Here is a 55958-nt window from a genome sequence, read left to right on the forward strand (position 1 = left end):
GGAGAGGCGATGCTCGTCACCGGCGCATCCGTGGCCGACACCACCGCGTCGCTGCTGCGCGTCGGGCGCGCCTACGGGCTGCAGGGCGCGCACGTCGACATCACCTACACGTCCGTCACGATCTCGATGCATCGCGGCGTGCACCGCGACCCGATCACCGTCATGCGCATCATCACGCACTTCGGCACCGACTACTCGCGGCTCGAGGCGTTGCACGCCCTCGTGCGCGACATCGCCAGCGACCCCGACGACCCGGGCGAGATCGACGACAACCTCTACACCCTCGAACGCATCCTCGAGCAACCGCACGTGTACCGCCGCGGCGTCATCACCTTCGCGTGGGCGCTCATGGGAGCAGGCGTCGCGATGCTGCTCGGCGGCAGCACGGCCATGGTCCTCGTCGCCGGGCTGTCCACGGCGGTCGTGGACCGCATCCAGTACGCCGTCGCGCGCGCCGGTGTCTCCGCGTTCTTCGGGCAGATGCTCGGTGCGATGTTCGCGACGGCTGTCGCCGTCGGCCTGCTCGTCGTCCACCAACACGCGGAGACGATCATGTGGCTCGGACAGGTGAGACCCTCCCTGGTCGTCGCCTCCAGCGTCGTCGTGCTCCTCGCAGGCATGAGCGTCGTGACGGCTGCGCAGGACACGCTCGACGGCTTCTACCTGACCGCCGGCGCGCGCACCTATGAGGTCGTCCTGCTCACCGGCGGCGTCGTCGCGGGCGTGCTGCTCGTCCTGAGCATCGCCCAGCGCTTCGGCGTCGACCTCGTCATCATCGAACGCTCCAGCAGCTTCGCCGGCTCTGTTCTCACCCAGATCGTGGCAGCCGCACTCATCGCCGGTGCCTTCGCCGTCTCCGCGTACTGCGCTCCGCGCACCGTGCTCGCCGCCGTTCTCACCGGCGGATTCTCGTGGCTGCTGTTCGGGACGCTCATGTGGGGTGTCGGCACCAGCGAGCCCGTCGCCGCAGGAGGTGCGGCCCTCGTCGTCGGGGCGCTGGCACCATTCGTGGGGACGCGGGTGCACGTGCCGAGCATCGCACTCATCACCGCGGGCATCGTGCCCTTGCTGCCGGGGCAGGCGGTCTACCGGGGCATCATGATGTTCATCACCGAGGGCGAGAACACCCTGTGGCAGACCACTCTGCTCAACGCCGTCCTCATGGGCCTCACGCTGTCAGTCGGGGTGTCGCTCGGCACGCTGCTCGGCCGTCAGGTCAGCGCGGGCGCCGACTCGCTCACCGCGCGCGTCGTGCGACGGACCGTCAGCGAGACGACGAACGACACCGCCGCCTGAGCGGCGCGGAGTGCGTCAGCGGGCCGTGCTCGAGGCGGTTGCGCTGGGCGGGCGGACGGTGCCCGAGCTCTGGGCGGGCTTCGATGCTGCGGATGACGAGGCAGGCGCCGGGGACGCACCCGACGACGACGGCGCTGACGACGCGCCCGACGACGACGGTGCGACGCTCGTCGTCGGCACCGCCGCCGGAGTCGTGCCACTGGCCGTCGAGCCGGCGTCACCCTTCTTGGTCCACGACCAGCTCGCGAGCAGCGCCGTCAGCGCCGACTCGTCGCGGGCGGCGTCAGCCTTCGCGCCGGTCAGGGTGACGGAGTACAGCACCTTGTCGTGCGCGAGCATCACGTAGCTGCGCTTGAGGGCGACGTTCTTCTCCGTCGAGGTCGCCGTGAAGCCGACGGCCTTCTCACCGCCGACGGTGCGGTCGGGCAGGGCGGCCACCGATGCGCCGCTCTGCTTGGCCTGCAGCGACGCCCGGCGCAGCGTGCCCTCCAGCTCGGGCGCAGGCGTGACGCTGGAACGCGCGACGACGATCGTGGGCGCGACGTCGTGCGCGAGAGTCGACGACGACAGATAGGCGACCGATTTCGGCTGGGACGTGAGATTCCACCCAGCTGGCACGACGAAGTTGAACGTGCCGTCCGAGCTGACGACGGACCCGGGGCTGGGGGAGGTGATGGCGCTCGGGTTGGACGACGCCGTCGTCGCCGAGGAGCTCGCGCTGAACGGGGTCTGGGTCGCCGCGACGTCCTTGGGGTCGGCTCCCGAGCTGCACGCACTCAACGCGACGAGGCCGGTGGCCGTGACGAGCGCTGCGACGCCGCGTGCGGCCCGACGGAGCGAGCGGCGGCGCGCTCGCGGGGTCATGTCGAGGGGGCCCTGCTTCACCATGGTCGAAACCCTAGCGACGCGAGCGGTCTCAGCGTGTGCGGCGCGCGGCGCGGGCAGCGCCCTGTGATGACAACCACGGCGTCACCGGGCGACGCCACAGCAGGTAGACGGTCGTGAGGCCGAGCGTCATCGTCACCGCGCCGATGAGGGCGCCGGGGCCGAACGAGCGCACGCCGGACAGCAGGAAGGTGAAGGTGTAGACGATGGCGAGGACGGTCGCGCACGTGCGCCCGGAGGCGCGACCGCGCAGACACAGGCGCGCCACGAGTAACCACAGCACGACGAAGAATGCGCCCGTGACGAGACCGAACCAGCGGGCCTGATCCGTCGCCCGTTCCAACTCCCCGGCGGGCAGGGTGCGCCGCTGGAACTCGTGCGCGAGCCGCGCCGTCTGAGCGCGGGTGCCGTCACGATCGAGCCATGCCACGAGCGTCGAGACGGCCTGCACGAGCGCACCGGCCATCATGCAGGCAACGGCCCGCCGCACCGGACGCGGCGAGTGCTCACCCATGCCTGCTCTCACGGGCAGCAACACTAACCTGTCACCCATGCGTATCGACCTGCACACCCACTCGAACCGCAGCGACGGCACGACGAGCCCCGCCGACGTCGTCGCGCAGGCCTCGGAGGCGGGGCTCGACGTCGTCGCGCTCACCGACCACGACACGACCCGCGGGTGGGACGACGCCGCCGACGCCGCGCGCCGCGTCGGCATCGACGTCGTACGGGGCATCGAGATCTCCTGCCGCCATCGCGGCATCAGCATCCACCTGCTCGCCTACCTTCCGGCCCCCGAGGGAGAGCTGTTCGACGAGATGGAACGTGCCCGCGAGTCGCGGGTGACGCGCGCCGAGCGCATGGTCGAGCGGCTCGGACGCGACGTGCCGATCACGTACGAGCAGGTGCTCGCGCAGGCGGGGCCGGACGCGACGATCGGGCGCCCCCACATCGCCGATGCGCTCGTCGCGAACGGCGTCGTGCCCGATCGCAGCACCGCCTTCGAGCACCTGTTGAGCAATTCGGGCCCCTACCACGTCGGTCACTACGCCATCGACCCGGTGCGCGCCGTCACCCTCGTGCGCGCGGCCGGCGGGGTGCCCGTCATGGCGCACCCCTTCGCGGACGTCCGTGGACGCGTCGTCGACGACGCCGTCATCGAGGAGATGATCGACGCCGGGTTGCTCGGCCTCGAGGCCCACCACCGCGACCACACGCCCGAGCAGGTGCGCCACGCCCGCGACCTCGCGCGGACGCACGATCTGCTCGTCACCGGCTCGAGCGATTACCACGGCGACGGCAAGCCGAATCGACTGGGGGAGAACACGACCGAGCCCGACCAGTACGAACGCCTCGTCGCGCTCGCGACGAGTGACGTGGGAGTCGTGCGCGGGCGCTGACGCGGTGCTGATGGCGGGTGCCGGGCGTCCGGCGGGCATGACGACGGCGCCGGAGCGAGCCCTGCTCACCCCGGCGCCGGACGCGTCGTCGACGGATGCCTGATCGAGGTGGCCCCGGCTCGAACCCGGGCACCCGATCATCTTCCCCTCAGCGTTTGAGGCGCGAACGCAACGCACTCACGACGGCTCCCAGGCCATGCGTGGGCTGCTTCGTGGTCGAGGCGGCGAGAGCGTCGCCGTCGCCGTCCGCGACGGCCTCGCGCGAAGCCTTCTCCTCGTCGGTCTCGCGTGCGCCCCATTCGCCGAGGCGGCGGAGGCGCTCGGTGCGCAGCGCCGCGATGCGCCCTCGATCGGTGCGGTACTCGAGGTCGGCGACGGTGACGGTGCCGGAGCGCAGGTCCACCTGTTCACCGATGTAGCGGAACAGCACCGCCAGCGTCGCGACGACGGGGACGGCGAGGAAACCGCCGATGACGCCATGGTCCTCGGAGCCGGCCGCGATGCCGAGCAGCACGAGGACAGGGTGCAACGACATCGAGCGGCTCTGCAGCAGCGGCTGCAGGATGTGCCCCTCGAGCTGCTGCACGAGGATGATGATGACGAGGACGATGATCGCTGTCGTCACCCCCTTCGTCACCAGCGCGACGAGGACGGCGAGTGCGCCGGCGACCGTCGCACCGACGATCGGGATGAACCCGCCGAAGAACGTGATGACGCACAGCGGCAGGGCCAGCGGCACACCGCATGCGATGAGACCGATGCCGATGCAGACCGAGTCGATGGCCGAGACGATCGCCTGGGTGCGGATGAACCCGGACAGGGTCTGCCACGCGCGGGTGAACACCTCGGTGACGTGAGCGCCGGTGCGCTCACCCGTGACGAGCCGCACCCACGGTAGGAAGCGGTCCCCGTCCTTGATGAAGAAGAACGCGAGGATGAGGCTGAGGACGAGGGTGACGAGGATGCTGCCGACCGTCGTCACGCCGCTGAAGACGCCCGAGGCGATGGCATCGCCCGACGTCTTGAGCTTCTCGTTGATCACGTTGACTGCGTTGTCGATCTGGGTCGCCGGGATCTTCAACGGCGGGCCCTGCAACCAGCGTTGGATCTGGGAGACGCCCTCCATCGACTTGCGTGCCAGCTCGGGCGCCTCGGCTGCGACGGTCGGGACGATCGCGGCGATGATGCCACCGACGACGAGCAATCCGCCGAGCACGCTCGAGAGCGCCGCCAGGGCGGGGCGCACGCCGCGGCGACGCAACCAGGCGGCAGGCGGCCACAGGACGGTCGTGATGAAGAGACCGAGGATCAGCGGCAGGATGATGACCCAGAACGGTGTGAGCGCTCGCCACACGAGATAGAACGTGACGATGATGATGCTGATCCGCAACGACCAGCGCGCGAACGAGGCGAAACCGTCCGAGATGATGCGCGAGCGGTCCTCGGACGCCCGTGACTCGGGCTCGTGCGGGTCCTGCTTCTCGACGCGGGCATCGCGGTTGCGTGCGTCGAGCGTCAGCTCGTCGCGCTCTTCGGGCGGGGTGGACGGAGGCGAGGCGGAATCGGCCGGTAGCGGCGTCGAGTCATCGGCCGCGGGCGGCGTCAGGGCCGGGTCCGGAGGTGAGGCAGGCATGGGTGCCCTTTCGGATCAACGCTCATTTGTCGTGAAGCGTACTGAGAGTGATGACACAGGCGCGAATGCGGCGCGAGGCGCCCGGTGCTCGCCCGCGTCACGTCTGAACGAGTGCGGACGGCGCCGGGCGCCTCGCGCCGGGAGGGTGCGTCAGTCGGCGGCAGACGTCTCACCCGCGCCACCGCGGGTGCGACGGCGACGTCGGCGCGGCTGCGACGAACCGCCGGAGCCCTCGGTGCTCGCGGCGTCACGGCGCGGGCGACGCTCGCTCGAGCCACCCGAGGCCTGACGTTCGCCGCCGCGACCACCGGAGCGCCCGCCTCGTCCCCCCGATCGGCCGCGCTCGTCGTCACGGCGCGGACGACGCTCGCCGCGCTGATGCGAGTCGCCTCGCCCCGTCTCTCCAAGATCTTCGACGCGCTCGGCGTCGAGGCCTTGGCGGGTGCGCGCCGACTTGGGCAGGCTGCCGGTCGCGTTCGCGGGGATCTCGAGATCCTCGAACAGGTGCTCGGAGCTGGAGTACGTCTCCTCGGGTTCGGGGATGCCGAGGTCGAGGGCCTTGTTGATGAGCGCCCAGCGGTGCAGGTCGTCCCAGTCGACGAGGGTGACGGCGATGCCCGTCTTGCCCGCGCGGCCGGTGCGGCCGATGCGGTGGACGTACGTCTTCTCGTCCTCCGGGCACTGGTAGTTGATGACGTGCGTGACGTCCTCGACGTCGATGCCGCGCGCGGCGACGTCGGTCGCGACGAGGACGTCGACCTTGCCCGAACGGAACGCACGCAGCGCCTGCTCTCGGGCGCCCTGGCCGAGGTCGCCGTGCAGCGGAGCGGCCGCGAAGCCGCGCGAGATGAGCTCGTCGGAGACCTTGGCGGCCGTGCGCTTGGTGCGGCTGAAGATGATCGTCAGGCCGCGGTCCTTCGCCTGCAGGATGCGGGCGAGCATCTCGACCTTGTCCATCGCGTGCGCGCGGTAGACGAACTGCTCGATGTTGGAGGCCGTCTCGGCCTCGCTCGCGTCGTCCTGCATGGCGCGGATGTGCGTCGGCTGCGTCATGTAACGACGCGCGAGGGTGACGACGGCGCCCGGCATCGTCGCGGAGAACAGCATCGTCTGACGCCCACCCGGCGTCATTGCGAGGATCTTCTCGACGTCGGGCAGAAAGCCCAGGTCGAGCATCTCGTCGGCCTCGTCGAGCACGAGGCAGCCGACGTACGCCAGGTCGAGGTGACCACGCGTCGCGAGGTCGATGATGCGACCCGGCGTGCCGACGATGACCTCGACACCTTTCTCGAGGCGCTCGACCTGCGGCTCGAACGCGCGACCGCCGTAGATCTGCGCGATGCGGATGCCGCGCTTCTTCGCGGCGGCCTCGAGGTCGGAGGCGACCTGGACGGCGAGCTCGCGCGTCGGGACGACGACCATCGCCTGCGGCTTGCCCTCGGGCGCGGGGACGGCGGCCTTCGACGTCTCACCCGGCGCGGTGACGCGGCTGAGCAGCGGCACTCCGAAGCCCAGGGTCTTGCCGGTGCCGGTGCGCGCCTGGCCGATGATGTCGTGCCCCGAGAGCGCGACGGGCAGCGTCATCGCCTGGATGGGGAAGGGATGGACGATCCCCTTCTCTTCGAGGGCGGCGACGATGTCGGGGTGGATGCCGAAGTCGGCGAATGTCTGCTCGGCGATGGGCTCAGGGGCCGCTTCGGCCTCGATGGAGGTGATGCCGGCGGAGTCGAGCTCGGCAGCCGTGGGCTGGTTGTCGTTGATCACGATCGTGCTTCCTGTGTCGCCCCGGGGCCTCGGAGGCCGCGCCGGGGATGATGAGAGCCGATCGGAGGTCTGCGCGCCGCGCGGCCTCGCGTGCGGAGGTGGGCGGCGGGAGTGGGCGTCTGTCGTATGACGCCCGCACGTGCCGGGAGGGGCCGATCGGTCACCCGTGGTCATCTCGAGTCTACCCACGCGCGCCACACCTGTTCGACGCCACGCTACGATCGCTGCATGAGCGAGCCTGTGACGCCTGATCCGAGCCCTTCACGCACGATCGAGGACGAGACGTACCGGGCGGGGGTGATCGACCTGCTGAGCGTCATCGCCTACGGCGAGCTCTCCGGCGCCTTCGCGACGGTGGCGGACGCCGCTCGCGCCCCGCGCCTCGACCACAAGCTGGCGCTCGCGCGCATGGCGCGCGGCGACTTCGACCACTACGAGCAGCTCGCCGGCCGTCTGCGCGCCCTCGGCGTCGAGCCCGAGGACTCGATGCAGCCGTTCACGGCCGCCATCGATGAATGGCACCGTCGTACGCCGCCCGCCGACTGGTACGAGGGCCTCATGAAGGCCTACGCCGGCGCCGCGATCGCGACGGATTTCTACTCGGAGATCGCGCGCTACGTCGACCCCGAGACGCGTTCGCTCGTCGAGCGTGCCGTCGACAGCGATGAGCAGGACGCGTTCATCATGAGCGTGCTCAGCGACGCCATCGCGGCCGACCCGCGAGTGGGTTCGCGTCTCGCACTGTGGGGGCGCCGCCTCGTCGGTGAGGCCCTCAGTCAGGCTCAGCGCGTCGCCGCGACCCACGACGGGCTGACGGCCCTGCTCGTCGACGACGGCTCCGGCGTCGGCGCGGACCTCGCCGAGCTGACGCGCATGTTCGAGCGACTGACGTCGAATCACACGCGCCGCATGGAGGCCTTGGGGCTCACGGCGTGAGCGCCTGACCTCTGACCTGATCGCGGAAACGAAGAAGCCCGGCCCCACGAGGGGCCGGGCTTCTTCACCTGCGCAGCGGAGCTGCGCGAGCGACGGATCAGACGCGGTTCTTGCGACCCACCAGCGTGAGGTAGATGGTGATGAGAACCATCGCGCAGATGATGCCCACGATGAAGGGGATGATCTCGAAGCCGCCGTTGGAGTTCTTGTAGCCGAACTGGGTGGTCAGCCAGGAGCCGAGGGCGGAGCCGACGATGCCGAGGATGATCGTCATGATGATCCCCATGTTCTGGTCGCCCTTGAGGAACAGGCGGGCGAGGGCGCCGATGATGAGGCCGCCGATGATCGAGCTGATGATGCCCATGGTGAGTCTCCTATGAGTTCGGCTGGGCTCCGGTATGTCCCAACGTTTGTCTCCACCTAAGCCAATCGGCGGTCGCATTTCAACCATCGAGACCGGCGAGGTGCTAGATGCGTTATTCCTTCGTTACGCGACGGCGGGCGTTCACCCCTTTGGGGTGAACGCCCGTGACCGCTTCGGGTGAACGTCAGCCGCCGAAGCCGACGCGGCCCTTCTGCTCCGCCGCGATGTCGACGTAGCCGATGGCGGAAGCCGGCACGGTGACGCTGTGGCCGCGCTCGTCACTCAGCGTGAGCGGGGTGCCGCTGTCGAGAGCCGCGCGCACGTGCTCGCGCACCGCGTCGGCGTTCTCGTGCGAGTCGATGACGACCTCGCGGGCGACGTTCTGGACGCCGATTCGAACCTCCATGGTTCTCCTCCTTCTCGTCGCGTGCGGAACGCGATCAGTGGTGGACGTGTGGGTGAGATCAGCGTGCCCCATCGGCGACGCCGGAATCATCCCAGGGGTGAGAGGCCGCGCGACTCACCCGTCGTATGGGTGCAACGCCTCAGCGCTCGATTTCATCCCCGCCGGTCTTCGGGAACCCGCCGAGGCCGCGCCAGCCCAGCAGACCGACGATGCGCGCGGCCTCCGCGCGGGGGATCGGCGAACCCGTCGTGATCCAGTAGCGCGCGACGACCTGCGACATGCCGACGAGGGCGACGGCGACGAGCGTCGCCTGCTCCGTCGGAAGCTCCGTGTCCTCCTGCACGACCTTGGCGACCTCGGCCGCGGTCTCCGTCAGCATGCGTTCGACCTTCTCGCTGACGGCGGGCTCGTTCGTCAGATCCGATTCGAAGACGAGGCGGAAACCCGCGTCCTCGCGCTCGACGAAGGCGAAGAACGCGCCGATCGCCGCGGCGACGCGCTGGCTGTTGTCGGACGTCGACTCGATGGCCTCGCGCACGAGGAGCGGCACCTCACGCGTGTGCTGCTCGAGCAGCGCCAGGTACAGGTCGAGCTTGCCGGGAAAGTGCTGGTAGAGCACCGGCTTGCTGACGTGGGCGCGCTCCGCGATCTCGTCCATCGCCGCACTGTGGTAGCCGGATTCGACGAAGACGGACTGCGCCGCCTCCATGAGTTGGGCTCGCCGCGCCGATCGGGGGAGGCGTCCGCGTTTGGTCGAATCGTCCACGTGGGTCATGGATGAGGCTCCTTGCTCGTCGGTCATAAGCTGGGTGCGACTTTATCGCCCATGGGCCATCTCGGTGGCCCGGTCACGGAATGAGGTGCCTGTGCGAGACGCCCGGCCCGACGATCCCGGCGCCCGACGATACGCGCGCCACCACTCGCTGGCCGGCTTCGGGGTGACCGGGCAGCGACGGTTGGCAGCGGCGCGGGTGCTCGTCGTGGGCGCCGGCGGGCTCGGCTCACCCGTCATCTCCTCGCTCGCCGGCTGCGGCGTCGGGCACCTCGTCGTCATGGATCCGGACGTCGTGGAGATCTCCAACCTGCCGCGTCAGCTCATCCACACCGAAGCCGCGATCGGCACGGCGAAGGTGACGTCGGTGCAGCGCGCCGTCGCGGCGCAGAACAGTGGTGTCGAGGTGAGTGCGCTGCCCGAGCGCCTCAGCGTGACGCGGGCGCTCGAACTCGTCGCCGAGGTCGACGTCGTCGTCGACTGCACCGACAGCATCGAGGCTCGCTACGTGCTCAACGACGCCTGCGTGCTGCTCGGCGTACCGCTCGTGTGGGCGTCGATCGCGCAGTATGCAGGGCAGTTCGGCGTCGTCGAGCCCGCAGTCGGGCCGTGCTATCGGTGCGTCTTCCCCGATCCGCAGGCCGTCGCCGGGCTCGCGACGTGCGAGGAGGCGGGGGTGCTCGGCGTGCTGCCGGGCGTGCTCGGCGCGATGCAGGCCGTCGAGGTGATCAAGCTGTGCTCCGGCATCGGCGCTCCGGCGCGCGATGCGATCCGGTTGTACGACGCCCTCGGCGCGACGATGGCGACGCTGCCCGTCGCGCGCGACCCCGAGTGTGGCGTCTGTGGGCTCGAAGCGGGGTACTTCGAGGGGGTTGCCGGCCTCGAGGGGGTGGATGCGCCTCCAGGGTTCGCTGATTTCGGTGGATCTGGTGGTTTTGGTGGTCTCGGTGCGGCGGGTGGCCCTGGGGCCGACGGGCGCGCGGCGGCGTCAGGCGCGGTGGCCGAGATCGGGCCGCAGGAGTGGCCGGACGCGGGGTTCGTCCTCGTCGACGTGCGCAACCCCGATGAGGTCGAGGCGGCGCCGTTGCCGCCATGGATGACGGTGGGCGCCGACGAGACGTTCGTCGAACCGTGGGCCGGCGGCTGGAACGAGGCGACGCGAGCGTCCGTGCACGCGCGGGTGGGGGAGCGCGACGTCGTGCTCGTCTGTGCGCGCGGTGCGCGTTCGCGTGCGGCCGCGGGGGTGCTGGGTGCGAGTGCGATGGAGCATGCTGCTGCGTCGGGCCGGGAGGCGGACTCTGGTCAGGATGCGACGCCGGGCGATGATGCGGCGGCTGACGGATCGTCGAGGCGCTCGGGTCGCATCCTGAGTGTGCGTGGGGGCCTGGCGGCGGCGTCATGAGGCCGGCATGACGGGCGGGGCACGCGACGAACTGAGCGAATCGGTCGCCGAGGTCGTCACCGACGTGCCGCCGGGGCGCGTGACGACGTACGGTGCCATCGCCGCGGTCGTCGGCACGGGCGCACGCCAGGTGGGGCGCATCCTCGCGGACGGTCGGCCGGGGTGGCCGTGGTGGCGGGTGACGAACGCGCGGGGGCTGTTGCCGGAGGCGCTGAGGGCGCAGGCGTTCGAGCAGTACGAGGCGGAGGGGACGCCGACGCGAGGTGAGGGAGTCGACCTGCGTCGGGCTGGTTGGGTGCCTCCGTTCTGACGGGTGGGTGACGAAAAATTCCGCGGAATCCCGGCGTTGTCGGCGCGCTGTGCTGGGATGACATCATGACGAATCACGAGGGTTTGACGGCGCAGACGCCGGCCGGCGCGCCCGTCCAGGGCGAGGCCGCCCTGCCGATCGCTGCGCTGCCGCCGAGCGTGGTCGAGGGCGTCGTGGCGAGCGTCGATCCGACGCGTCTCACCCCGGCGCTGCGTGGCGCGACGCAGACCGAAGCGGCGGCGCCGCTCGATCTCGATCCTGCGCAACAGGCCGTGCTCGAGGCCGACGATCGGGTGCTCCACGTCGTCGGCGCGCCCGGCACGGGCAAGACGACGCTCGCCGTCGAACTCGTCGCGCAGGCCGTGGAGGGTGGTGCGCGTCCCGATGAGTGCGTCCTGCTCTCACCGACGCGCGTGGCAGCCGGGGCGTTGCGCGCCCGCGTCACGACCCGCGTGGGCGGCACCTCGAGCGAGCCGATCGCGCGCACCCCGCAGGCGCTCGCGTTCGGCATCCTGCGCATGCGCGCCGCGATGGACGACCTGCCGGCGCCGCGCCTGCTCGCCGGTCCGGAGCAGGACGTCGTGCTCAAGGAACTGCTCGAAGGCCACCGCCTCGGCCTCGGCGCGGCGCCTGCCTGGCCCGAGGATCTGGCGGAGGCGCTGACGACGCGCGGGTTCCGCAACGAACTGCGCGACCTCATCATGCGCGCGGTGGAGTGGGACGTCAGCAGCGACCACCTGCGCCGGCTCGGCGCCGAGCACGGGCGCGACGAGTGGATCGCGGCCGCGGACGTCCTCGACGAGTACGACGACGTCACCGCCCTGTCACGTCCGGGAGCGTTCGACCCGGCCTGGATCCTCGGTGCGGCGGCGCAGGCGTTGCGCGAGAACGAGACGCTGCGCGAGCGGGTGCGCGCCCAGCTGAGACTCGTCGTCATCGACGACGCGCAGGAACTCACGCGCGCGTCCGTCGGTTTCCTCACCGAACTCGTCGGCCCGGGTCAGCGGCTCGTCCTGCTCGGCAACCCCGACGTCACGGTGCAGGCCTTCCGCGGCGCCGACCCGCGCTACCTCGAGCAGGTCGCGGCACAGCACGGCGCGAGTCGACGGTTCGTGCTCGGCTACGGCCACCGTCAGCCCCGAAGGCTCGCGGAGGTGGTCGAACGCGTCACCGCGCGCATCGGCAGCGTCGACGGCATCGCGCACCGCAGCGTCGTCACGCGCCCCGGTGGGGGCGTCGACGTCGCGCTGCTGCGCAGCGGCGCGCAGGAAGCCGCCCACATCGCGGGGGTGCTGCGTCGAGCACACCTCAAGGACGGGGTGGCGTGGAAGGACATGGCCGTCATCGTGCGAGCCGCTGCCGGAACGTCGGCGCTGCGGCGCGCCCTCAACGCGGCCAAGGTGCCCGTGGCCGTCCCTCCGGCGTCCTTGGCCCTGCGCGACGAACCCGCCGTGCGGCCGTTCCTGCACGCCCTCGAGATCGTGACGAGCCGGACGCGTGGCTCGGAACAGGCCCCGGTCGACGGCGACGCCGATGCCTCGCGGGCGGGCGTCAGTGCCGACCTCGCCCTCGACCTGCTCACCTCGCCGCTCGGCGGAGCCGACCCGGTCGTGCTGCGACGACTGCGACGTTCGCTGCGCCGTGAGGAACTGGCCGCCGGCGGCAACCGCGTCTCCGACGAGCTGCTCGGCGCCTGCCTGCTCGAACCGGCGCTGCTCGTCTCCCTCGGCCCCGAAGCGGCGCCTGCGCGCCGGGTGTCACGTGTTCTCGCGGCAGGGGCGGCCGCGCTGAAGGCCGCTCCGCCCCACGACGACGCCGAGCACGTGCTGTGGCAGATGTGGCAGGCCAGCGGCCTCGCCGAGGCGTGGGAGGCGAACGCGTTGGCCGGGGGAATCTCCGGAACCCGCGCCGACCGTGACCTCGATGCGCTGCTCGCGCTCTTCGCAGCGGCTGCACAGTTCGTCGAGCGGCTGCCCGGCGCGGGCGTGGCTGACTTCCTCGACCACGTCCGCAGCCAGGACGTGCCGGGCGACCGCCTCGTCGCCGCAGCCCCCGACGAAGACGCCGTCGCGCTCGTCACCGCAGCCGGCTCGGCGGGCGGCGAGTGGCACACGGTCGTCGTCGCGGGCGTCCAGGAGGGCGTCTGGCCCGACCTGCGATTGCGCGGTTCGGTGCTCGGCTCGGAGGATCTCGTCGACATCCTCAGCGGTCGCGGGCGCTCGCTGCCCGCGCGGCAGGCCGCCGTCCGGCACGACGAGACGCGGCAGTTCGCGATGGCGATGAGCCGGGCGCGCGAGCACGTCGTCGTGACGGCCGTGCGTGACGAGGACGAGCAACCGAGCGTCTACCTCGACATCGTCGACCCGCTCGCGCCGGGCGCTGCGGCCGACGCGATGCGAGAGTTCACCCCCGTCGCCCGGCCGATGACCCTCGCCGGGCTCGTCGCCGAGGCCCGACGCATGCTCGCCGACCAGGACGAGGCCGTCCGTGACGAGGGCGCCCGCCGTCTGGCGCGCCTCGCCGAGCACGACGTGCCGGGCGCCGACCCCGAGCAGTGGTGGGCCCTCGTCAGCCGCAGCGACGACAGGCCGGTCCGCCCGCCGCAGGAGTGGGTGCGGGTCAGCCCGTCGAAGATCGAGGGATTCCACCGCTGCGGTCTCAACTGGCTCCTCACGACCAACGGTGGTTTCGGCCCGTCGGTCGGGGCGAGCACGATCGGCACGCTCGTGCACGAACTCGCCGAGGAGTTCGCCGACGAACCCGCTCTCATGGACGAGGCGCTCGAGAAGCGGTGGCCGCGTCTCGGCCTCGGCGACTCGTGGGTGTCGCGCGGCGAGAAGGCGCGCGCTCAGAGCATGGTGAAGAAGCTGCAGGGCTACCTCGGCGACGCGGCGGCCACGGGATGGGCCGGCGAGGCCGCCGAACGACGGTTCTCCGCGATCGTCGGGCGAGCCAAGATCTCCGGCTCGATCGACCGTCTCGAGCACCACCCCGAGCGCGGGCTGCGCGTCATCGACTACAAGACGGGCAGCTCGAAACCGAAGGACGAGGAAGTCGCAGCGCACCCGCAGCTCGCCGCCTACCAGGCCGCGCTCGAGGCAGACGCGTTCGGCCCGGGGCGTCCCAGCGCCGGGGCTGCTCTCGTGCAGCTCGGCCAGGCCGCCGGCACCGGCGCGAACAGCACCGCTCGCGTCCAGGCCCAGCCGCCCCTCGTCGCCGACGAGGACGCCGCGAGTGACGGCGAGCCCGGGGCGGTCGACGAACCGATCGTCGGCACCCGCGGGTGGGCGTTCGACCTCATGCAACGCACGGCTGACGGCATGGGCGCCGCCACCTTCGTCGCCGCCGCCAACCCGAACTGCACGATGTGCCCCGTCAAGAGCTCCTGCCCCATCCAGCCGGAAGGCCGAACGCTGTGACCGACGACCTCACCCCAGCAACCAGCGACCCGTCGGGGCCACAGGGCTCCGAGGCGAAGGATCGCCCCGCTCGTCTGAGCGCGGACGCCATCGCCGACGCGCTGGAGCGCTATCACCACACACCCGAGCAGGTCGCCGTCATCGAGGCGCCGCTGGAGCCGCTGCTCGTCGTGGCGGGAGCCGGCTCGGGCAAGACGGACACGATGGCCTCGCGCGTCGTGTGGCTCGTGGCGAACGGCTTGGTGCGCCCGCAGGAGATCCTCGGCCTCACCTTCACCCGCAAGGCCGCCGGTGAGCTCGCCGAACGCGTCAACCAGCGCCTGCGCATGCTCGAGGCGAGTGGCCTGTGGAGCCCGCCCGATGATCCGGACGGCACGCCGAGCCTCGGCGAGAGCCCCACGATCTCGACGTACAACGCGTACGCGGGGCGCATCGTCGGTGAGCACGGTCTGCGCCTCGGCATCGAGCCGGATGCGCGGATGCTGTCGGAGGCCGCCGCGTGGCAGTTCGCGCACGAGGTCGCGAGTGGGTGGGACGGCGACATGTCGCAGGTCACCGTCAAGCTGCCGAGCGTGACGGCGGCCGTCCTCGCGACCGCGGGTGAACTGAGCGAGCATCGGCGCAGCGTCGACGAGCTGCGCGCCTACTACGACTCCCTCCTCGGCTCGCTCGACGCGATCCCGTTCGCGCCGCGAAAGCGTTCCCTCGGGGACGCGGGCAAGGCGCTCACGGCGAAGGCGAAGGGCCACCAGCAGATCCTGCCGCTCATCGAGCGGTATCAATCGCTGAAGAAGGACAGGTCGGCGCTCGACTTCTCCGACCAGATCGCGTTCGCCGCCGAACTCGCCGACCACTTCCCGGCCATCGGTTCGATCGAACGGGCGCGCTATCGCATGGTGCTGCTCGACGAGTTCCAGGACACGAGCTCAGCGCAGATCGCCTTCCTCGCAGCCGTCTTCGCCGCCGGGGAGACGCAGCAGCGTCCGGGCGTCGTGGCGGTGGGGGATCCCCACCAGTCGATCTTCGGCTGGCGCGGCGCGAGCGCGACGACCCTGTCGGCATTCCGTCGCTCCTTCGCCCTACCGGGATCCGACCTCACGCCCGTCGCCTCGCTCGCGACGTCGTGGCGCAACGACGCCGCCGTCCTCGACGCGGCCAACGTCACCGCCGCGCCGCTGAACAGGGCCTCGCGCGTGCCCGTGGCGACGTTGCGCCCCCGCCCCGACGCAGGCCCCGGCGCCCTGGCCGCCGCCCGCTACCTGACGGAGGCGGACGAGGCACGCGCCGTCGCGCAGTGGGTGGCCGAACGACGCCGTCCGCTGCGTCCGGGCGAGGCACCCCGAACCGCTGCGGTGCTGTGCCGCAAGCGATCTCAGTTCGTGCCGATGCTGGATGCCCTCCACGACGCGGGCGTCCCCGCGGAGGCCGTCGGGCTCGGTGGCCTGCTGCAGACCCCCGAGATCGTCGATCTCGTCTCGATGCTGTGGGTGGTCGACGACCCGAGCCGCGGCGACCATCTCATGCGCCTGCTCACCTCCCCGGCGATGCGTCTCGGTGCGGCCGACATCGCAGCGCTCGGGTCGTGGGCCAAGGAGTTGCACCAGCGACACGAGGACGACGCCGCGGCAGCCACCGAGGAGCGCGCCGAGGGCGGCAGCGCCGAACCGGCGAGCAGCGAATCCGACGCGGGCGAGGGCGCGCCGTCTGAGCCTGAACCCGGGCCTGATGGGGAGGCGGCCAGGCGCGGTGCGCGGGCCGAGCGCGACCTCGCGCAGGACACGCGGGACGAGGTGAGCCTCGTCGAGGCGATCGGCGAACTGCCCGACGCGTCATGGCGTGGGCGCGACGGCGAGTACCTCTCCGACGTCGCCCGTGAGCGGCTGCGGGGGTTCCACACGTCGGTGCAACGCCTCCGGTTGCTCTCCGGGCTGCCGCTCGCCGACTTCGTCGGGGAGGCCGAACGCGTGCTCGGTCTCGACATCGAGGTGCTTGCCCGCCCGGGGTACGACCCGTCGAGCGCCCGGGCCCACCTCGACGCCTTCGCCGACATCGCGGGGACGTTCTCGGTCCAGGCCCAACGTCCGACGCTCGGGGGGTTCCTCGAGTGGCTCGACGCGGCCCGGCAGGAGGAACGCGGCCTGGAGATGCCCGCCATCGAGGTCAACCCGCATGCGGTTCAGGTGCTCACCGTGCACGCCGCGAAGGGGCTCGAGTGGGACGTCGTCGTCGTGCCCGGCCTCGTCGAAGGGGTCTTTCCGAGCCTCGGCGGTTCGACGCGGGCCGAGGGCGAGCAGTGGCAGTACAAGCCGCACAAGGCGCGCGGCTGGCTCAGTGGTCTTCAGTCGATCCCCTACGATCTGCGCGGTGACAGGGAGGGGCTGCCCGCCCTCGCCGTCACGGGTGCGGAGGATTCCGACGAGCTGGCCGACCGGTTCACCGAGTTCTGCGAGCAGGGCCTTAAGCACGCGGTGACGGAAGAACGCCGCCTTGCGTACGTGGCCTTCACCCGCGCGCGCAGCACCATGTTGCTCACCGCTCCGATCTGGTACGCGAGCGGCACGACCCCGCGCGAGACGTCTCGTTTCCTCACCGAACTGCTCGAGGAACCCGATCTCGGCGCGAGCATCGAGCGTCTGCACTGGGAGCAGATGCCTCCGACGCAGGTCGACGGCGAGCGCCCGAGCAACCCGCTCGACGCCGACGTCCTGACGGCGACGTGGCCGCTCGACGCGATGGCCGACCAACGCGCCCACCTCGTCCCTGCCGCGGACCAGGTGCGCGCGCTGCGCACCCGGCTGCAGAACGGGGAGGCCCTCGCGCCGACCGGGCAACTGGCGCTCGGGTTGGAGGGGACGATCGAGGACAGGGAGCAGGAGATGGAGTTGCTCCTGGCCGAACGACAGCGCGAACGCACCCGGCTGCGCAGCGACGTCGTGCTGCCCTCGCACCTGTCCGCCTCCCAGCTCGTCGCACTCGCGAGCGACAAGGACCTGTTCGCGCGGCGCCTGCGGCGCCCGATGCCGAGTGAACCGGCGGTGGCGGCGCGGCGCGGTACGGCGTTCCACGCCTGGGTGGAGCGGCACTACGGTGCTGCGGCCCTCGTCGACCTCGACGAACTGCCTGGCTTCGGTGACGAGGACGTGGCCGCCGACGAGATGCTGCCCGTGCTGCAGACCAACTTCCTGGCCAGCGAGTGGGCGGATCGGGTGCCGGTCGACGTCGAGGTCGCCCTCGAGACCGTCGTCGCCGGGTACGCGGTGCGCGGCCGCATCGACGCCGTCTTCGCACGTGACGACGGCGGGTTCACGGTCGTCGACTGGAAGACCGGAGCCAAGCCGGCGGGGCCGGCCCTGCGTCATCGCTCGCTGCAGCTCGCCGCCTACGCCCTCGGTTACGCGCGCCTGCGCGGCCTGGACCCCGAGGACGTCGACGCCGCGTTCTTCTACGCCGCCACGGGGGAGACGTATCGCCCCGGCGTTGCGTCGCAGCGCGACCTCGAGGAGCTTCTCGGGTCGGTCGGGGGCTGACGGCGGTGCTTGTCGCGCTCGGGTCGCGGAGGCGGGGCGTCCCGCGGGTGCGGCCCGAGCGGTCAGCGGGATCTCGCGTTCCCGCCGGACGATTCGTCGGCGACGGCGCCTGCCGAGTCGTCGCTCGAGGCCGCGGGCTCCTCGGACGAGCCGTGAGGCAGTCGGGTGCGCGCGGCGTCGCCATCGACGCGCGTGGCGCCCGCGTGCTCGGAGCGGTCCTCTCGCTCCGGGGCCAGGCGCACGGGGATCTCGACGGTGGCGTCCTCCTCGCCGACCTCGGCGTCGACGACCTCGATGTCGGCGGGGTCGAGCGGGGGGACGAGGTCGATCGGCGCCGTGCCCGCGCGGCGCGCCGGCGGCAGGAGACTCGAGTCGCCCTCCACCTCGAAGGCGAGTTCCTCCAGCGCCGCGGCGTGACGCTCGACGCGCGCGTCGTCGCCCATCGTGCGGCTTGCGAGCAGCGCGTACGCGAGTTCCATCTCGCCCATGAGGCGGACGCGGCGCTCCAGGTTCGGGTCGGGCCGCTCGGCGCGTTCGGCGGCGTAGGCCTCGAACACGGTGTCGAACGCCTGCTGCGGCGCAGAGTTCCACAGCAGCGCGAAGTCGCGCGCGGGGTCGGCGACGCCGGCATGCTCCCAGCCGCTGATGGCGCTCACCTCACCCTCGTCGACATGGACGTCGGCGCCGCGCAGCGGCCCGTGCGTCACCGTCGTCGAGAAGCGCCACAACGCCGGCGTGTCAAGGGCCTCGCGCCAGCGGGCGATGAGGGCCGACGGCACCCGGGACGTCGCGGCGGCGCGATCGACGTCGGCGCGCAGACGCTGACGGTAGGTGTCGGCGTCGTAGGTGGCGAGGCCGGCCTCCTCGACGACGCGCGGGTCGACGCCGTGCAGGTGCGCGAGCGCCTGGCCGAGGGCACGCGCCGCGGCGGAGCGTCCGGCGAGGTGGCGCCAGTCGAGCGCCTTGCCGCGGGGGCGCGCGTAGACGGCAACGGCCGATCCCTCCTTCGGGCGGGCGGAGCCCTCGACGCGGGGCACGTCGAAGTCGACGCGTCGCGTGAGCAATTGCACGAGGGCGTCGGATGCGGCGAGTTCGGCGCCTGCGGCTCCAGTCAGCGCGGAGCGGACGAGCCAGACCCGGCCGTCGGCGCCCGTGATGTGGGCACTCTGGTAGAGGTCGCCGGCCGGCACGGGCAGGCCTTCGACCTTGATGGGGCGGATTCCGGGCACGGCGGCGTCGGCGAGGGCGGCGAGGAGCAGGGGCGAGCGCATCACCCCCACACCGTATGTCGGAGGTGGCGTCTAGCCTGGGAGGCATGCCCGACGCCACGCGACCTTTGCCCGATCTCGTCCTCGGCGACGCCGTCGTCGACCGTGATGCGCTGCGGCGCTCCGAACCGGATCTCATCGAGCGGCTGCTCGCCGTCGCGACGACGCGGGTCCTCGACGTGCGCGGCGCCTCGGTGCCGCAACGGCGCAGCCAGCTGCTCTGGCGCGCACCACAGGCCCAGGATCGGCAGTGGTTCGACACCGGCGGTGTCGTCCTCTACCTCGGTCAGACGTCCCACGGCCCCGCGCTCGCCGTGCTTCGCCCGCAGGACGACGCACCGGTCCCTGCGCCGACGGGGGAGCGCCCTGGCAACGCGGCTACCGCCACGACTTCGGAGGATGACGGCGACGACGCGCCGTCGTGGCGCACCCTGCGCGACATCGGGCTCGAACTGTCGGGCGACGACCTCGCCTGCGTCACCGCGGCCGTCGCGTTGGCCCAGTGGCATGCGACGCACACGCACTGCCCGCGCTGCGGGGCGCCCACCATCGTCGTCGAGGCGGGCTGGGTGCGTCGCTGCGAAGCGGACGGTTCGCATCACTTCCCGCGCACCGACCCGGCCGTCATCATGGCGATCGTCGACGAGTCCGACCCCGACGACTCGCGCCTCCTGCTCGCCCGCGGCCCACGCTGGAAGGGCCCGCACCGTTCGGTGCTCGCGGGTTTCGTCGAGCCAGGGGAGTCGTTCGAGCAGGCCGTGGCGCGCGAGACGTTCGAGGAGTCCGGCGTCGAGGTCACCGACGTGCGCTATCTCGGCAGCCAGCCGTGGCCCTTTCCCGCCTCCGTCATGATCGGCTGCATCGCGCGTGCGGTGACGACACCGCTGCGCGCTCAGGAGGGCGAGATCGAGGAGATCGGGTGGTACTCGCGCGCCGACGTCCGTCAGGGCCTCGCCGACGGTTCCCTCGCGCTGCCGGGGCGCCTGTCGATCGCGCGCGCTCTCATCGAGCATTGGTACGGTGAGCCGCTCCCGTGACGGTGGCGCACGATCCGACCGACCAACCCGCCCACCCGCATCGCGACGAACGACCATTTCGAGGAGTACCTGAGCAGTGAACGAGCATGACGCCGATTCGGTGCTCGCGGGTCTGGACCCGCAGCAGCGGGAGGTCGCGGCGAACCCGCTCGGCCCGATGGTCGTCCTCGCCGGCGCGGGCACGGGCAAGACGCGCGCCATCACGCACCGCATCGCGTACGGCGTGCACTCGGGCGCTCTCGTCGGTCAGCGCACGCTGGCGGTGACGTTCACCGCGCGTGCTGCGGGCGAGATGCGCACGCGCCTTCGCGAGTTGGGCGTCCCGCAGGTCGTCGCACGCACCTTCCACGCCGCGGCGCTGAGCCAACTACGCTACTTCTGGCCGCAGGCGATCGGTGGGGGCGCGCCGGAGGTCGTCGGGACGAAGGGCAGCCTCGTCGGCGAGGCGGCGGGGCGGCTGCGTCTGCAGGTCGATCGCACCGGGCTGCGCGACCTCGCCGGTGAGGTCGAGTGGGCCAAGGTCTCGATGCTCACCCCGGAGACCTACCCGGCCGCAGCACGGCGCGCCGGCCGTCAGCCCGCCGATCTCGACGTCACGGCGATGGCGCGACTGCTCGATGCCTACGAGGACGTCAAGTCCGCGCGCGGCGTCATCGACTTCGAGGACGTCCTGCTCCTGGCCGCCGGCATCCTCGCCGAGCGCGAGGACATCGCCCGTCAGGTGCGCGATCAGTACCGCCACTTCGTCGTCGACGAGTACCAGGACGTCAACACCGTCCAGCAGTACCTGCTGTCGCTGTGGGTCGGTGAGCGCAAAGATCTGTGCGTCGTCGGTGACCCGGCGCAGACGATCTACTCGTTCACCGGCGCCTCGCCGCGGCATCTGCGCACCTTCGCCCAGCGCTTCGAGGGTGCCGCGAAGGTCGAGCTCGTGCGCAACTACCGCTCCGACCCGCCCATCGTCCGCCTCGCCAACGACGTGATGAAGCGCGCCGATCAGGCGTTCGGCAGCGTGACGCTCCAGGCGCAGCGCGAGGGGGGCGTCACGCCGAAGCTCGTCACCTACCCCGACGATCCGGCGGAGGCGCGGGGCGTCGCGAAGGAGATCAAGCGGCTCCTCGCCGACGGCGTAAAGGCCAGCGGCATCGCCGTCCTGTATCGCACCAACGCGCAGTCCGAGGCCTTCGAGACGGCGCTCGCCGACGCGGGCGTTCCCTACCAGATACGCGGCGGTGAACGCTTCTTCCACCGCGACGAGGTGCGCAAGGCCGTCCTGCTCATGCGCGGCGCGGCCCGCAGCGACGACGGCTCGAAACCGTTGCCCGACGTCGTCGCCGACGTCCTGAGCGGCGCCGGCTGGTCGCAGCAGGCGCCCGCGGCGGGGGCGAGCCGTGAACGGTGGGAGTCGCTGCAGTCCCTCGCGGAACTGAGCAAGGACGTCGCCCGCACCGTCCCCGGCGCGCGGTTGCGCGACTTGGTCGCCGAGCTCGACCGACGTGCGTCCGAGCAGCACGCGCCGAAGGTCGAGGGCGTGACGCTCGCGTCGCTGCACGCGGCCAAGGGACTCGAGTGGGACGCGGTGTTCTTCGTCGGCGCGAGCGACGGGCTGCTGCCCATCATGATGGCGAGTGCGCCCGAGGCGATCGAAGAGGAGCGGCGTCTCATGTACGTCGGCATCACGCGTGCGCGCCGTTTCCTGCAGCTCAGCTACTCGCGCAGCCGCCACGAAGGTGGCCGGGCGTCGCGCAACCCGTCACGCTTCCTCGACGGGCTGGGCGACTCGCTCGACGGCGCCGTCGTCGCGGCGACGAAGACGAAGCGCGCCGCGCCCGCCCCCAAGCGCTCGACGGCGAAGTGCCGCACCTGCGGCAAGGATCTGTACTCCGCGCCCGAGCGCAAGATCGGCCGCTGCACCGAATGCCCTGCGACCTATGACGAGGCCCAGTTCGAGGCGCTGCGCGAATGGCGCGCCGCGGTCGCGAAGCGAGACAAGGTACCGGCGTTCGTCGTCTTCACCGACGCGACGCTCGTCGCCATCGCCGAGACGCTGCCGACGAACCCCGCCGGCCTGCGCGCCATCGCGGGGGTCGGCAACACCAAGATCTCCAAGTACGGCGCGTCCGTCCTCGCCGTCCTGGGCGGCGCGAAACCGCTCGACGAGGTCGAGAAGCCGTCGCAATTCGGCGACTTCGACCCGGCCTGAGAAGCCGCCGAAGAACTTTCTCGATAATTCGGTTGCTCCCTTCTCGCGGGCGCCGCTAGCCTGAGACCACTTCGCGCCGCGCCTTGGGTGCGCCGCGAACGATCCGCACGAACGAACCAAGTTCGCCCGACGCGAACCGCCGACCCAGGAGGTGCCTCATGGACATCATCACGACGATGACGACGTACGCCGCCTCCCTGCGTGCTTCCCTGCGCCCGAGCGCTCAGGCGTTCCTCCTCGATCTTTCGGGGGAGACGTCTGCCCAGGCCGTCATCGGCTCCGGGCTGCACGCCGCCGGCATCAATGGCTCTGAAGCCCGCCACATCTTCCACGAGGTGGGCGTGCCGTTCAGCGCCGAGCGTCGCCCCCACACCCCTCGGTTCTTCCCGCTCTCCTGCACGGCGCAGGTGGTCTAGCCACCTGCGAACGTCAGCGAAAGCCGCGAGATCCGAACCCGGGTCCGCGGCTTCTTTCGTGTGACGAACCGATCCAGCATCGAGCGTCTTCGCGAACGAGGCTCAGGGCCCCCACCAGAAACTCCCCGACACCGGGGCCCACCTCCTTTCCGAAGCAAGAGCGAGAGACCGACATGACTGCAATGTTCGAAGACCTGATATCCGACGCCCTGATACCCCTGGCGGGCGGTGACGTCGACACGCCGTGCGCCACCGCTGACCCCGAGCTGTGGTTCGCGCAGTCCCCGGCGGACGTCGAGTTCGCCAAGGCGCTCTGCGCCACCTGCCCCGCGGCGCAGCTGTGCCTCGCGGGCGCGAAGGAGCGTCAGGAGCCATGGGGCGTGTGGGGCGGTGAGCTGTTCGAACGCGGCGTCGTCGTGCCGCGCAAGCGCCCGCGTGGGCGTCCGCGCAAGAACGCCGCGTGAGCGCTACCGCCCGCCCCGAAGCGCGCGATGACCCAGGGTACCGATGCACCCGACACGCTGCCCGAGCTGCTGCTCAGGCAGCGTCTCGGCATGTCGGGGTGCACGACCACAGGCGGTGCTCGACGTGCGGCGCGGCCATGTCGAAGGTGAGACTGATCGAGCAGGCCGTGACGTTGCCCGCCGCGAACGCCCGGACGAACAACCCGGCCGCACCCGCGGCGAAGGCGAACAGGGCGGGGCTGAGGGCGGCGTCTGGGCGCCGCGTCCCGCTCGAATAGGCCGGGTTGACGCACCCGGCGCACGCGCCGCCTGCGCCAGCGACGGGGCCGACGGTGACGGTGCGAGCCGTGAACGCGAGCGGCAGGACGGCCGGCGCCGGGCCGGTCAGCGGGCCGGGCAGATCGGGGACGTCACCCAGTTCTTCGTAACGCCACGGCAGCGCCCCGATGAGCAGATCGGGCGCGGATGCACTCGCGCGGCCGTCCCACACCCCGACCCCGTCGCACAGCGGGGCGACGACGTCGAGGACGGCTCGTTCGAGCGCCGCAGGACCGGTGACGAGGGTGCGCGTCGTGCGTCGCGGGCGGTGGGTGACGGCGGCGACGAGGTCGCGCCAGCCTGCGTCGTGGGCGGGGGCACCGGAACCGGGTTCGGGGTCGGTGAGGGCGTGCAGCGAGGTGTCGTCGAGGTCGTTCAGCACGAGGTGACGCAGGGCGCGGCGCTCGGCGACGTGGGGACGCGGAGTGATGACGGTGTCGGACACGAGAGGCTCCTGTGGGTGGGTGACGCGGATGGGACGGATACCGAGGACGGCGAGTGGGTGGCGAGGCACGGTCGGGCGCCCACGCGAACGGTTGGCCGGCGCACCAGAGCAGGTGATCCAGCACGACGGGCGGTGCCCGTCATGTCTTCGAGCCTGCCTCGCGCGCGCAGATCGCCGCAGGGCTCGTCCACAGGCGTCACACCTGGGGATGACGCAGGATCCCGGGGTTGTCAGTCGCTGTCGATAGCCTCGGGGCATGCCGAGAACCACCGCCCCCGCGCCCACGCGAATCACCGTCGACGGTCAGGACGTCGAGATCCGGCGTAGCGCGCGCCGCACGCGATCCGTGCAGGCACGCTTCGAGGACGGCGTCGTCGTCGTGCTCGCCCCGGCGACGCTCTCGGCGCGCGAGGAGACACGCATCGTCGAAGATCTCGTGCGCAAGATGCTGCGCAAGAGTCGCTCGCAGCGCAACGACGACACCCTGATGCGGCGGGCCATGGCGCTCAGCCGACGCTTCGTGCCCGGCGCGCCCGAGCCTGCCTCGGTGCGGTGGGTGTCGAACATGACGACCAGGTGGGCGTCGTGCTCACCGGGGGATGCTTCGATCCGGCTCTCCGACGCGATGGTCGGCATGCCCGACTACGTCGTCGACGCGGTGCTCCTGCACGAGGTCACGCACCTGCTCGAGCGCGGGCACGGGCCGCGCTTCCAGGAGATCGTGCGCCGCTACCCGGAGCACGAACGCGCCCAGGCCTTCCTCGCCGGCGCCTCGTTCGGGGCACGCCGTGCCGCGCCCGCGCCGTCGGCGTCACTCGATGACGACCTCGGCGAAGAGGAAGGAGACGTCGCCGACCCGACGAGGGAGCCGTGACGGCCGCGTCGATCGCGGCCGAGGGGGCTCAGAGCCCGGGGTTGGCGCGGACGCGCTCGCATGCGAGGGCGATGGCCTCGCGCAGCGCCGGTTCGGCATCCTCGGGCAGGGCGTCGACGTCGAACCAACGCACATCGTCGGATTCGTCGCTCACCGTGAGGGATTCGCCGCCTGCCACGGCGACGTACCGCACGTCGAGGTGTTCCGTGCACCATCCGAACGCCCCGTCGAGAGCATGGATGTCGACGGCGAGCAGCCCAGGCAGCAGCCGCAGGTCGGCGAGGCCGGATTCTTCGAGGCCCTCCCGCAGGGCCGCGGCCTCGAGCGTTGCGTCGCCGCACTCGAGGTGCCCGCCGAACTGGAACCACCGCTTCGCCTTCGCGTGCAGCGTCAGCGCCACGCGGCGGGCGTCGGCATCGACGACGACCAGCGACGTCGTGAAGTGGGCTCGGCTGTGATGACGCCACATTGCCGTCGCATCGAGTCGCAGGGTCTCGACCATGCGGGCGCGCATCTGCTCCTGCGGCGGATTCGGGGCCGTCCAGGTGCTCAGGTCGGCGAGCGCCTGCGAGTGCAGCGCCGTGAACTGTTCGGGCATGGCGGGCTCGGGGCGCGACGGCGGGGCCGAACGGGTCTCGACCCGCCCGGCCCCGTGGTCGGATGTCATGGAGTGGTTCACGCGCCCGGCGTTCCACCCTGCGTCGGATCGTCCTGGCCGTCTCCGTCGCCGGCGCCGCCTTCGTCCTCCGACGTGCCACCCTTCGCGCTCCCGGTCGGGTCGACGTCACCGGGGGCCTCGTCCGCGCGGTCGTCCAGAGCGTCATGACGCGGGTCTCGCGGGTTCATGGCGGCCTGCTCACCGGACGCGGCACCGGCCGACGCGACATCCGACGACGACCGGCCCGTCGATGAACCGCCGGAGCCTTCGCCGCCGGCCGAACTCGACTCGCCCATCTCGGCGAGCCCCTGGGCCAGCAGCGCGTCGAGGGCGTCGTCCATCTCATCGCGGCCCGTCTCGGGAGTCTCCTCGCCGCTCGCGCGCGCGATGAACGTCGACGGGTCGTCGAGGTCGGTGGCGCTGGGCACGTGGTCGGGGTGCGACCACACGCCGTCGCGGGTGGCGGCGTCCGTCGCGTCGGTCAGCTGCGTCCACAGCGCTGCCGCTTCACGCAGGCGGCGCGGGCGCAGTTCGAGCCCGACGAGCGAGCTGAAGACCTTCTCGGCCGGGCCGGCGGAGGCGCGACGGCGACGCACGACCTCGGCGAGGGCCGCGGCGTTCGGCAGGTGCTGCGCGACCGCGGCGTCGGTGACGACGTCGACCCACCCCTCGACGAGAGCGAGCAGGTTCTCCAGGTGAGCGAGCGTGCGCTTCTGCGCATCCGACGGTTCGGGGGAGAACAGGTTGCCGGCGAGCGCTCCCTGCAGGGCCTCGGCGTCCTGCGGGTCGATGTCGCGCAGCTTCTCCTCGATGGCGTCGGTGTCGATGCGGATGTCACCGGCGTACGTCTGGACGGCGGCGATGAGGGCCGCGTCGAGCCACGGCACGCGCTCGTACAGGCGCACGCGGGCGGCCTCGCGCACCGCGAGGTAGAGGTGCACCTCGCCGGCGTCGAGCTCGAGGCCGTCGGCGAACGACGCGACGTTGTGCGGCAGGATCGTGACGGCGTTGGGGCGCAGCAGCGGCAGGCCGACCTCGGTGCCGGTGACGCTCTCCTTCGCGAGCGCGCCGATGGCCTGGCCGACCTGCACGCCGAACATCTGCGCACTCATCTGCTTGAGCATCGGCGTCATCTGAGCGCTGAGGCTGGAGATGTCGAAGCCTGGCGGCAACATGCCCTCGGGGATGCCGAGCTGCGACAGGTCGCTCGCGTCGAACGAGCCGAGCTGCTTCATCATCGCGTCTGCGACGGCGTTGCCGACGCCGCCCGCGACGGGTTCGACGACCTTGCGCCAGGTCGGCATCGTCGCCTCGACCCATTCGCTGCGCGACAGGGCACGGGCCGGGGCGCCGGGAGCGGCGAAGTCGGTGACGGCGTCGAGCCACAGGTTGGCGACGGCCGCGACCTGCGCGACGTCGCTCTTCGTCGAGGTGGGCACGCTCGGGTCACCCTCCGCGGAGACGACCTGGCGCGCGACGTTCGCCGCGAGCTGTTCGTTGAACGCCGAGCCCGAGTCGCCGCTCATCATCGCCTGCAGCTGCGCCTGCATCATCCCCATCTGCGCCGGGTCCATCGAACCCATGCCCATCTGGCGCAGCGCATCCATCATCTGCGGGTCGGGCGTGCCCCCACCCATGAGGCCGCGCAGCATCTCCTCGAGACCGTCGCCGCCGTTCGCGTCGCCACGCTCGTCGTCGTCCTTGCGGCCGCCGTAGGGGTTCATCGGGTTGTGGTCATTAGCCATGGTGCGCACCTTCCGAGAGGTTCGTGTCCGTCTGGAGCCGACACTACCGGCCGTCGTCGGCGCCGCGCGTGCGGCGGGCGGGCCTGAGCGTGCGCCCCGCGCCGCTGCGGGCAGGTGAGAGGATGACGGCTGTTCGACTCCTTCGTGACGTACAACAGCGAGAGGCGCCCATGAGTTCCCGAACCGTCGACGCGGCCGAGCGCCGCCCGTCACGCTGGGCGTCGATGCGCACGCGGACCAAGGTGATGCTGGCGATCTTCGTCGTCGTGCTCCTCGCCGTGGTCGCAGGCTTCGGCATCAAGGTGCCCTACGTCATCCTGCGCCCCGGCCCGGCGCCGGACACCCTCGGCACCTTCGAGGGAAAGAAGGTGTTGACGCTGAGCGGCGCGAAGACCTACCCGACCTCGGGCGGCCTGCACTTCACGACGGTCTCGATGGTCGGCGGTCCCGGCAACCGCCCCAGCCTCATCGAGTACGGGCTCGCGAAACTCGACGATCACGCGCAGATCTACGAAGAGTCGCAGCTGTTCGCGCCGCAGACCACGCGGGAGCAGGTGCAGCAGCAGAACGAGGCGGAGATGACGGGGTCGCAGTCGTCGGCCGAGGTCGTCGCCGCGCGTCAGGCGGGCTACGACGTGCCCGAGATGATCGAGATCGCCGGCATCTCCGACTCGGCGAGCGAGGCGAAGAAGCTGCTGCGCGTCAAGGACGTCATCGTCTCCGTCAACGGGGTGAAGATTGCGGATTCGCTGTCGCTGCAGCGCGAGATGAAGAAGGTCACGCCGGGGCAGAAGGTGCAGCTCGGCATCACCCGCGACGGCAAGGCGATGACGTTCGCCGTGCCGACGACGAAGGTCGACGACCGCGCCGTCATGGGGCTGACGCTCAATCCGAAGGCAACGATGCCGTTCAAGGTGAACATCTCCGTCGGCGACGTCGGCGGCCCTAGCGCCGGCACGATGTTCGCCCTCGCGATCTACGACGAACTGACGCCCGGTGCGCTCACCGGTGGCAAGCAGATCGCGGGCACGGGCACGATGGACTCAGCCGGTGACGTCGGCGCGATCGGCGGCATCCGTGAGAAGGTCGTCGGCGCGCGCCAGGCCGGTGCGACGGCGTTCCTCGCCCCGGCCGACAACTGCGCCGAACTGAAGGGCCACGTGCCGAACGGGCTCGACGTCTACCGCGTCGCGACGATCAAGGACGCCATCTCGACGGTCGAGCACGTCGCCGATGGTTCGACGCAGGGGCTGCCGCGCTGCGGCTGAGCGCCCCTACGATGGGTCGCATGAGTGCCGTCAAGCCCGTGCTGTCCCCTCTCACCCGCGCTGCTCTCGAGACCGAGGCGCACGTCGCGACAGACGGGTGGGGTCAACCGGCGCGCCTGTTCTCCCTCGCCCGCAACGGTGAGCTGCTGCGTCGTCAGCCGGCCCTCGCGGCGATGCTCGGCGACGTCGACCCCGACGAGTTCTCCGCGATCGAGCAGGAGGGCGTCATCCGCGGTGACGACCTCGAGAAGGCGCTAGGGCACACGGCTTGGCCGGCGGACGTCGACGGGGTGGCGCTCGCGGTCGAGCGCATCATCGTGCCGCCGCAGGCCGAGATCGAGACGTTCGGTCGCGGCGGGACGAATGCGCAGCGGCTGGCGACCCACGAGCAGCGTGAGGACGTGCGCCTGCTCGTCGCGGCGCTGCGCAACGGCGAGATCATCACCCTCGTGCGACGTCGTGCCGAGGACGATGACGACAAGGTCGCGATCGGCACGAACATCGCGCCGGGGCTCGTCGAGGCGCTCAAGGCGACGCTGACCTGATGACGTGGCCTGGCGGCGACCACCCGGCACGACCATCTCCACGGCTCCGTGACCACTCGCATCCTCTTGCGCTCAAGTGCACCCGGGTGCGCTTGCACGCAGGGGAGAACGTGGGCAGACGCTCGAGCAGGGCACAGCGCGGAGGCGTCTCGCGAGGGGTGACGAGGCTCACGCGGCATCCGATTTGCATTCTTTGTTCATCTGCTCGTAAAGTATGAGGCATACCGACGCGGGGTGGAGCAGCTCGGTAGCTCGCCGGGCTCATAACCCGGAGGTCGCAGGTTCAAATCCTGTCCCCGCTACCACGTGGCCCGCCGCTTCTGATCTCAGAGGCGGCGGGCTTTTTTTGTCTGAGATCGTCGTGGTGATGACGTCGAGTTCAGTGCGCCGACGGTGGCTCACTGTCGAGCAGGCCGGCCACCCGAGGCGGCTGTATGAGGGAGAGTTCATGGGGCGCCGTTCGTTTCGTCGCGAGGCGTGGCTCGTGTACCTGCTCGCCTGCGCGTTCGTGACCGTCAGCGCCATCCTGCAGCTGCGCTCCTGGAACTGGACGCTGTTCGACACTCGCATCTACCTCGACGCGACGACGAAGACGCTGAACGGCACAGCCGATCTGTACGAGGGCCGGTTCGGTGACGGCTGGCCGTTCACCTATCCGCCGTTCGCCGTCCTGGCCTTCGCGCCGCTCGCCGCATTGGCGCGGTCTGTCGCGACGGCGCTGCTGACGCTCGGCAGCCTCGTCGCACTGTTCCGCATCTGCTGGTTGCTCGCGGATCGCTCGATCGCACAGTGGAGGCTGGGGGAGCGAGCCCCGGCCCCCGGCTTGGCGACGGGAGCCCTCACGCCCCTCGTCGCCGCGGGTGGGGTGCTGCTCGCCGCGCGCTCGGACGCCGTCGGCGGCACGCTCGCCTTCGGCCAGATCAACCTCGTCATGGCCTGGTTCGTCGTCGAGGACTACCTCGGTCTCGGCCGCCGGCGCCTCGCGGGGGCTCGGCTGTCAGGCGTGCTCACCGGCCTGGCTGCGGGCGTCAAGGTGACGCCGGCGCTCGCCGCCGTCCCGCGCCTGTTCACCCGCGACCACGCGAGCGCCCTGCGCGCGCTGGGGGCGGGCGTCGTCACCGTTGGCGTCTCGGCGATCGTGCTGCCGCACGAGGTCGTCACGTACTTCACGTCGGCGTTGTGGGACACGAGCCGGCCCGGCGCGCCGGAGAGTGAGTGGAACCAGTCGCTGTCGGGCCTCGTCGCGCGCGTCATGCACGACGTGCCGGGCGCCGGCCTCGTCCGCCTGCTCGTCATCGCGGCGGCGCTCGTCGCGGGGGTGTTCGTCACGGCCGCGCTGCTGCGTCGTGACGACGACGTGGGCGCTGTCCTCGTCATCTTCGTCACGACGGGCGCGGTCAGCCCGATCACCTGGTACCACCACCTCGTCCTCGTTCCGCTGTTCGCCGTGTGGGCGATCCTCGCGACGCGCGGTTGGGCCAAGGGGCTGTACCCTGCGATCGCGGCGCAGGCTTTCCTGCTCGGGCTCTGGGTGCTCACCGGGATGTACCAGAGCGTGCCGCGCGACAACGGAGCCGAGCTGCACCACGACCCTCTCGAGACCGTCATCAGCGAGGCCGTCCCGGTGCTCAGCCTGACGATCCTGCTGACGCTCGCCGCCGCGATCGCGCGCAGCAGACGGGCAACAGAGCCGCACCCGACGCGCTGACGTCGTCCGGTCGCCGGCCGATTCACCGGTATGCCACCTGCTCGCGGCTCGAACCTGAGCCATCGTGTGAGCTCGCATCGCGTCGTAGGCCACCTGATTCGTCTCTGTTGGGGGCTGGTGGGCCGTCTGCGCAACGGGTCGGTCACGGAATGCCGCGCGAGCCGTTCGGCCATGCCCGTGCTCGCGAGCGCGGCCGCGGCGACCTCCGACGACGCGATGCTCGCTTGGGCCATCAAGCACGGGACGGCGGCGGAACGACGCGACATCGCCGGAAGCATCGGTGTCACCTACCCGGCGGCCGCCGCGTTCCTCGGCACGACGTGTGACAGGGGCCACGGCTATGCCGGGGTGTGGGTCGTCAACTTCGCGAACACGCCGGCGCGGTGGAACGTCACCCTCGACGGGGTCGGCTACGCGGGCGCTCAGGTTCGGCCCGCGAGCCATGACTACGGCGCACCCGGGGTGCCGGACGGGCGCCACACACTCGCGTTCGTCGACCCCCGCACCGGCGCGGTCGCTGCGAAGATCGCGACGGACCTGCACTGCGGTACTCCGGCCGGCGGTACACCCACGTCCGGATGGTCACCGACCGGGCCGGTCGAGGACGGTTCGATTCCGGCGACCCACCCGAGCTCGACGCCGCCGCCACCTGCGAGGCGCCCCAGCCAGACGCCTCCGGGCGTCGGCCCGGTCGTCGAGACCGACCACGTATCGAGCGATCGCGACCCGGGCGCGCTGGTCGTGTCGTTCCCCGGTGCGGCGGGTGCACTGCTGAGCGCGACGCGCCGCCTGCGCCGCGCCCGATGAGCGGCGAGCGACGAGCGCGATCAGCGACGAGCACGGGGGCAGGTGCTCAGGGTCGAGACGCCACGATGCGCGCCCGGTCGTAGGACGATGCCGCGGGCGAGCCCAACGCAGGATGGCGACGAACTCACAGGGAAGCAGCGTATGACGTGCCTCCCTGTGAGTCAGTCGCCATCCGGCTGGGCGCCGCGAGATCTGCGAGCCGGCCCAGCGTCGGTGCAGGGAGGTGGCTTACCCTGGCGCCCATGAGCATGACGTCGGGGGTGGAGGGCAGCGTCCGCATCGATGCCTGGTTGTGGGCTGTCCGGTTGTACAAGACCCGCTCGGCGGCGACGACCGCGTGTCGCGCCGGGCACGTCCGCATGAACGGTGCGACCGTCAAGCCGTCGACGAGCGTGACGGTGGGCGCCGATCTGCGCGTGCGGCAGCAGGGCTTCGACCGCATCGTGCATGTCACGGGCCTGGTCAAGAAGCGCGTCGGGGCGCCCGTCGCGGCGCAGTGCTACGTCGAGTCGACGCCGCCGCGCCAGCGCGAGATCATCCCGCAGATCCCGGTGCGTGACCGCGGCGCTGGGCGTCCGACGAAGAAAGACCGCCGTGAGATGGAGCGCCTGCGTCACGGGGGAGCGCGGTGAGCGATCAGGGTGCGCAGGCCGACGGTGATCAGTGCGCCGGAGAGCATGCCGGCAGCTCACCTGCGTCGACCACGGTGAACGCGGTCGATGATCGAGAGAAGGGCGGCGGGCGGAGGGCCGTCGAGGATCGGTCGGGAAGCAAGTCGAAACGCTGGGTTAGCAGGCCCGCAGGCCGCGTTCGTCGCGTGCTCGGTGTCGTCATCGCGCTCGCGTGCCTGCTCACTGCCGCGCTGTGCGCTCTCATGTGGTGCGACGTGCTCATCGGCAACGTCGTGCCCGTTCTGCAGGCGCTCACGCCGGTCTGGGTGCTGATCGCCGCGGTGATGCTCGTCGCGGCGGTGCTCGTACGCCGGCGCGCGGCGCTCCTCGCGGCGCTTCCCATGCTCGTCGCCGCAACGGCGGCAGGCGTGGCACTCGCGCAGCATCCGAGCCCGCCGTCGTCGGTGCAGCATGCTGCCGGCCAGCGGCACCTGCGTGTCCTCGCGCTCAACCTCGAGTTCGGAGGCGCTGACGCACGCGCCGTCGCCGCTGAGGTCGCCCGGGTGCGCCCGGACGTCGTCGTCATGCCCGAGACAACGGCCGTGAAGCTGCGCCTGCTCGACGGCGCGGGTCTGGGTGGGCGGTTGCCGTACCGCGCCTCGGGGCTCGTCGACGACGGCTCACGCGGCACGGCCGTCCTGTCCCGCTACCCGCTGCACACGCTTGACGACGGCCGCCACCTCGGCCCCTACGACCTGCAGATGCCGATCGTGACGGTCGCAGCACCCGGCGCCGATGTCACCGTGCACGGCGTGCACACCTACCCGCCGCTGCAGGACGGCGCGAACCAGTGGCGCCCGCAGCTCGAGGCGCTGGGACGCTGGCAACGCGGCGAGAACGCGCCGCACCTCGTCATGGCGGGCGATTTCAACGCCTCGGCGGCGCACCCGGCGTTCCGGCATCTCGCGGATGGACTCATCGACGCCTTTCCCGCCCGGCATGGCAACTGGCCGCCGACGTGGCCGCAGGACGCCGTCGTGCCGCCGTTCGCCCAGATCGACCACATCCTCACGCGCGGTTTCGTGCCCGTCGACGCGGGCACCTTCACCGTCCCCGGCACCGATCATGCCGGCGTGTGGAGCGACCTGCGCTACTGACGGAACACCCCCTGACGAACGTCGCTCGGAAACGCGTCGTGGCTGACGCGTTTGAGGGCGATGTTCGAGGACTCGTGAGCCCGGCGGGCCTCACATGCTCTTGCGGCGGCGCGAGCTCCACCAGGCGATGGTCGTGCCGACCACGAAGATGGCGATCAGCGCGGCCGCGGCGATGAGCCAGTGGTCGGTGTCCCGCACCCAGAACGGATCCCACGAGCGGGAACGGCCGGGGATCGTCATGCTCGTCTTGACGTCGGCGGTCTGGGCACCCATGGCCAGGCCCCAGCGGCTCGGGAAGATGCTGCCGAGGCCGCGCATGAGCTGGCTGTCGAGATCGAACAGCCCACCCGAGAAGACCAGCGCGCCCATGATGACGATGACGAGCATCGGCATGACCTGCTCGTTCGTCTTCGCGAAGCTCGACAACGCGAGGCCGATCGCGACAGCCGCGAGCCCCGTCAGGAAAGCGAGGACGAACGTCTCGAGCGTCGTGTTGGCGAGCGCGACGGGGGCGGTCGGCGCGCCCTTGCCCGCGATGACGAGCAGGACGAGGATGGCGCACTGCACCGCGACGAGCAGCCCGTACGTGACGACCTTGCTGCCGATGTAGGCGAAGGGTGACAGTCCGACGGCCTTCTCCCGCAAGAAGATCGGGCGCTCGGCGACGAGTTCGCGGATGGTGGCGGCCAACCCCATGAAGACCGATCCCATGACGATGAGCGTCATGATCTGGGTTCCTTCAGCCCGCAGCGTCACCTTGCCGGGGTCGCCCCCGTTGGCGATGAGTTCCTGCTCGAAGAAGACCGTCTTCAGCCCGTGCGTGCCCGGTACGAGCATCGCCAGGCCCGCGAGGGCGATGGGGAGCAGCAGCATGAAGGCGACGAAGCCGCGGTCGGCCGCGATGACCCTGAACTGGCGTCGGATGAGCGTCGACAGCTGACGAAAGATCGACTGCTGACGCGGTGGCACGTCCCGCTGCGACGACGCGGACGGGCGCGGCGCGCTCAGGGGAGCGGACACCTGGCTGTCCATCATCGCCGAGGAGCGGAACACGTCCTGCGAGCGCTGCGGGTCGTCGGTGACGGTGTTGAACACATCGGCGTGATCGCTCGCCGAGAAGTAGGGCAGCATCTCGTCGGGCGGGCCGAAGTAGGCGACCCGTCCGCCCGGTGCGAGCATGAGCACCCGGTCGCACACGCCGAGGCTCGCGACGTTGTGCGTGATGACGACGACGGTGCGGCCGCCGTCGGCGAGGCCGCGCAGCGTCAGCATGACGCGCTTGTCGAGGCCCGGGTCGAGGCCGGAGGTCGGTTCGTCGAGGAAGAGCAGCGACGGGCGCGTCAGCAGCTCGAGGGCAACGGATGTGCGTTTGCGTTGGCCACCGGACAGGCGTGAGACCTGGGTGGTGGCGTGCTCCGTCAGCCCCAGTTCGTCGATGACCTCCTCGACGCGGGCCTCGCGCGACTCACGATCGAGGTCGGCGGGGAAGCGCAGCTCGGCCGCGTACCGCAGGGCCTGACGGACCGTCAGCTCGGGGTGGACGACGTCGTCCTGCGGGACGACGCCGATACGGTGGCGCAGATCCTCGTAGTTGTCGTAGAGGTCTCGTCCGTCGTAGTAGACCTCGCCCTCGGTAGCCTTCTGGGCACCGATGAGGGCCTTGAGCAGCGTCGACTTGCCCGCACCCGAGGGGCCGATGACGGCGACGAGGCTCGATCCTTCGAGGCCGAAACTGACGTCGTCGAGCAGCTTCTTGCCGTCGGGCAGCGAGAACGACAGGTGGTTGGCGACGAAGGTGACGTCACCTTCGTCCTCGCTCGCGACGAGACGCCCGTTCTTCAACGTGAATCGGGTGTGACCGACGGCGAGCAGGTCGTCCTCGCGCAAGGTGCCGCGGGTGATGCGCGCACCGTTGATGTAGGTGCCGTTGCTGCTGCCGAGATCCTCGACGGCGAAGCTGTCGCCCTGCGGCACAAGGCGGGCGTGACGCCGGCTCGCGAGCAGGTCGCGCACGACGATCTCGTTCTCGGTGCCGCGACCGATGGTGATGGTGCCCGACGGCAGGGCCATGGCCTGCGGGACGGCGCCCTGGACGGTCATGCGGCCGGTGGGTTCGGGCTCGAGCTGCCCGGTCCATCCCTGGAACACGTCGCCGCTCGCACGTCGCTCGGCGGGGGCCTGCGGGGGGCGGGGCAGCCGGATCGGGCCGGTCTTCAGGCTCGAACCGGTCGTGGCGTCGGGCGTGGGCGCAGCGCTCGAAGCGCCGCTGCTGCGACGCGGCATCGGCACGGAGATCGAGGTTGCCTCGGGCGGGGCCTGTGACGGGCTCGCGCCGTTCGGGTCGACACTGCGAGCGACCTGCTCACCTGCTGGGGTGGAGCTTCGCGAGAACTCGACTCGCGTCCCACGGGGCCCGCCGAGTCGGACGTCCTCACCACCGCGCAGATCGCGGTAACCGTGCACGCGCTGGCCGTCGACCCAGGTGCCGTTCGAGCTGTCGAGGTCACGCACCTGCCACCCCCCGCCCTGCGCGCTCACCTGAGCGTGGCGTCGCGAGACGTCGACGTCGACGATCGTGATGTCGCAGTCGCGGCCGCGGCCGATCGTCACGCTCTCACCTGGTTGCAACCGCACGACGTGCCCGTCGACCTGCACCGTCAGTTCTTGTATTCCCACGCTTCCCTCCCGGAGCGTTCCAGCGCCCACGGGCGCTGCTGTGGTCGATGTCCAGGTTGGATCGCGGCCGGGCCGGACGGGTGTTCGCGGCTCAGACCGAGACGAGCCAGCCGTCGCGCACCTCGAAGGTGGAGGCGCCGATGCCGATGCGGTCGCCTTCGTGCAGCAATGTCTGCTCGACGCGGCGCCCGTTGACGAACGTGCCGTTGCGCGACCCGAGATCGCGCAGCAGTAGACCCTCATCCTCCGCCGTGATGACGACGTGTCGGCGCGAGACGAGCATGTCGTCGAGCACGATGCTGTTGCTGCGGCTGCGGCCGATCGTCAGCGAGTCCTCCGGCAGATCGTCGTTCTGGCCGACGACCTGAGGCGGGGCCGACTCGTACCCGCTCGAGGAGTACCCGTTCGACGGGGGAGCCGACGCATAGCCCCCAGACGGAGGTGCGGACGGGTAACCACCCGACGGAGGTGCCGACGGGTAGCCGTTCGACGGGCTCGCCGCCTGCGCGTCGGCTGCCGGCGCGTGCAAGGCTCCGACAGGTGAGGCGCCACCGCGGGGTGCCTGGTCGGCGTCGCCGTCGGCCTGGTCGTGGCGCGGCGACTCGGATGCACCGTCAGCGGGGTCGGAGCCCACCGCGTGAGGCGCCGAGGGCGCCGCGTGCTGACCTGCATCGCCGGGCGCAGGCCGCCCGGCGGGCTGCTGTTCGCCTGCCCACCCCACGGGCGTGGCGGCGGGCTGGGCGTCGTTCCACGGGTTGCCGAGCTGCCCGGGAGCGGCCGGGCCGACGCCCTGCTCGTCGGCCGAGCTCGCGTCCATCTGTCGCGCATCCCTCTGCGGCGGCGCGGCCGGGGCATCGCCCGACGAACGGCCACCGGTGGCCGGAGCGTCAGCCTGCGCGGCGGGCGCGTCGAGCTGGGCATCCGGTCGCGGCCCGGCCCACGCCGGCTGCGCGGTGCCCGTGGCGGGCGCGTTCCACTGGATGGGGTACGGCTCGCGGCCTCGTTCGCTCATCGTCCACTCCGTTCGCGGCGCGGGGCGCCGTCCCGTCCTACGTCGATCCGTCGTTGTCATCCGGGTGTCGGCCCGCCGATGTCGGTGGTCGGGCGCGCCCGTGTCATGGGGCAGCCTACCGGCCGCGACACACCCATGGGTGGGCGTCGGGAATGAGTAAGCTGGGGGCAGCGTCCAAGCGTGATCGGGCCAGGCGACACGCACGCGAGATCTGCGAGGAATCCATGGGTATTGCACACAAGAGCGCCACGCGCCACCGCGTCGTCATCATCGGCTCCGGCTTCGGCGGTCTGTTCGCCGCGACCCAGTTCAAGGACGAGGACGTCGACGTCGTCCTCATCTCCTCGACGACGCATCACCTGTTCCAGCCGCTGCTGTACCAGGTTGCGACCGGCATCCTCAGCGAGGGCGTCATCGCCCCGAGCACGCGCGAGGTGCTCAAGAAGGTCAAGAACGTCGAGGTCTTCCTGGGCACGGTCAGCGACATCGACGTCGAGAACAAGCGCGTCTTCGCGCAACTGCTCGACTCGACCCAGACGTACGACTACGACTCGCTCATCGTCGCGGCCGGCGCGGGGCAGTCGTACTTCGGCAACGACCACTTCGCCGAGTTCGCGCCCGGCATGAAGAGCATCGACGACGCGCTCGAGCTGCGAGGTCGCATCTTCGGTGCCTTCGAGACAGCGGAACTGGCCGCGGCCGCCGGTGAGTGGGACGACGTGCGCACGCTGCTGACTTTCGTCGTCGTCGGGGCCGGCCCGACGGGCGTCGAGATGGCCGGGCAGATCAGCGAACTCGCCAACCGCACCCTCGCCGAGGACTTCCGCCACATCAACCCCAAGGACGCGCGCATCGTCCTCGTCGATGCGGCGCCGCAGGTGCTGCCGCCGTTCGGCAAGAACCTCGGCGAGAAGGCGAAGAAGCAGCTCGAGAGCATGGGCGTCGAGGTGCTGCTCGGGCAGATGGTGACGAATGTCGACGCCACGGGCATCGAGATGAAGACGCAGGACGGCACCGTCACCCGCATCGACTCCGCGTGCAAGGTGTGGGCCGCAGGCGTCGCCGCGAGCCCGCTCGGCAAGCTGCTCGGTGACAAGACGGGCGCCGAGGTCGACCGCGCCGGGCGCGTCGCCGTGCAGCCCGACCTGACGTTGCCCGGCCACCCGGAGATCTATGTCGTCGGCGACATGATGAGCCTCGACAAGCTGCCCGGCGTCGCGCAGGTGGCGATCCAGGGCGGCAGGTTCGCGGCCAAGTCGATCCTCGCTCGCGTCAAGGGTGAGCCGGCCCCGGCGAAGTTCAAATACTTCGACAAGGGCTCGATGGCGACGATCTCCCGTTTTTCGGCCGTGACGAAGGTGGGCCGCCTCGAGACGGAGGGGTTCATCGCCTGGCTCATGTGGCTCGGCGTGCACCTCGTCTACATCATCGGCTTCAAGTCGCGCCTGTCGACGATGCTGAGCTGGGCCGTCGCGTTCGCGAGCGACAGCCGCGACGAGCGCACCGCCACGGAGCAGCAGGTCCACGCGCGTCTCGCGATCGCCGAACTCGGGGAGAAGTACCACCCGAGCGTCGAGGTGCCCGGCCTGCTCGAGCTGTCGAAGGGCAGCGCGCAGCTCGAAGCCGCTGAAGGTGCGGACGCGCCGGCGCTCGAGAAGCAGTCTGAGACGCCGAAGGCCTGATTCCGGTCGCACGAATCCGTGCGATGCGCGACGGCGCCCCGCTCACGCCAGCGGGGCGCCGTCGTCGTCAGTCGCCCGGGATGAGGGACGGCGCGGGGGAGTCGTCGCCGAGACGAGCGAGCACCTCGTCGTGGAGCAGGCCGTTCGTCGAGACGCCGTTGCCGCTCCAGCAGCCGGGGCGTCCGTCGAGGCCGGTGAAGCGGCCGCCTGCCTCGGTGACGATGGGTACGAGCGCCGCCATGTCGTAGTCCTCGAGCTCCGGTTCGGGCGCGATGTCGACGCTTCCCTGCGCGACGAGCATGTGCGAGAAGAAGTCGCCGTAGGCGCGTGAACGCCAGCATTCCTTCGACAGGCGGAACAGGTCCATGTCCTTGCCACGTTCGGCCCAGCCGTTGAACGAGGAATAGCTGAGAGAGGCGTCCGCCAGCGTGTCGACCTTCGAGACGCTGATCGACGTCGCGCTCGTGAGGCTGCGTCCGGTCCACGCGCCGGTGCCCTGCGCGGCCCACCAGCGGCGGTGCAGTGCGGGTGCGGCGACGAGACCGACGACGGGCGTGCCCGCGTCGACGAGAGCGATGAGGGTCGCCCAGACGGGCACACCGCGCACGTAGTTCTTCGTCCCGTCGATGGGGTCGATGATCCACAGCCGATCGGCTTTGCCGCTCGTGCCGAATTCCTCACCCTTGATGGCGTCGCGCGGGCGCGAGCGCTTGAGGTTCTCGCGGATGACGCGTTCGGCCTCGCGGTCGGCCTCCGTCACGGGGGTGAGGTCGGGTTTCGACTCGACCTGCAGGTCGGCGGCGCCGAAGCGCGACATCGTGATCTCCTCGACCGAGTCGGCGAGGACGTGGGCCAGGCGCAGGTCGTCGTGGTACGGGCTGGGGTCGCGCAGGGTGTCGCTCATTGCGCCCACGCTACCGGCTCGCCGGCACCGCGAGCACGCGGTGGCGGGGTAGGCGAGTGAGCGCTCACTCGCCTGCAGCGCGGTCGGCTTCAGCGTCGTTCGAGGTGCTCGTCCTTGTCAGGCACGTGGCGCGAGCGCAGCAGACGACGCAACGACGCCAGGCGCGCCGGGCCCGTCGTGCCGGCGTGACCCGCGGCGACGTAGGCGTCGAGCGCGCAGTCGGCCTCGTCGTGCGAGCAGCCGCGTGGGCATTCGGCAGTGCCTGGGGCGAGCTCGGGGAAGTGGTCGACGATCGTCGTCGGGTCGATGTGTGCGAGGCCGAACGAGCGAATGCCGGGGGTGTCGATGATCCAGCCGCCCTCCGGCCCGGGAAGTTCGAGGGCGATCGCCGACGTCGAGGTGTGACGCCCGCGTCCCGTCACGTCGTTGACGTGGCCGGTCGTGCGCGCGGCATCCGGAACGAGGGCGTTGACGAGTGTCGACTTGCCGACGCCGGAGTGCCCGACGAGGACGCTGACACGCCCGGCGAGGCGGGCGCGCAGGTCGTCGAGACCGTCGAGGTCACGGGCGACACGACCACCGGACGCGATCAGCTCGTCCCGTTGGGCGTCGCTCAGCTCGTGCGCCGACGTGACGCTGTGCGGCACGTCGAGGTCGGCGTAGTTCGCGAGGAACGGCGCCGGGTCGTCGAGGTCGGCCTTCGTCAGCGCGAGCAGCGGGTCGAGCCCCGCGTCGTAGGCGGCGACGAGGCAGCGGTCGATGAGGCCGGTCCGCGGCTCGGGGTTCGCGACCGCCGTCACCATGACGAGCTGGTCGGCGTTCGCGACGATGACGCGCTCGTACGGGTCGGTGTCGTCGGCGGTGCGGCGCAGCACGCTCGAGCGTTCCTCGACGCGCACGATGCGCGCGAGCGAGCCCTCGTGACCGCTCGTGTCGCCGACGAGCGCAACACGGTCACCGACGACGATGGGCGTGCGCGTCAGCTCGCGGGCGCGCATCGCCGTGATCTGCCGTCCGTCGAGCAGGACCGACCAGCGGCCGCGGTCGACACCCGTCACCATGCCGATGACGGCGTCGGCGTGCTTGGGGCGATCCTTCGTGCGGGGCCGAGATCCCTTGCGGTTGGGGCGCACGCGCACGTCGGACTCACTCCAGTTGCGACTCGCCATCTCAGACCGTCCGCTGCAGCGCCGGCTCGTGCGCCGCACTCGTGCCGTCGAGCAGCGCCTCCCACCGCCGGTCGAAGTGCGGCAGCGTCTTGGCGGTCGTGCCGACGTTCTCGACGACGATGCCGTCGACGACGAGCCCGACGACCGCAGCCGCCATCGCCATGCGGTGATCGTCGTACGTGTGGAACAGCCCGCCGTGCAGCACTTCTCGCGGCACCGGGGTGATGACGAGACCGTCCTCGGTCTCGTGCACCTGCGCCCCGATCGCCGTGAACTCGCGCGAGAGCGCCGCGAGTCGATCGGTCTCGTGGCCGCGGATGTGGGCGACGCCGCGGATGCGGCTGCCACCGTCGGCGAGCGCGCACAGGGCGACGACGACGGGCGTCAGCTCGGACGCTTCGGTGAGGTCGACGTCGATGCCCCGCAGACGACCGCTTTCGGGGCCGCGCACACGCAGACCGTCACGATCGAGCGTCACCTTGCAGCCCATGCGCTCGAGAACGCTACGGATGTGATCGCCCGGCTGCGTCGTGAACGTCGGCCAGTCGGCCATGAACACCTCGCCACCCGTGACGGCGGCCGCCGCGAGGAAGGGGGCAGCGTTCGACAGGTCGGGCTCGACCATGACGTCGAGCGCGCGGATGTCGCTGGGTTCGACGCTCCACGCGTAGCTGCCGCGCCCGTCGGCGTCGACGTCGTCACCGACCTCGATGACGACGCCCGCGTCACGCAGCACCTCGACCGTCATGTCGATGTGGGGGATGCTCGGCAGCGTTGCGCCGGTGTGGACGATCGTCACGCCCTCGTCGAAGCGCGCGCCGGAGAGCAGTAGTGCGGAGACGAACTGCGAACTCGTCGAGGCGTCGACCTCGACGCGCCCGCCCTTGACGGCTCCGGTGCCGTGGACGGTGAACGGCAGTGCGCGGCGGCCGTCGTCGTCGATGCGGACGCCGAGGTCGGCGAGGGCCTGCAGGACAGGACCCATGGGGCGATTGCGGGCGTGCTCGTCGCCGTCGAAGGCGACCGGCCCGTCCGCGAGGGCGGCGACCGGCGGGAGGAAGCGCATGACGGTGCCGGCGAGGCCGCAGTCGACCTGTGCGGGGCCCCGAAAGGGTGCAGGAGTGACGTGCCAGTCGTCGCCCTCGGGGGAGTCTCCGGGCACGTCCTCGACCTGGACGCCCATCGCGCGCAGTGCTTGCGCCATGAGGAGGGTGTCGCGCGAGCGCAACGGCGCCCGCAGGAGAGAGTCGTCGTCGGCGAGGGCGGCGAGGACGAGGTAGCGGTTCGTCAGGGATTTCGAGCCGGGGACGCTGAACGCGCCGACGACCGGCCGGTCCGCGCGAGGCGCGGGCCAGTCGGTCGTCGGGTTCGCGGAAGCGGCGCTCGTCGCGGCGGGGGTCGTCATGTCGGAGTTCTTCATGTCGAGGCCCGCTGCGCGAGCGCTCGTACTGCCGGAGGTCATGAGGGCAGCTTGCTCCCGGCGACGGCGGCCATGAGCTTGGCCTCGCGACGAGCCGTCTTCGCGGCGCGTTTGGCCTCACGGCGCGTGACGTCGACGCCGTGCGAGGTACGCCAGGCGAGGCCCGGCTTGCCCGCGGTGTCGGCGGCGGCGAGCAGCACGCCACCGACGATGGCGGCAGTGCGGAAGAAGTTGGACTGCTTGCGTGCCTTCACCTCCGGGTCCTTCTCGGCCCAGAACGCCTCGTGCATGTAGGCGTTCGCGCCGACCGTCGGGGCGAGCAGAGCCGCGGACAGGCGCGGGAGCTTGCCGAGCGCGAGGGCGGTGCCGGCGGCACCCATGAGCGCGCCCTGGCCCTTGACGATCATCTCGGGGTCGTTCGGCACCTTGCTGCCGCTCTCGCGGCTGACGAACTCGACGAACGGCGCGGCCTCGGCGGCCTGCGACTTCGTGTTGGTGAACGCCTTGGCCGCCTCGTTGAGGAAGTAGCTGGCGAGCGCGGTACGCGCGATGCGACGGATCATGATTCCTCCTCCTGTGAAGGTCGGCGTCGATCGTCGACGCCTTGGCCTCCCACGTTAGTCGGCGCCACCGACAACATGCGAGCACCGAGGGCAACAGACCGCGCGATCCTGGGCAGCGGCCGGTCCCTCCACCCTGCAGGCGAACCGAAGATGTCGTTTACGAGAAACGCATGCATGAGGATCAGGTCACCGATGCGATGATCGAGTCCATGGTTGCCGAGGCTGAAGCCGGCTACGCCGTCGAGCCGTTGAAGCGTCGAGGACGCGGTCGGCCCGGACGGGGAGCCAGGCCGGTGCTGGTCGTCGCGGTCAGGCTGACGTCCGACGAGCTCGCTGCGCTCGATCGTGTCGTCGAACGCGAGCACCTCTCCCGTTCAGAGGCGATTCGCCGGGCACTGAACAACTACGCCGCGTGAAGCTGCACCCCAGCGCGTTCAAGCACGGGCTCGGTGAGGACGACATCGCGCAGGCCGCGTCATGGCCCCAGGGGGAGTACCCGCGCCGCCGCCGCGGATCGTCGACGACGCTGACGAGACGGGGGCACGCCCCAGCGGTCTAGGCTTTCTCGCATGTGCGGCAGATACGCAGCCAGTGCGAGCACGGGTGAGCTGGTCGAGGAGTTCGAGGTCGACGTCGACGCCACGGGCGAGCAGACGCGGTCGCTGCTCGCGTCGCCGCAGAACCCGCCAGTCGGTGAGCCCGACTACAACATGGCGCCGACGAAGCAGGCGCCCGTCGTCCTGACCCGTCCCGAGCGGCTCGACGACGGCTCGCGCGGCGAGGCGAAACGTCAGCTGCGTCACCTCACGTGGGGGCTCGTGCCCTCGTGGTCGAAGGACACCAAGGGTGGCGTGCGCATGATCAACGCGCGCGCTGAGACGTTGCTCGAGAAACCGTCGTTCGCGAAGGCCGCCCGCGCGCGTCGCTGCCTCGTGCCCGCGTCGGGTTGGTACGAGTGGCAGCTGTCACCGACGGCGCTCGACGCCAAGGGCAAACCGCGCAAGCAGCCGTTCTACATGCGCCGCGTCGACGGCACGGACGTCGCATTCGCCGGCCTCTACGAGTTTTGGTGCGATCGTTCGCTGCCCGACGGCGACCCGGCCGCGTGGCTGACGACGTTCGCCATCATCACGACGAGCGCGGGGCAGGGCCTCGACCGCATCCACGATCGCCAGCCCCTCGCGCTCGAACGCGAGCAATGGGCCGAGTGGCTCGACCCGACGCTGACCGACGACGCCGACGTCGCGACGTTCCTCACGCCCGGCGATTCGAGCCCCTTCGAGGCCTACCCCGTCTCACGCGCGGTGAGTTCGAATCGGACGAACGGCCCAGGCCTCATCGAACCCGCGCCGGAATCCGACCTCGTGGGCGTCGTCGACCCCGCGACCGGCGAGATCATCGGGGCCGAGAAGTGACCGCCGAACCACGTCCCTCCCGGTCTGTCGCGCCGGAACGAGCGCACCGCGTCCTCCACATCGAGACGGACGCCGGGCCGGCGCGCGCCTATGTCATCGATCCCGCCGGTGGTCCTGCGAACACCGAGGTGGAGAACTCCGAGTCCTCGAGCGCCGAGACATCGAGCACCCAAACATCGAGCACCGAGTCGGCGAACGCTGAGACCGCGGCGGTCATGACGACCGCCAAACGCCAGCCCGTCGGAACCCTCGTCCTCGGACACGGCGCAGGCAAGGGCACGAACACGCCCGATCTGTGGGGCCTGCTCGACCTCGCCGATGACGGGTGGCGTGTCGTCCTCGTCGACCAGCCCTGGGTGCTCGCGGGCCGCAAGATCGCCACGCCGCCGAAGACCCTCGACGCGGGTTGGCGCGCTGTCGTCACCCACCTGCGCGACGCGGGCGAGATCACCGGACGCTTCGTGCAGGGTGGTCGTTCCGCCGGTGCCCGCGTGGCGTGCCGCACCGCCGTCGAACTGGGCGCCGACGCCGTCGTCGCGCTCGCCTTTCCGCTCACGCCGCCGGGCAAGGCGGACGACCCGTCGAAATGGCGCACGGACGAGGCGCTGGCCGCGCTCGACGCGGGCGCCCCGCTGCTCGTCGTGCAAGGCGCCACGGACACCTTCGGCGGGCCCGAGGCGATCCGCGCCGCGCTGCCCGGCGCGGACGTCGCCGCCGTCGCGGGACCGCACGGGTTCAGCAAGGATCCGAAAGACGTCGTCGACACCGTCCGCACCTGGCTCGGGGCCGGCACGCGGCGGCATGCAGCTGCCACGAGGAACGCCGACGGGGAATAGCGCAGCCCACTCACCGTGTTGACGACGGCGAAACAGAAGCCCGTGAGGGCCTTCGAACGTCGAAAGTGAGCACGATGCTGGTAGCACCCGTGGTTCCGGTCGAACCGGCCGCGCTGAGCCTCACCACCGGTTTCGGTGGCCCGGGCACGCGCGCGTCTCGTGTCGCGCCGCACCCCGCGCTAGGGTTGAGCGCGATGACAGACAACACGACGGTCGACGCCCTCGGCGCGACGCAGCCAGACGGCGGCGCGGCGCCACGCAGCGTCACCGATTCCAAGGATTTCGACCCGAGCACCGAGACCCCGGCCGAGCGGGCCGCGCGCTTCGAGCGCGACGCGATGCCGTACCTCGACCAGCTCTACAGCGCCGCCCTGCGCACGACGCGCAACCCGAGCGACGCCGAGGATCTCGTGCAGGAGACGTTCGCGAAGGCGTTCGCGGCCTTCCATCAGTACAAGCCGGGCACGAACCTCAAGGCGTGGCTCTACCGCATCCAGACGAACACGTACATCAACTCCTACCGCAAGAAGCAGCGTCAGCCGCTCGAGTCCGACGCCGCCGAGGTGGAGGACTACCAGCTCGCGCGGGCCGAGGCGCACTCGTCGACGGGGTTGAAGTCGGCCGAGAACGAAGCGCTCGATCACCTCCCCGACAGCGACATCAAGAAGGCGCTGCAGGCCTTGCCGGAGGACTTCAGTCTCGCGGTGTACTACGCCGACGTCGAGGGTTTCCCCTACAAGGAGATCGCCAAGATCATGGACACGCCGATCGGCACCGTGATGTCGCGCCTGCACCGCGGACGCAAGCTGCTGCGTGAACAACTCGAGGACTACGCGCGTGAGCGCGGCTTCCTCAAGGGTGAGGCGAACACCGCGAAGGGGGCGAAGAAATGAGCGACAAGTGCCCCGAGTACGTCGAGCGTCTCTACGCCTACATCGACGGTGAGCTGACGGCCGAGCAGTACGAGGAGATCAAGGCTCACCTGCTCGACTGCCCTCCGTGCCTGACGGAGTACGAGCGCGACATGCTGCTCAAGAAACTCATCAAGCGCGCGTGCGCCTGTGAGCAGGCGCCGGAGCAACTGCGCTCGTCGATCCTCACGCGCATCACCTACGAGCGCACCGAGGTGCGCTACGAGGCCTGACGCCGAACCGAGCATGACGAAGGCCGACCATCCCGTGAGGGTGGTCGGCCTTCGTTCGCGTCTGCGGCAGATGCTCAGGCGTTGGGCTTCTTGCCGTGGTTCGCGCCCTTGCCCTTGCGGCTGCGACGCTTGCGTGCGCGCTTGCTCATGGTCTTGCTCCCTGGTTCGGGGTCTTCCCCCCGGTACGTCGGGGGCCAACCTCCCCATTCTGTCACATCGCGCTCGTGCCCCCCTGCGCGCATCCGCGCAGCGAGAGGCGGCTCGCCCTCGTCGGCCTGGCGTGGTGGGGAGGTGGAGTCTCGGATCAACCGTTCGATTGATCCGAGCGGAGGTGGACCTTTCTTAAGTGAGCCTTAGCTCATCAGAAAGGCTCGGATTCATGACGACGACCCTCACCCCGCCCCTGTCGGCCGCGCTGCGCGACCACACCCGTGCCGCGCACGAGCACGCCGAGAACCGCGGCTTCATGACCCGCCTCATGGGCGGCGAGAGCAGCATCGGCGCGCACCAGGGGCTGCAGCGTCAGCTGCTGCCGGTGTACGACCACCTCGAGTCGGCGTGCGCGACGCACCGCGATGACCCCCGCCTCGCGCCGCTGCTGGACCCGGCACTCGAGCGCGCCGCATCGCTGCGTCACGACCTCGCCGCGCTGGAACGCCTCGGCTATGCGGACGCCACGGCGATCCTGCCCGCCACGCAGCGCTACGTCGACGACCTCGTCGCCTGCGCCGCCTCGCCGGCCACGCTCATCGGCCACCACCACACGCGCTACCTCGGGGATCTGTCCGGCGGGCAGATCATCGCGACGCTCATGCGCCGCCACTACGACGCGCCTCACGATGTCCTCACCTTCTACCGCTTCGACATCGCCAAGCCGAAGACGTACAAGGACGCCTACCGCGCGCGCCTCGATGAGTTGGCCCTCACGACGCAGGAGCAGGACGAGGCCCTCGACGCCGCCGGTCGCGCCTTCGCCCTCAACGCCGCCGTCTTCGACGCGCTGGACGCCTGCTACCCCGCGGGTGCGAACGCTCGGGCCGAGGCCGTCTGAACGCATGGAATCGATCCGTGAGATGCCCGTGGCGCTCGCGTTCGGCATCCTGTTCTGCACCGTCATGGCGCGAGCCAACGCGACATACTGGATCGGCCGCGGCGCGATCGGCGGCTGGCGTCGGCACCCCAAGTACGCCCACCACCTCGACGCGCGCTCCGTCAAGCGCGCCGAGGGCATGGTGCACCGCTTCGGCCCGCTCGCCGTCCCGCTGTCGTTCCTGACGGTCGGCGTGCAGACGGCCGTCAACCTCATGGCCGGGGCCGGCCGGATGCCGCTCGTGCGCTACCTGCCGGCCGTCGCCGTCGGCAGCCTCATCTGGGCCGGCGTGTACACCGTCGCCGGGGTGGCGTTGCTCGACGTCATCCTCCGCCTCGTGCACTGACGCACCTGACGTCATGAAGGTGGACGAGAATCGCCGATGTGGACGGAAATCGCAGGAGGGGACGGGATTCGCGACGGTGAACGAGAGTTGCAGGTGAGGCAGCGAGAACGGCCCGGCATCCAAGGGGATGCCGGGCCGTTCTCGCTGCGGGAGGGAGGCTCAGGCCTGCTTCGTCTCCGCGAAGATGCGAGCGATCTCATCGATCTTGCCGAGCAACTCGTCAGCCTTGGCGATGTCCCACTCGCCCTTGGTGCCGCTGGCACCGGCGAGCTTCGTCGCCTCGTTGACGAGGGTGTGAAGCTGCGGGTACTTCTCGAAGTGTGGGGGCTTGAAGTAGTCCGTCCACAGCACCAACAGGTGCTCCTTGACGAGCTGGCTGCGCTGCTCCTTGATGATCGTGGCGCGCATCTTGAAGTCTTCGTCGCCGGGCTTGTCGGCGACCTTGGCGATGATGGCCTTGACCGCCTCGGCCTCGATGCGGGCCTGGGCAGGGTCGTAGACGCCGCAGGGCAGGTCGCAGTGAGCCGAGACCTCGACGGTGGGGGTGAAGAAACGCTTCAGCATGAGGGACTCCTTGCTGCTGGTGATCAGCTGCCGAACGGCAGCACCGCTCTCAACCTATCGCGCGAAGCGGCCCCGGCGAAAGGTGCTGACGCAGGTGCGACAACGTCGCAGAATCTGCGTCATCACTGGGGAGTCGGGGCTGACGACCCGCCCCCGCATCGCCTCCTCCCCCAGCGCCCCGACGAGCCATGAGTCGACCCCCTCACGGGGGTTGTCACGCTCCACCCACCAGCCCGACGCGCCGTCGGCGAGGCGTTCGCGCCTCGTCACCCGTTTGATCGCGAGCGGGCGGGGGCCGTCGTCGCCGTCAGGGAGGCGGACGACGTGGCAGCGCCCGACCCGGGGCGACGTACCCCAGGCGACGAGGACGACGTCGCCGTCGACGTAGGTCGGTTCCATCGAGCGACCCCTGACGACGACGAAGCCCAGCTGCATCCCACCAGGGTAGTGGGGTGCAGCTGGGCGAGCGTCAGAGCAGTTCGTCGTCGACGAGGGCGGCGATCGCCTCGTGCTCGCTGCGAATGCGCGACAGGAAGCTCTTGGTGCGCTCACGCTGCGGGTTGTTGATGACGTCGCGCGGCGCGCCGGTCTCGACGATGACGCCGGCGTCCATGAACACGACACGGTCCGCGACGTCCCGCGCGAAGCTCATCTCGTGCGTGACGACGACCATCGTCATCCCGTCCTTGGCCAGTTCCTTCATGACGGCGAGCACCTCGCCGACCAGTTCGGGGTCGAGGGCGGACGTCGGCTCGTCGAACAGCATGAGCTTCGGCTGCATCGCGAGCGCGCGGGCGATGGCGACGCGCTGCTGCTGGCCGCCCGAGAGCTGGCTGGGGTAGTACTTCGTCTTGTCGCCGAGCCCGACCCGTTCGAGCAGCCGCTCGGCCTCCGCCTTCGCCTCGGCCTTGCCCACGCCCTTGACCTGGACGGGCGCCTCCATGACGTTCTCGAGGGCCGTCATGTGTGGGAAGAGGTTGAAGCGCTGGAAGACCATGCCGATCTCACGGCGCTGCGCGGCGATCTTCCTGTCCGTGAGGCGGTGCAGCTGCCCGCCCTTGTCGGCGTAACCCATGAGGTCGCCGTCGACCCAGATGCGCCCGCCGTCGATCGTCTCGAGCTGGTTGATGCAGCGCAGGAACGTCGTCTTTCCCGAGCCCGACGGGCCGAGCAGCACGACGACCTCGCCGGGGTGGACGTCGAGGTCGATGCCCTTGAGCACCTCGTGCTTGCCGAACGACTTCATGACGTTGACGGCGTGCACGAGTGGCTCATCGGAGCGTGAGGCCACGGGGGCCGTGGTTGCGGACGGTCGCGGCTGGGCGTTGCTCGCCCCGGCGGCGGCGGTGCTCATCAGTGGTCACTTCCGATCGAGGACAGACGTGAGCGGAACCCGCCGGTCGTGGTGCCCTGCGCCCCGAAGCCGCGCGCGAAGCGTCGCTCCAGCCAGCTCTGCAGCAGCATGAGCAGCGTGCAGAGGATGAGGTACCACATGAGGGCGCCGACGTAGCTCGGCATCACCTTGTACGTGTTGTTGGCGACGTTCTGCGCCTGGTTGAACAGTTCGGCGGTGACGGGCACGGCCGTCAGCAGCGACGTGTCCTTGACCATCGAGATGGCCTCGTTGCCGGTCGGCGGCACGATGACGCGCATCGCCTGCGGCAGGATGATGCGGCGCATGGCCTTGCCGTTGCTCATGCCGAGGGCCTGGGCGGCCTCACGCTGACCGTTGTCGACGGACAGGATGCCGGCGCGCGCGATCTCCGCCATGTAGGCGGCTTCGGACAGTCCGAGGCCGATGATGCCGACGGTGATGCCGGAGCTGATCGTCTTGACGTCGAGGGTGTAGAACGTCAGCCCGAGGTCCTTGCCGAACGGCACGCCGAGATCGAGGGTCGGGTAGAGGGTCAGGACGCCGAGACCGAGGATCGTCATGAGGACGTAGCGTGGCACGGCCCGGAAGAACCAGATGTAGACGAACGCCACGCCGCGCAGCACGGGGTTGTCCGACAGGCGCATGATCGCGAGGATGACGCCGAGCACGACGCCCAGGATCATCGACACGATCGTCACGATGATCGTGCCCTTGAGCAGTCCGTCGAGCACGGGCGAGTAGTTCATCACCTTGAGCACGAACGGCCAGTCCCAGGCCTTGTTGGTGACGACGGAGCTGATCATCATCGCGACGAGGACGGCGATGACGGCGAGGGCGACCCATCGGCCGGGATGCCGGACCGGCCGGGCGTCGATGACGCCCGGCCGCTCGGTGGTGGTGGTGTCGGTCATGTCGTTCGCGATCAGGGCTTGGGGTTGACCGGGAACGAGGTGACGGCGCCGTCACCGTTGCTCCAGGCGTCGAGGATCTTCTTGTAGGTGCCGTCCTTGTCGAGGGCCTCAAGGGCCTTCGAGATGGCCTCGGCGAACGCCGTGTTGTCCTTCTTGACGACGATGCCGTACGGGGCCGAGGCGTACTTCGAACCGACCTTCTCGAGCTTCGCGTCGTTCTTCGCGACGGCCCAGTTGGCGACGGGGGAGTCGGCCGCGAAGCCGTCGACCTTGCCGGCGATGAGGTCGGCGGTCACCTTCGACTGGGCGACCTCGCTGACGATCGTGATCGGCTTCTTGCCCGCGGCGGTGCACTTCTTGTTGCGTGCGGGCAGGTCGTCGGTCTGCTGCACGGTGTCCTTCTGGACGCCGATCGTCAGGCCGCACGCGTTGTCGGGGTCGAGCTTCTTCGGGTTGCCCTTGGCGGTGACCCAGGCGGTGCCCGCGCTGTAGTACTGCACCATGTTCGCGGTCTTGAGGCGCTCGGCGTTGATGGTGAACGAGCTGATCGCCGCCGGGTACTTGCCGGCGTTGACGCCGCCGATGAGGGTGCCGAAGTCGCCGTTCTGGAAGGTGAGCTTGAGACCGAGCTTCGCGGCGACGGCGTTGAGCAGGTCGATGTCCATGCCCTGGATCGTCTTGCCGTCGGCAGCCGTGAACTCGTTCGGGGCGTATGACGCGTCCGAACCGATCGTCAGGGTGCCCTCCTTGGCGATGGCGGCGGGGACGAGCTTGGCGAGCGGGTCGTCCTTCGTCACCTCGGCGGCCTTGCTCGACGCGCCCGCAGCGCCCGAGGAGGCAGAGCTCTTGGAGTCGTCGAGGGAGTCGGAGCCACAACCCGACAGCAGCAGGGCGGTGGCACTCAGGCCGGCGAGGGCGGGGGCGGTGGTACGACGCATGGGCGGGCCTTTCGGCATGGGGACGGCGCGAGCCGTCGGAGACGATGGCCACAGCATGCCACCGCGCCTCGCCCCGGGCGAGCGACACGACATAAGTATGCGGGATCGTGACCTACGGCCCGCCTCGTGCGCGCGACACCATGCCCGTGCAGCGACCTTGGAGCCGCCTCGTGAGACGTGCGTCACGCGTGATCATGCAGGACGCGGGCCGCTGCGATCAGGCCGAGCGCAACGAGTCGTAGAAGCGCACGCAGTCGTCGTATCGCGGCAGCAGACCCGACGCCTCGGCCTGCGCCAGCGACGGCGCAGCCTCGTCCTTGGGGGACAGCAGCGGTTCGATGTCGTCGGGCAGGGTCAGCCCCACCGTCGTGTCGAGGGGGTTGATGCCGTGCTCGCGCTCGGGGGTGTAAGGCGCGCTGCACAGGTACATCGCCGTCGAATCCTCCTCGAGGGCGCAGAACGCGTGGCCGAGCCCCTCGGCGAGGTAGACCGCCTTGCGTTCGCTCGTGTCGAGCACGACCGATTCCCACTGCCCGAACGTCGGCGACCCGACGCGGATGTCGACGATGAAGTCGATGATCGAGCCCGACAGGACGGTGATGTACTTCGCCTGGCTCGGTGGCACGTCGGCGAAGTGGATGCCGCGCACCGTGCCGCGGCTGCTGACCGAGATGTTCGACTGGACGACGTCCATGCGGTGGCCGAGGTGCTCGGCGAGCTTGTCGCCGCGGAAGCCCTCCATGAACACGCCGCGCCCGTCGGGGAACTGGCGGGGCGTGACGACGTAGGCGCCGTCGATCTTCAGCGGCTGGATGTCCATCACAGGGCCTTGCGGACGGCGGGGGTGATGTGGCCTTCGGCGAGGACGCGGTGCATGTAGGCGCCGTAACCGGACTTGACGAGGGAGTCGGCGAGGGCGGAGAACTGCGCGTCGTCGATCCAGCCCTGACGCCACGCGATCTCCTCGACGCAGCCGACCTTCAGATCCTGCTGCTCCTCGAGGACGTGGACGAACTGCGAGGCGTCCATGAGGCCCTTGAAGGTGCCCGTGTCGAACCACGCGGTGCCGCGCGGCAGCACCGTCACCGTGAGGTTGCCGCGGCGCAGGTACTCGTCGTTGACGCCCGTGATCTCCAGCTCGCCACGCGGGGAGGGCTCGAGGTTCTTCGCGATGTCGACGACGTCGTTGTCGTAGAAGTACAGGCCGGGCACGGCGTAACGCGACTTCGGCTGCTCCGGCTTCTCCTCGATCGAGACGACGTTGCCGTCCGCGTCGAACTCGACGACGCCGTAGGCGCTCGGGTTCGTCACGTGATGAGCGAAGACGTGGCCCCCGGTGAGCTCAGCGTGGCCCTGCAGCGCCGTCCCCATGCCGGCGCCGTGGAAGATGTTGTCGCCGAGGACGAGGGCGACCGAGTCGTCGCCGATGAACTCCTCGCCGATGATGAACGCCTGCGCGAGGCCGTCGGGCGAGGGCTGCACGGCGTAGCTGATCTCGACACCCCAGTCGGATCCCTCGCCCAGCAGCCGCTGGAACTGCTTGCTGTCGTGCGGCGTCGTGATGATGAGGATCTCGCGGACTCCGGCCATCATGAGCGTCGAGATCGGGTAGTAGATCATCGGCTTGTCGTACACCGGCATGAGCTGCTTGCTGATGCCCCGTGTGATCGGGTGAAGTCGCGTTCCCGATCCCCCCGCGAGAATGATTCCCTTCATAGGCCTACCTTATGCTGGCAGGGTGCAGATCCTGGTCACCGGCGGAGCCGGCTTCATCGGCGGCAACTTCGTCCACCTGACGGTGAAGGAGCGCCCAGAGGCGCGCATCGTCGTTCTCGACGCCATGACGTATGCGGGCAACGAGAGATCTCTCGACGGGCTGGGGGAGCACGTCGAGCTGGTGCGCGGCGACATCGCCGACGCCGCGCTCGTCGACCGTCTCGTCGCCGCGTCCGACCTCGTCGTCCACTTCGCCGCCGAGTCGCACAACGACAACTCCCTCGCCGAGCCGTGGCCGTTCGTCCAGACCAACATCGTCGGCACCTACACGCTGCTCGAGGCGGCGCGCAAGCACGACGTCCGGTACCACCACATCTCCACCGACGAGGTGTATGGCGACCTCGAGCTCGATGACCCGGAGCGTTTCACCGAGGCGACGGCGTACAACCCGTCGAGCCCGTACAGCTCAACCAAGGCCGGCAGCGACATGCTCGTGCGCGCCTGGGTGCGCAGCTTCGGCGTCAGGGCGACGATCTCGAACTGCTCGAACAACTACGGTCCGCGCCAGCACATCGAGAAGTTCATCCCGCGCCAGATCACTAACCTCATCGACGGCGTGCGCCCCAAGCTCTACGGTGACGGGCTCAACGTGCGCGACTGGATCCACGTCGACGACCACAACGCGGCCGTCTGGGCCATCATCGAGCGCGGGCGCATCGGGGAGACCTACCTCATCGGCGCCGACGGTGAGCTCGACAACAAGACCGTCGTGCAGGCCATCCTCACCGGGATGGGGCGTGACGCCGACGACTTCGACCACGTCACCGATCGGCCCGGCCACGACCGCCGCTACGCGATCGACTCGACGAAGCTGCGCGAGGAACTCGGCTGGAGTCCGCGCTACACGTCGTTCGACGACGGCCTCGCCGCCACGATCGCCTGGTACCGAGAGAACGAGTCGTGGTGGCGTCCGTTCAAGGACGCCACCGAGGCCAAGTACGCAAGCCAGCAGGTCGTCGCGGCGCCTGCTGACACCGCCACCGGTCAAGGGGCATGACGATGGCGCGTCGCTGGCTCGTCCTCGGAGGCACGGGCATGCTCGGTCAGGATCTCGACGCGCTGCTGCGCAGCCGCGGTGAGAGCGTCGTCTCGCTCGGCTCCGCCGGATGCGACGTCACCGAGCTGGAGACGGTGCAGCGCGTCATCGGCGATCACGCGCCGGACGTCGTCGTCAACTGTGCTGCGTACACGGCCGTCGATGCCGCTGAGAGCGACGAGGCCGCGGCGTTCGCACTCAATGGGACGGGTGCGTTCAACGTCGCTCGAACCGCGCAGGCCGCGGATGCCCAGCTCGTCCACGTCTCGACCGACTACGTCTTCGACGGCCGCGCCGAGGAACCGTACGATGTCGAGCACCCGCAGGCCCCGCAGTCGGCCTACGGACGCACCAAGGCGGCCGGAGAATGGGCCGTTCGTGCCACGCACCCCGACGCGCTCATCGTGCGCACGGCATGGCTCTACGGAGCGCACGGAAGCAACTTCGTCGCGACGATGCTGAAGCTCGCCCAGAACCGTGACACCCTCGACGTCGTGGCCGACCAGGTCGGACAGCCGACGTGGGCGGGCGACCTGGCGGACACCATCGTCGGGCTGATCGAGCAGGAATGCTCGGGCGGGTTCTACCATGGGACGAGTTCGGGCAGCGGGTCATGGTTCGACCTCGCACGAGAGGCATTCATCCTCGCAGGCCTGGATCCTGAGCGCGTGCGCCCGACGACGACGGAGGCGTTCCAGCGGCCCGCGCCGAGGCCCGCCTACAGCGTGCTCGCACGCTCACCGCGCGGGCCGAGCATCGGTGACTGGCGTGCACGACTCGCCGCATCCGGCGTCGTTCAGCAGGAGCGCGCTGCAGAGCGCGCGCGGGCCTGAGGCGCAGGCTCGAGACGACCGCGGTGCGGGGAACGCAGCCGAACGGGAACGAGGGGAATTCGGACGCGTCCGACGAAGGGGAAACAGGGTTTTGTGGGGAAAGGCGCCGGCGAGCATGACTGACGGGGCGAGAGGTAGGCGCGACCTGCTCGCCAGGATGCGTGGCGACTGGCGGCGCAACCTGTTCCTGCTGCTGTTCGTCCTCGACCTGGGCGTCATCACACTCGCCGTGGCTGCCGGGTTCTTCGCGCGCTTCGCAATGGCGGAGGCGTCGCTCGACACCGTTCGCTCGCAGGGCAACCTCTACCTCGTCGTCGTGCCCGCCCTCATCCTCGGATGGCAGGCCTCGCTGCTTCTCAATCAGGCGTACAACATGGAGATCATCGCGATCGGCACCGACGAATATCGTCGTGTCGTGCGCGCCACGTTCTTCACGTTCGGCGCGCTCGCGATCGTCCTCGTCCTGCTGCGCTGGCAGGTAGCGCGCGGCTTCCTGGCCGTCGCCCTCCCACTCGGGCTCGTCCTGCTTCTCATCGAACGTCTCCTGGTCCGCCGCTGGGTGCTCGCGCGACGCCGCCGCGCGATGCTCGTCGACGGCGTCGTCGTCGTCGGCTCACCGCATGAGGTGCG

The 55958-nt window shown here is 70.5% G+C and carries 55 protein-coding genes and 1 tRNA gene (2 of these 56 only partly in view); 31 read left to right on the forward strand and 25 right to left on the reverse strand.

Annotated features, from left to right (window positions below; all coding sequences use genetic code 11):
* Window positions 1-1296 carry the 3' portion of a threonine/serine exporter ThrE family protein gene (locus tag ABH936_RS07775; protein ID WP_404602964.1) on the forward strand. Its footprint begins 153 nt before the window's first position, so the window shows 1296 of its 1449 coding nt (coding positions 154-1449); its start codon lies off the left edge, out of view; its stop codon occupies window positions 1294-1296.
* 15 nt (window positions 1297-1311) lie between these two features.
* Here the strand turns inward: ABH936_RS07775 and ABH936_RS07780 are convergent, their stop codons facing one another.
* Both ABH936_RS07780 and ABH936_RS07785 read right to left on the reverse strand, forming a co-directional pair.
* On the reverse strand, window positions 1312-2184 hold the full coding sequence (locus ABH936_RS07780; RefSeq protein ID WP_404602965.1) for a hypothetical protein: 873 nt from the start codon (window positions 2182-2184) through the stop codon (window positions 1312-1314).
* 28 nt (window positions 2185-2212) lie between these two features.
* Window positions 2213-2695: a hypothetical protein gene (locus tag ABH936_RS07785; RefSeq protein WP_170957256.1), complete on the reverse strand. Its 483-nt coding sequence runs from the start codon at window positions 2693-2695 to the stop codon at window positions 2213-2215.
* Window positions 2696-2732: 37 nt separating this feature from the next.
* On the opposite strand from ABH936_RS07785, the gene ABH936_RS07790 reads away from it, so the two are divergent.
* The gene (locus tag ABH936_RS07790; protein WP_074040429.1) at window positions 2733-3581 is read left to right on the forward strand and encodes a PHP domain-containing protein; all 849 of its coding nucleotides are present in this window, start codon (window positions 2733-2735) and stop codon (window positions 3579-3581) included.
* Between the two features lie 148 nt (window positions 3582-3729).
* Here the strand turns inward: ABH936_RS07790 and ABH936_RS07795 are convergent, their stop codons facing one another.
* Both ABH936_RS07795 and ABH936_RS07800 read right to left on the reverse strand, forming a co-directional pair.
* Window positions 3730-5214 (reverse strand): AI-2E family transporter, encoded by a 1485-nt coding sequence (locus ABH936_RS07795; protein WP_006943440.1) that lies wholly within the window; start codon window positions 5212-5214, stop codon window positions 3730-3732.
* Between the two features lie 150 nt (window positions 5215-5364).
* Window positions 5365-6978 (reverse strand): DEAD/DEAH box helicase, encoded by a 1614-nt coding sequence (locus tag ABH936_RS07800; protein ID WP_006943420.1) that lies wholly within the window; start codon window positions 6976-6978, stop codon window positions 5365-5367.
* Window positions 6979-7206: 228 nt separating this feature from the next.
* Between ABH936_RS07800 and ABH936_RS07805 the strand changes: the two genes are divergently transcribed.
* Window positions 7207-7914: a ferritin-like fold-containing protein gene (locus tag ABH936_RS07805; protein ID WP_062257092.1), complete on the forward strand. Its 708-nt coding sequence runs from the start codon at window positions 7207-7209 to the stop codon at window positions 7912-7914.
* Window positions 7915-8011: 97 nt separating this feature from the next.
* Here ABH936_RS07805 and ABH936_RS07810 read toward each other — a convergent pair whose 3' ends face one another.
* The 3 genes from ABH936_RS07810 to ABH936_RS07820 all read right to left on the reverse strand — a co-directional run bounded on the left by ABH936_RS07810 (window position 8012) and on the right by ABH936_RS07820 (window position 9459).
* Entirely contained in the window at window positions 8012-8278 is a 267-nt protein-coding gene (locus tag ABH936_RS07810) for a GlsB/YeaQ/YmgE family stress response membrane protein (RefSeq protein ID WP_006943429.1), read from the reverse strand.
* A 184-nt stretch (window positions 8279-8462) separates the two neighbouring features.
* Window positions 8463-8684, reverse strand: a complete 222-nt coding sequence (locus ABH936_RS07815; RefSeq protein WP_006943432.1) for a DUF3107 domain-containing protein — start codon at window positions 8682-8684, stop codon at window positions 8463-8465.
* A 139-nt stretch (window positions 8685-8823) separates the two neighbouring features.
* Window positions 8824-9459, reverse strand: coding sequence for a TetR/AcrR family transcriptional regulator (locus ABH936_RS07820; protein WP_038567284.1), 636 nt, complete (start codon window positions 9457-9459; stop codon window positions 8824-8826).
* A gap of 91 nt (window positions 9460-9550) precedes the next feature.
* On the opposite strand from ABH936_RS07820, the gene ABH936_RS07825 reads away from it, so the two are divergent.
* From ABH936_RS07825 to ABH936_RS07840, 4 genes are all read left to right on the forward strand, one after another.
* A complete protein-coding gene (locus ABH936_RS07825) occupies window positions 9551-10858 on the forward strand; it encodes a HesA/MoeB/ThiF family protein (protein ID WP_160126185.1) in 1308 nt (435 codons plus the stop codon).
* Window positions 10859-10865: 7 nt separating this feature from the next.
* Entirely contained in the window at window positions 10866-11168 is a 303-nt protein-coding gene (locus ABH936_RS07830; RefSeq protein WP_074040398.1) for an MGMT family protein, read from the forward strand.
* A gap of 65 nt (window positions 11169-11233) precedes the next feature.
* Window positions 11234-14587: an ATP-dependent DNA helicase gene (locus ABH936_RS07835; RefSeq protein WP_062257097.1), complete on the forward strand. Its 3354-nt coding sequence runs from the start codon at window positions 11234-11236 to the stop codon at window positions 14585-14587.
* Window positions 14584-18114, forward strand: coding sequence for an ATP-dependent DNA helicase (locus ABH936_RS07840; protein ID WP_136788695.1), 3531 nt, complete (start codon window positions 14584-14586; stop codon window positions 18112-18114). The genes ABH936_RS07835 and ABH936_RS07840 overlap by 4 nt, the downstream gene beginning before the upstream one ends.
* A 62-nt stretch (window positions 18115-18176) precedes the next feature.
* Here ABH936_RS07840 and ABH936_RS07845 read toward each other — a convergent pair whose 3' ends face one another.
* Window positions 18177-19385: a phosphotransferase gene (locus tag ABH936_RS07845; protein ID WP_240742543.1), complete on the reverse strand. Its 1209-nt coding sequence runs from the start codon at window positions 19383-19385 to the stop codon at window positions 18177-18179.
* Between the two features lie 44 nt (window positions 19386-19429).
* On the opposite strand from ABH936_RS07845, the gene nudC reads away from it, so the two are divergent.
* From nudC to ABH936_RS07865, 4 genes are all read left to right on the forward strand, one after another.
* Window positions 19430-20419: an NAD(+) diphosphatase gene (gene nudC / locus ABH936_RS07850; RefSeq protein WP_136788693.1), complete on the forward strand. Its 990-nt coding sequence runs from the start codon at window positions 19430-19432 to the stop codon at window positions 20417-20419.
* 76 nt (window positions 20420-20495) lie between these two features.
* Window positions 20496-22622, forward strand: coding sequence for an ATP-dependent DNA helicase UvrD2 (locus tag ABH936_RS07855; protein ID WP_074040401.1), 2127 nt, complete (start codon window positions 20496-20498; stop codon window positions 22620-22622).
* Window positions 22623-22780: 158 nt separating this feature from the next.
* Window positions 22781-23038: a hypothetical protein gene (locus ABH936_RS07860; protein WP_006943441.1), complete on the forward strand. Its 258-nt coding sequence runs from the start codon at window positions 22781-22783 to the stop codon at window positions 23036-23038.
* A gap of 182 nt (window positions 23039-23220) precedes the next feature.
* Complete coding sequence (locus ABH936_RS07865; RefSeq protein WP_006943409.1) at window positions 23221-23502, forward strand: WhiB family transcriptional regulator; 282 nt, start codon at window positions 23221-23223, stop codon at window positions 23500-23502.
* A gap of 73 nt (window positions 23503-23575) precedes the next feature.
* On the opposite strand, the gene ABH936_RS07870 is transcribed toward ABH936_RS07865, so the two are convergent.
* Window positions 23576-24265 carry a hypothetical protein gene (locus ABH936_RS07870; protein WP_404602966.1) on the reverse strand — a complete coding sequence of 230 codons (690 nt, stop codon included), beginning with the start codon at window positions 24263-24265 and terminating at the stop codon, window positions 23576-23578.
* Between the two features lie 256 nt (window positions 24266-24521).
* Between ABH936_RS07870 and ABH936_RS07875 the strand changes: the two genes are divergently transcribed.
* Entirely contained in the window at window positions 24522-25139 is a 618-nt protein-coding gene (locus tag ABH936_RS07875; RefSeq protein ID WP_404602967.1) for a M48 family metallopeptidase, read from the forward strand.
* A gap of 28 nt (window positions 25140-25167) precedes the next feature.
* Here ABH936_RS07875 and ABH936_RS07880 read toward each other — a convergent pair whose 3' ends face one another.
* Window positions 25168-25737 (reverse strand): NUDIX hydrolase, encoded by a 570-nt coding sequence (locus ABH936_RS07880; protein ID WP_404602968.1) that lies wholly within the window; start codon window positions 25735-25737, stop codon window positions 25168-25170.
* A gap of 77 nt (window positions 25738-25814) precedes the next feature.
* Window positions 25815-27542, reverse strand: coding sequence for a zinc-dependent metalloprotease (locus ABH936_RS07885; protein ID WP_404602970.1), 1728 nt, complete (start codon window positions 27540-27542; stop codon window positions 25815-25817).
* 170 nt (window positions 27543-27712) lie between these two features.
* Here ABH936_RS07885 and ABH936_RS07890 point away from each other — a divergent pair, with 170 nt between their 5' ends.
* The 7 genes from ABH936_RS07890 to ABH936_RS07920 all read left to right on the forward strand — a co-directional run bounded on the left by ABH936_RS07890 (window position 27713) and on the right by ABH936_RS07920 (window position 33638).
* The gene (locus tag ABH936_RS07890) at window positions 27713-28810 is read left to right on the forward strand and encodes a PDZ domain-containing protein (protein WP_404602971.1); all 1098 of its coding nucleotides are present in this window, start codon (window positions 27713-27715) and stop codon (window positions 28808-28810) included.
* A gap of 20 nt (window positions 28811-28830) precedes the next feature.
* Window positions 28831-29355 (forward strand): PPA1309 family protein, encoded by a 525-nt coding sequence (locus ABH936_RS07895; RefSeq protein WP_062257105.1) that lies wholly within the window; start codon window positions 28831-28833, stop codon window positions 29353-29355.
* A 228-nt stretch (window positions 29356-29583) separates the two neighbouring features.
* Window positions 29584-29660 (forward strand) — tRNA-Met (locus ABH936_RS07900).
* Window positions 29661-29803: 143 nt separating this feature from the next.
* Window positions 29804-31063 carry a glycosyltransferase 87 family protein gene (locus ABH936_RS07905; RefSeq protein ID WP_404602972.1) on the forward strand — a complete coding sequence of 420 codons (1260 nt, stop codon included), beginning with the start codon at window positions 29804-29806 and terminating at the stop codon, window positions 31061-31063.
* Window positions 31064-31234: 171 nt separating this feature from the next.
* Complete coding sequence (locus ABH936_RS07910; protein WP_404602973.1) at window positions 31235-31870, forward strand: hypothetical protein; 636 nt, start codon at window positions 31235-31237, stop codon at window positions 31868-31870.
* A gap of 242 nt (window positions 31871-32112) precedes the next feature.
* Complete coding sequence (locus ABH936_RS07915; protein ID WP_144708223.1) at window positions 32113-32502, forward strand: RNA-binding S4 domain-containing protein; 390 nt, start codon at window positions 32113-32115, stop codon at window positions 32500-32502.
* 185 nt (window positions 32503-32687) lie between these two features.
* Window positions 32688-33638: an endonuclease/exonuclease/phosphatase family protein gene (locus ABH936_RS07920; RefSeq protein WP_404602974.1), complete on the forward strand. Its 951-nt coding sequence runs from the start codon at window positions 32688-32690 to the stop codon at window positions 33636-33638.
* A gap of 90 nt (window positions 33639-33728) precedes the next feature.
* Here the strand turns inward: ABH936_RS07920 and ABH936_RS07925 are convergent, their stop codons facing one another.
* Together ABH936_RS07925 and ABH936_RS07930 are read right to left on the reverse strand one after the other, a co-directional pair.
* The gene (locus ABH936_RS07925) at window positions 33729-36314 is read right to left on the reverse strand and encodes an FHA domain-containing protein (protein WP_404602975.1); all 2586 of its coding nucleotides are present in this window, start codon (window positions 36312-36314) and stop codon (window positions 33729-33731) included.
* A 91-nt stretch (window positions 36315-36405) separates the two neighbouring features.
* Entirely contained in the window at window positions 36406-37326 is a 921-nt protein-coding gene (locus ABH936_RS07930) for an FHA domain-containing protein (protein ID WP_165584525.1), read from the reverse strand.
* 224 nt (window positions 37327-37550) lie between these two features.
* Here ABH936_RS07930 and ABH936_RS07935 point away from each other — a divergent pair, with 224 nt between their 5' ends.
* Window positions 37551-39008 (forward strand): NAD(P)/FAD-dependent oxidoreductase, encoded by a 1458-nt coding sequence (locus ABH936_RS07935; RefSeq protein ID WP_165584524.1) that lies wholly within the window; start codon window positions 37551-37553, stop codon window positions 39006-39008.
* A gap of 67 nt (window positions 39009-39075) precedes the next feature.
* Here the strand turns inward: ABH936_RS07935 and hisN are convergent, their stop codons facing one another.
* The 4 genes from hisN to ABH936_RS07955 form a co-directional block, all read right to left on the reverse strand.
* Complete coding sequence (gene hisN, locus ABH936_RS07940) at window positions 39076-39912, reverse strand: histidinol-phosphatase (protein WP_165584523.1); 837 nt, start codon at window positions 39910-39912, stop codon at window positions 39076-39078.
* 89 nt (window positions 39913-40001) lie between these two features.
* On the reverse strand, window positions 40002-41081 hold the full coding sequence (gene rsgA / locus ABH936_RS07945; RefSeq protein ID WP_165584522.1) for a ribosome small subunit-dependent GTPase A: 1080 nt from the start codon (window positions 41079-41081) through the stop codon (window positions 40002-40004).
* 1 nt (window position 41082) lies between these two features.
* The gene (gene aroA / locus ABH936_RS07950; RefSeq protein WP_404602976.1) at window positions 41083-42543 is read right to left on the reverse strand and encodes a 3-phosphoshikimate 1-carboxyvinyltransferase; all 1461 of its coding nucleotides are present in this window, start codon (window positions 42541-42543) and stop codon (window positions 41083-41085) included.
* Window positions 42540-43064, reverse strand: coding sequence for a hypothetical protein (locus tag ABH936_RS07955; RefSeq protein WP_006945882.1), 525 nt, complete (start codon window positions 43062-43064; stop codon window positions 42540-42542). The genes aroA and ABH936_RS07955 overlap by 4 nt, the downstream gene beginning before the upstream one ends.
* 170 nt (window positions 43065-43234) lie before the next feature.
* Here ABH936_RS07955 and ABH936_RS07960 point away from each other — a divergent pair, with 170 nt between their 5' ends.
* The 6 genes from ABH936_RS07960 (at window position 43235) to rsrA (ending at window position 46459) form a co-directional block, all read left to right on the forward strand.
* Window positions 43235-43480 (forward strand): ribbon-helix-helix protein, CopG family, encoded by a 246-nt coding sequence (locus ABH936_RS07960; protein WP_006945986.1) that lies wholly within the window; start codon window positions 43235-43237, stop codon window positions 43478-43480.
* Entirely contained in the window at window positions 43477-43623 is a 147-nt protein-coding gene (locus ABH936_RS07965; RefSeq protein WP_172462939.1) for a hypothetical protein, read from the forward strand. The genes ABH936_RS07960 and ABH936_RS07965 overlap by 4 nt, the downstream gene beginning before the upstream one ends.
* 10 nt (window positions 43624-43633) lie before the next feature.
* Window positions 43634-44479, forward strand: coding sequence for an SOS response-associated peptidase (locus tag ABH936_RS07970; protein ID WP_006945914.1), 846 nt, complete (start codon window positions 43634-43636; stop codon window positions 44477-44479).
* Window positions 44476-45315 carry an alpha/beta family hydrolase gene (locus tag ABH936_RS07975; protein WP_404602977.1) on the forward strand — a complete coding sequence of 280 codons (840 nt, stop codon included), beginning with the start codon at window positions 44476-44478 and terminating at the stop codon, window positions 45313-45315. Before ABH936_RS07970 ends, ABH936_RS07975 begins: the two co-directional genes overlap by 4 nt.
* Window positions 45316-45509: 194 nt before the next feature.
* Window positions 45510-46208 (forward strand): sigma-70 family RNA polymerase sigma factor, encoded by a 699-nt coding sequence (locus tag ABH936_RS07980; RefSeq protein WP_404602978.1) that lies wholly within the window; start codon window positions 45510-45512, stop codon window positions 46206-46208.
* The gene (rsrA, locus tag ABH936_RS07985) at window positions 46205-46459 is read left to right on the forward strand and encodes a mycothiol system anti-sigma-R factor (protein WP_038567329.1); all 255 of its coding nucleotides are present in this window, start codon (window positions 46205-46207) and stop codon (window positions 46457-46459) included. The genes ABH936_RS07980 and rsrA overlap by 4 nt, the downstream gene beginning before the upstream one ends.
* Window positions 46460-46533: 74 nt before the next feature.
* On the opposite strand, the gene ABH936_RS07990 is transcribed toward rsrA, so the two are convergent.
* Window positions 46534-46608 carry a 50S ribosomal protein bL37 gene (locus ABH936_RS07990; protein ID WP_369798754.1) on the reverse strand — a complete coding sequence of 25 codons (75 nt, stop codon included), beginning with the start codon at window positions 46606-46608 and terminating at the stop codon, window positions 46534-46536.
* A gap of 230 nt (window positions 46609-46838) precedes the next feature.
* On the opposite strand from ABH936_RS07990, the gene ABH936_RS07995 reads away from it, so the two are divergent.
* The gene (locus ABH936_RS07995) at window positions 46839-47510 is read left to right on the forward strand and encodes a heme oxygenase (biliverdin-producing) (RefSeq protein ID WP_404602979.1); all 672 of its coding nucleotides are present in this window, start codon (window positions 46839-46841) and stop codon (window positions 47508-47510) included.
* Between the two features lie 4 nt (window positions 47511-47514).
* Entirely contained in the window at window positions 47515-47895 is a 381-nt protein-coding gene (locus tag ABH936_RS08000; RefSeq protein ID WP_404602980.1) for a DedA family protein, read from the forward strand.
* A 159-nt stretch (window positions 47896-48054) separates the two neighbouring features.
* Here ABH936_RS08000 and sodN read toward each other — a convergent pair whose 3' ends face one another.
* The 7 genes from sodN to rfbA all read right to left on the reverse strand — a co-directional run bounded on the left by sodN (window position 48055) and on the right by rfbA (window position 53399).
* Complete coding sequence (sodN, locus tag ABH936_RS08005; RefSeq protein ID WP_404602981.1) at window positions 48055-48459, reverse strand: superoxide dismutase, Ni; 405 nt, start codon at window positions 48457-48459, stop codon at window positions 48055-48057.
* A 54-nt stretch (window positions 48460-48513) separates the two neighbouring features.
* The gene (locus ABH936_RS08010; protein WP_404602982.1) at window positions 48514-48894 is read right to left on the reverse strand and encodes a S24/S26 family peptidase; all 381 of its coding nucleotides are present in this window, start codon (window positions 48892-48894) and stop codon (window positions 48514-48516) included.
* A gap of 34 nt (window positions 48895-48928) precedes the next feature.
* Window positions 48929-49705 carry an amino acid ABC transporter ATP-binding protein gene (locus tag ABH936_RS08015; RefSeq protein WP_404603020.1) on the reverse strand — a complete coding sequence of 259 codons (777 nt, stop codon included), beginning with the start codon at window positions 49703-49705 and terminating at the stop codon, window positions 48929-48931.
* Window positions 49706-49812: 107 nt separating this feature from the next.
* Window positions 49813-50745, reverse strand: a complete 933-nt coding sequence (locus ABH936_RS08020; RefSeq protein ID WP_006945891.1) for an amino acid ABC transporter permease — start codon at window positions 50743-50745, stop codon at window positions 49813-49815.
* Window positions 50746-50756: 11 nt separating this feature from the next.
* The gene (locus ABH936_RS08025; protein ID WP_404602983.1) at window positions 50757-51683 is read right to left on the reverse strand and encodes an ABC transporter substrate-binding protein; all 927 of its coding nucleotides are present in this window, start codon (window positions 51681-51683) and stop codon (window positions 50757-50759) included.
* Between the two features lie 217 nt (window positions 51684-51900).
* The gene (locus tag ABH936_RS08030) at window positions 51901-52503 is read right to left on the reverse strand and encodes a dTDP-4-dehydrorhamnose 3,5-epimerase family protein (RefSeq protein ID WP_081873607.1); all 603 of its coding nucleotides are present in this window, start codon (window positions 52501-52503) and stop codon (window positions 51901-51903) included.
* A complete protein-coding gene (gene rfbA / locus ABH936_RS08035) occupies window positions 52503-53399 on the reverse strand; it encodes a glucose-1-phosphate thymidylyltransferase RfbA (RefSeq protein ID WP_006945868.1) in 897 nt (298 codons plus the stop codon). Before rfbA ends, ABH936_RS08030 begins: the two co-directional genes overlap by 1 nt.
* Before the next feature lie 22 nt (window positions 53400-53421).
* Between rfbA and rfbB the strand changes: the two genes are divergently transcribed.
* The 3 genes from rfbB to ABH936_RS08050 form a co-directional block, all read left to right on the forward strand.
* Window positions 53422-54456 (forward strand): dTDP-glucose 4,6-dehydratase, encoded by a 1035-nt coding sequence (gene rfbB, locus ABH936_RS08040; protein WP_115296431.1) that lies wholly within the window; start codon window positions 53422-53424, stop codon window positions 54454-54456.
* A 2-nt stretch (window positions 54457-54458) separates the two neighbouring features.
* Window positions 54459-55328, forward strand: coding sequence for a dTDP-4-dehydrorhamnose reductase (gene rfbD, locus ABH936_RS08045; RefSeq protein ID WP_062257165.1), 870 nt, complete (start codon window positions 54459-54461; stop codon window positions 55326-55328).
* Window positions 55329-55443: 115 nt separating this feature from the next.
* Window positions 55444-55958 carry the 5' portion of a sugar transferase gene (locus ABH936_RS08050; RefSeq protein ID WP_083607387.1) on the forward strand. It continues 958 nt past the right edge of the window, so 515 of the gene's 1473 nt are visible here — the first part of the coding sequence; the start codon lies at window positions 55444-55446; its stop codon lies off the right edge, out of view.

The organism is Dermacoccus sp. GAS27A (assembly GCF_044909235.1).
GTDB lineage: Bacteria > Actinomycetota > Actinomycetes > Actinomycetales > Dermatophilaceae > Dermacoccus > Dermacoccus nishinomiyaensis.

Excerpts from the sequence above, each read along its gene's own strand:
- ABH936_RS07780 (WP_404602965.1), bottom strand. The coding sequence starts at position 2,184 with ATGGTGAAGCAGGGCCCCCTCGACATGACCCCGCGAGCGCGCCGCCGC.
- ABH936_RS07785 (WP_170957256.1), bottom strand. The coding sequence starts at position 2,695 with ATGGGTGAGCACTCGCCGCGTCCGGTGCGGCGGGCCGTTGCCTGCATG.
- ABH936_RS07790 (WP_074040429.1), top strand. The coding sequence starts at position 2,733 with ATGCGTATCGACCTGCACACCCACTCGAACCGCAGCGACGGCACGACG.
- ABH936_RS07795 (WP_006943440.1), bottom strand. The coding sequence starts at position 5,214 with ATGCCTGCCTCACCTCCGGACCCGGCCCTGACGCCGCCCGCGGCCGAT.
- ABH936_RS07805 (WP_062257092.1), top strand. The coding sequence starts at position 7,207 with ATGAGCGAGCCTGTGACGCCTGATCCGAGCCCTTCACGCACGATCGAG.
- ABH936_RS07810 (WP_006943429.1), bottom strand. The coding sequence starts at position 8,278 with ATGGGCATCATCAGCTCGATCATCGGCGGCCTCATCATCGGCGCCCTC.
- ABH936_RS07815 (WP_006943432.1), bottom strand. The coding sequence starts at position 8,684 with ATGGAGGTTCGAATCGGCGTCCAGAACGTCGCCCGCGAGGTCGTCATC.
- ABH936_RS07820 (WP_038567284.1), bottom strand. The coding sequence starts at position 9,459 with ATGACCCACGTGGACGATTCGACCAAACGCGGACGCCTCCCCCGATCG.
- ABH936_RS07830 (WP_074040398.1), top strand. The coding sequence starts at position 10,866 with ATGACGGGCGGGGCACGCGACGAACTGAGCGAATCGGTCGCCGAGGTC.
- ABH936_RS07835 (WP_062257097.1), top strand. The coding sequence starts at position 11,234 with ATGACGAATCACGAGGGTTTGACGGCGCAGACGCCGGCCGGCGCGCCC.
- ABH936_RS07845 (WP_240742543.1), bottom strand. The coding sequence starts at position 19,385 with ATGCGCTCGCCCCTGCTCCTCGCCGCCCTCGCCGACGCCGCCGTGCCC.
- nudC (WP_136788693.1), top strand. The coding sequence starts at position 19,430 with ATGCCCGACGCCACGCGACCTTTGCCCGATCTCGTCCTCGGCGACGCC.
- ABH936_RS07860 (WP_006943441.1), top strand. The coding sequence starts at position 22,781 with ATGGACATCATCACGACGATGACGACGTACGCCGCCTCCCTGCGTGCT.
- ABH936_RS07865 (WP_006943409.1), top strand. The coding sequence starts at position 23,221 with ATGTTCGAAGACCTGATATCCGACGCCCTGATACCCCTGGCGGGCGGT.
- ABH936_RS07875 (WP_404602967.1), top strand. The coding sequence starts at position 24,522 with ATGCCGAGAACCACCGCCCCCGCGCCCACGCGAATCACCGTCGACGGT.
- ABH936_RS07880 (WP_404602968.1), bottom strand. The coding sequence starts at position 25,737 with ATGCCCGAACAGTTCACGGCGCTGCACTCGCAGGCGCTCGCCGACCTG.
- ABH936_RS07885 (WP_404602970.1), bottom strand. The coding sequence starts at position 27,542 with ATGGCTAATGACCACAACCCGATGAACCCCTACGGCGGCCGCAAGGAC.
- ABH936_RS07890 (WP_404602971.1), top strand. The coding sequence starts at position 27,713 with ATGAGTTCCCGAACCGTCGACGCGGCCGAGCGCCGCCCGTCACGCTGG.
- ABH936_RS07895 (WP_062257105.1), top strand. The coding sequence starts at position 28,831 with ATGAGTGCCGTCAAGCCCGTGCTGTCCCCTCTCACCCGCGCTGCTCTC.
- ABH936_RS07905 (WP_404602972.1), top strand. The coding sequence starts at position 29,804 with ATGGGGCGCCGTTCGTTTCGTCGCGAGGCGTGGCTCGTGTACCTGCTC.
- ABH936_RS07910 (WP_404602973.1), top strand. The coding sequence starts at position 31,235 with ATGCCCGTGCTCGCGAGCGCGGCCGCGGCGACCTCCGACGACGCGATG.
- ABH936_RS07915 (WP_144708223.1), top strand. The coding sequence starts at position 32,113 with ATGAGCATGACGTCGGGGGTGGAGGGCAGCGTCCGCATCGATGCCTGG.
- ABH936_RS07930 (WP_165584525.1), bottom strand. The coding sequence starts at position 37,326 with ATGAGCGAACGAGGCCGCGAGCCGTACCCCATCCAGTGGAACGCGCCC.
- ABH936_RS07935 (WP_165584524.1), top strand. The coding sequence starts at position 37,551 with ATGGGTATTGCACACAAGAGCGCCACGCGCCACCGCGTCGTCATCATC.
- hisN (WP_165584523.1), bottom strand. The coding sequence starts at position 39,912 with ATGAGCGACACCCTGCGCGACCCCAGCCCGTACCACGACGACCTGCGC.
- rsgA (WP_165584522.1), bottom strand. The coding sequence starts at position 41,081 with ATGGCGAGTCGCAACTGGAGTGAGTCCGACGTGCGCGTGCGCCCCAAC.
- aroA (WP_404602976.1), bottom strand. The coding sequence starts at position 42,543 with ATGACCTCCGGCAGTACGAGCGCTCGCGCAGCGGGCCTCGACATGAAG.
- ABH936_RS07955 (WP_006945882.1), bottom strand. The coding sequence starts at position 43,064 with ATGATCCGTCGCATCGCGCGTACCGCGCTCGCCAGCTACTTCCTCAAC.
- ABH936_RS07960 (WP_006945986.1), top strand. The coding sequence starts at position 43,235 with ATGCATGAGGATCAGGTCACCGATGCGATGATCGAGTCCATGGTTGCC.
- ABH936_RS07970 (WP_006945914.1), top strand. The coding sequence starts at position 43,634 with ATGTGCGGCAGATACGCAGCCAGTGCGAGCACGGGTGAGCTGGTCGAG.
- ABH936_RS07980 (WP_404602978.1), top strand. The coding sequence starts at position 45,510 with ATGACAGACAACACGACGGTCGACGCCCTCGGCGCGACGCAGCCAGAC.
- rsrA (WP_038567329.1), top strand. The coding sequence starts at position 46,205 with ATGAGCGACAAGTGCCCCGAGTACGTCGAGCGTCTCTACGCCTACATC.
- ABH936_RS07995 (WP_404602979.1), top strand. The coding sequence starts at position 46,839 with ATGACGACGACCCTCACCCCGCCCCTGTCGGCCGCGCTGCGCGACCAC.
- ABH936_RS08000 (WP_404602980.1), top strand. The coding sequence starts at position 47,515 with ATGGAATCGATCCGTGAGATGCCCGTGGCGCTCGCGTTCGGCATCCTG.
- sodN (WP_404602981.1), bottom strand. The coding sequence starts at position 48,459 with ATGCTGAAGCGTTTCTTCACCCCCACCGTCGAGGTCTCGGCTCACTGC.
- ABH936_RS08010 (WP_404602982.1), bottom strand. The coding sequence starts at position 48,894 with ATGCAGCTGGGCTTCGTCGTCGTCAGGGGTCGCTCGATGGAACCGACC.
- ABH936_RS08015 (WP_404603020.1), bottom strand. The coding sequence starts at position 49,705 with ATGAAGTCGTTCGGCAAGCACGAGGTGCTCAAGGGCATCGACCTCGAC.
- ABH936_RS08020 (WP_006945891.1), bottom strand. The coding sequence starts at position 50,745 with ATGACCGACACCACCACCACCGAGCGGCCGGGCGTCATCGACGCCCGG.
- ABH936_RS08025 (WP_404602983.1), bottom strand. The coding sequence starts at position 51,683 with ATGCGTCGTACCACCGCCCCCGCCCTCGCCGGCCTGAGTGCCACCGCC.
- ABH936_RS08030 (WP_081873607.1), bottom strand. The coding sequence starts at position 52,503 with ATGGACATCCAGCCGCTGAAGATCGACGGCGCCTACGTCGTCACGCCC.
- rfbA (WP_006945868.1), bottom strand. The coding sequence starts at position 53,399 with ATGAAGGGAATCATTCTCGCGGGGGGATCGGGAACGCGACTTCACCCG.
- rfbD (WP_062257165.1), top strand. The coding sequence starts at position 54,459 with ATGGCGCGTCGCTGGCTCGTCCTCGGAGGCACGGGCATGCTCGGTCAG.